Source organism: Arthrobacter sp. (genome assembly GCF_031179985.1).
Lineage (GTDB): Bacteria > Actinomycetota > Actinomycetes > Actinomycetales > Micrococcaceae > Arthrobacter.
On the sequence record NZ_JAPSHJ010000010.1, the window covers coordinates 1 to 57,038 of the forward strand.

49 protein-coding genes, 1 tRNA gene, 2 pseudogenes and 3 riboswitches are annotated in these 57,038 nt (G+C 62.2%); of the genes and pseudogenes, 34 read left to right on the forward strand and 18 right to left on the reverse strand.

Going from position 1 to position 57,038, the window contains the following annotated elements; translation table 11 throughout:
• From RIN13_RS06810 to RIN13_RS06855, 10 genes and pseudogenes are all read left to right on the forward strand, one after another.
• Nucleotides 1-137 (forward strand): annotated as a pseudogene (locus RIN13_RS06810) (DNA starvation/stationary phase protection protein); the annotation flags it as partial.
• A 170-nt stretch (nt 138-307) separates the two neighbouring features.
• On the forward strand, nt 308-682 hold the full coding sequence (locus RIN13_RS06815; RefSeq protein WP_309106581.1) for a metalloregulator ArsR/SmtB family transcription factor: 375 nt from the start codon (nt 308-310) through the stop codon (nt 680-682).
• A gap of 24 nt (nt 683-706) precedes the next feature.
• Nucleotides 707-1,165: an SRPBCC family protein gene (locus tag RIN13_RS06820; RefSeq protein ID WP_309106582.1), complete on the forward strand. Its 459-nt coding sequence runs from the start codon at nt 707-709 to the stop codon at nt 1,163-1,165.
• 92 nt (nt 1,166-1,257) lie between these two features.
• Nucleotides 1,258-1,356: riboswitch (glycine riboswitch) on the forward strand.
• Nucleotides 1,357-1,557: 201 nt separating this feature from the next.
• On the forward strand, nt 1,558-4,437 hold the full coding sequence (gene gcvP, locus RIN13_RS06825) for an aminomethyl-transferring glycine dehydrogenase (protein WP_309106583.1): 2,880 nt from the start codon (nt 1,558-1,560) through the stop codon (nt 4,435-4,437).
• Nucleotides 4,438-4,448: 11 nt separating this feature from the next.
• Nucleotides 4,449-5,582, forward strand: coding sequence for a glycine cleavage system aminomethyltransferase GcvT (gcvT, locus tag RIN13_RS06830; protein WP_309106584.1), 1,134 nt, complete (start codon nt 4,449-4,451; stop codon nt 5,580-5,582).
• Nucleotides 5,583-5,946: 364 nt separating this feature from the next.
• Nucleotides 5,947-6,330: a glycine cleavage system protein GcvH gene (gene gcvH / locus RIN13_RS06835; RefSeq protein ID WP_309106585.1), complete on the forward strand. Its 384-nt coding sequence runs from the start codon at nt 5,947-5,949 to the stop codon at nt 6,328-6,330.
• An 11-nt stretch (nt 6,331-6,341) separates the two neighbouring features.
• Entirely contained in the window at nt 6,342-7,658 is a 1,317-nt protein-coding gene (glyA, locus tag RIN13_RS06840) for a serine hydroxymethyltransferase (protein ID WP_309106671.1), read from the forward strand.
• Between the two features lie 67 nt (nt 7,659-7,725).
• Complete coding sequence (locus RIN13_RS06845) at nt 7,726-9,123, forward strand: L-serine ammonia-lyase (RefSeq protein ID WP_309106586.1); 1,398 nt, start codon at nt 7,726-7,728, stop codon at nt 9,121-9,123.
• A 169-nt stretch (nt 9,124-9,292) separates the two neighbouring features.
• Nucleotides 9,293-10,366, forward strand: coding sequence for a peptidoglycan bridge formation glycyltransferase FemA/FemB family protein (locus RIN13_RS06850; RefSeq protein ID WP_309106587.1), 1,074 nt, complete (start codon nt 9,293-9,295; stop codon nt 10,364-10,366).
• A 45-nt stretch (nt 10,367-10,411) separates the two neighbouring features.
• Entirely contained in the window at nt 10,412-11,896 is a 1,485-nt protein-coding gene (locus RIN13_RS06855; RefSeq protein ID WP_309106588.1) for a threonine/serine exporter family protein, read from the forward strand.
• Between the two features lie 69 nt (nt 11,897-11,965).
• On the opposite strand, the gene RIN13_RS06860 is transcribed toward RIN13_RS06855, so the two are convergent.
• Together RIN13_RS06860 and RIN13_RS06865 are read right to left on the reverse strand one after the other, a co-directional pair.
• Nucleotides 11,966-12,805, reverse strand: a complete 840-nt coding sequence (locus RIN13_RS06860; RefSeq protein ID WP_309106589.1) for a siderophore-interacting protein — start codon at nt 12,803-12,805, stop codon at nt 11,966-11,968.
• An 85-nt stretch (nt 12,806-12,890) separates the two neighbouring features.
• The gene (locus RIN13_RS06865) at nt 12,891-13,658 is read right to left on the reverse strand and encodes a uracil-DNA glycosylase (protein WP_309106590.1); all 768 of its coding nucleotides are present in this window, start codon (nt 13,656-13,658) and stop codon (nt 12,891-12,893) included.
• A gap of 227 nt (nt 13,659-13,885) precedes the next feature.
• Between RIN13_RS06865 and RIN13_RS06870 the strand changes: the two genes are divergently transcribed.
• From RIN13_RS06870 to groL, 5 genes are all read left to right on the forward strand, one after another.
• Nucleotides 13,886-14,203 carry a DUF3263 domain-containing protein gene (locus RIN13_RS06870; RefSeq protein ID WP_375164739.1) on the forward strand — a complete coding sequence of 106 codons (318 nt, stop codon included), beginning with the start codon at nt 13,886-13,888 and terminating at the stop codon, nt 14,201-14,203.
• Between the two features lie 52 nt (nt 14,204-14,255).
• The gene (locus tag RIN13_RS06875; RefSeq protein WP_309106591.1) at nt 14,256-14,888 is read left to right on the forward strand and encodes a LytR C-terminal domain-containing protein; all 633 of its coding nucleotides are present in this window, start codon (nt 14,256-14,258) and stop codon (nt 14,886-14,888) included.
• A gap of 175 nt (nt 14,889-15,063) precedes the next feature.
• Nucleotides 15,064-15,267 carry a cold-shock protein gene (locus RIN13_RS06880; RefSeq protein WP_247048443.1) on the forward strand — a complete coding sequence of 68 codons (204 nt, stop codon included), beginning with the start codon at nt 15,064-15,066 and terminating at the stop codon, nt 15,265-15,267.
• Nucleotides 15,267-16,538, forward strand: coding sequence for an ABC transporter substrate-binding protein (locus tag RIN13_RS06885; RefSeq protein WP_309106592.1), 1,272 nt, complete (start codon nt 15,267-15,269; stop codon nt 16,536-16,538). The genes RIN13_RS06880 and RIN13_RS06885 overlap by 1 nt, the downstream gene beginning before the upstream one ends.
• Nucleotides 16,539-16,830: 292 nt before the next feature.
• Nucleotides 16,831-18,459: a chaperonin GroEL gene (gene groL, locus RIN13_RS06890; RefSeq protein WP_247048442.1), complete on the forward strand. Its 1,629-nt coding sequence runs from the start codon at nt 16,831-16,833 to the stop codon at nt 18,457-18,459.
• Nucleotides 18,460-18,546: 87 nt separating this feature from the next.
• On the opposite strand, the gene RIN13_RS06895 is transcribed toward groL, so the two are convergent.
• Entirely contained in the window at nt 18,547-19,641 is a 1,095-nt protein-coding gene (locus RIN13_RS06895; protein ID WP_309106593.1) for a hypothetical protein, read from the reverse strand.
• Nucleotides 19,642-19,696: 55 nt separating this feature from the next.
• On the reverse strand, nt 19,697-21,352 hold the full coding sequence (locus tag RIN13_RS06900) for a carbohydrate binding domain-containing protein (RefSeq protein ID WP_309106594.1): 1,656 nt from the start codon (nt 21,350-21,352) through the stop codon (nt 19,697-19,699).
• A gap of 446 nt (nt 21,353-21,798) precedes the next feature.
• Here RIN13_RS06900 and RIN13_RS06905 point away from each other — a divergent pair, with 446 nt between their 5' ends.
• A complete protein-coding gene (locus RIN13_RS06905) occupies nt 21,799-22,809 on the forward strand; it encodes an RNase H family protein (protein ID WP_309106595.1) in 1,011 nt (336 codons plus the stop codon).
• A gap of 17 nt (nt 22,810-22,826) precedes the next feature.
• Here RIN13_RS06905 and RIN13_RS06910 read toward each other — a convergent pair whose 3' ends face one another.
• The 7 genes from RIN13_RS06910 to RIN13_RS06940 form a co-directional block, all read right to left on the reverse strand.
• Entirely contained in the window at nt 22,827-23,777 is a 951-nt protein-coding gene (locus RIN13_RS06910; RefSeq protein WP_309106596.1) for a metallophosphoesterase, read from the reverse strand.
• A gap of 216 nt (nt 23,778-23,993) precedes the next feature.
• Nucleotides 23,994-24,281 carry a WXG100 family type VII secretion target gene (locus tag RIN13_RS06915; RefSeq protein ID WP_309106597.1) on the reverse strand — a complete coding sequence of 96 codons (288 nt, stop codon included), beginning with the start codon at nt 24,279-24,281 and terminating at the stop codon, nt 23,994-23,996.
• Between the two features lie 97 nt (nt 24,282-24,378).
• The gene (locus RIN13_RS06920) at nt 24,379-25,854 is read right to left on the reverse strand and encodes a HAMP domain-containing sensor histidine kinase (protein WP_309106598.1); all 1,476 of its coding nucleotides are present in this window, start codon (nt 25,852-25,854) and stop codon (nt 24,379-24,381) included.
• 2 nt (nt 25,855-25,856) lie between these two features.
• Complete coding sequence (locus tag RIN13_RS06925) at nt 25,857-26,567, reverse strand: response regulator transcription factor (protein WP_309106599.1); 711 nt, start codon at nt 26,565-26,567, stop codon at nt 25,857-25,859.
• 80 nt (nt 26,568-26,647) lie between these two features.
• Complete coding sequence (locus RIN13_RS06930) at nt 26,648-28,303, reverse strand: DNA repair helicase XPB (RefSeq protein WP_309106600.1); 1,656 nt, start codon at nt 28,301-28,303, stop codon at nt 26,648-26,650.
• Between the two features lie 4 nt (nt 28,304-28,307).
• Nucleotides 28,308-30,815: a helicase-associated domain-containing protein gene (locus RIN13_RS06935; RefSeq protein ID WP_309106601.1), complete on the reverse strand. Its 2,508-nt coding sequence runs from the start codon at nt 30,813-30,815 to the stop codon at nt 28,308-28,310.
• Between the two features lie 10 nt (nt 30,816-30,825).
• Complete coding sequence (locus RIN13_RS06940; RefSeq protein ID WP_309106602.1) at nt 30,826-31,056, reverse strand: hypothetical protein; 231 nt, start codon at nt 31,054-31,056, stop codon at nt 30,826-30,828.
• 172 nt (nt 31,057-31,228) lie between these two features.
• Here RIN13_RS06940 and RIN13_RS06945 point away from each other — a divergent pair, with 172 nt between their 5' ends.
• Both RIN13_RS06945 and RIN13_RS06950 read left to right on the forward strand, forming a co-directional pair.
• Nucleotides 31,229-31,612 (forward strand): cold shock domain-containing protein, encoded by a 384-nt coding sequence (locus RIN13_RS06945; RefSeq protein ID WP_309106603.1) that lies wholly within the window; start codon nt 31,229-31,231, stop codon nt 31,610-31,612.
• A 9-nt stretch (nt 31,613-31,621) separates the two neighbouring features.
• Nucleotides 31,622-32,257: a DUF3027 domain-containing protein gene (locus RIN13_RS06950; RefSeq protein ID WP_309106604.1), complete on the forward strand. Its 636-nt coding sequence runs from the start codon at nt 31,622-31,624 to the stop codon at nt 32,255-32,257.
• Between the two features lie 87 nt (nt 32,258-32,344).
• Here RIN13_RS06950 and serC read toward each other — a convergent pair whose 3' ends face one another.
• The gene (gene serC, locus RIN13_RS06955) at nt 32,345-33,475 is read right to left on the reverse strand and encodes a phosphoserine transaminase (protein ID WP_309106605.1); all 1,131 of its coding nucleotides are present in this window, start codon (nt 33,473-33,475) and stop codon (nt 32,345-32,347) included.
• A gap of 313 nt (nt 33,476-33,788) precedes the next feature.
• Here serC and RIN13_RS06960 point away from each other — a divergent pair, with 313 nt between their 5' ends.
• The 10 genes from RIN13_RS06960 to RIN13_RS07005 all read left to right on the forward strand — a co-directional run bounded on the left by RIN13_RS06960 (nt 33,789) and on the right by RIN13_RS07005 (nt 45,073).
• Nucleotides 33,789-34,484 (forward strand): metal-dependent transcriptional regulator, encoded by a 696-nt coding sequence (locus tag RIN13_RS06960; RefSeq protein WP_309106606.1) that lies wholly within the window; start codon nt 33,789-33,791, stop codon nt 34,482-34,484.
• A 118-nt stretch (nt 34,485-34,602) separates the two neighbouring features.
• Nucleotides 34,603-34,845: riboswitch (cyclic di-AMP (ydaO/yuaA leader) on the forward strand.
• Between the two features lie 3 nt (nt 34,846-34,848).
• The gene (locus RIN13_RS06965) at nt 34,849-35,676 is read left to right on the forward strand and encodes a M23 family metallopeptidase (RefSeq protein WP_309106607.1); all 828 of its coding nucleotides are present in this window, start codon (nt 34,849-34,851) and stop codon (nt 35,674-35,676) included.
• A 113-nt stretch (nt 35,677-35,789) separates the two neighbouring features.
• A riboswitch (cyclic di-AMP (ydaO/yuaA leader) is annotated at nt 35,790-35,983 on the forward strand.
• Nucleotides 35,984-35,987: 4 nt separating this feature from the next.
• Nucleotides 35,988-36,701: a C40 family peptidase gene (locus tag RIN13_RS06970; RefSeq protein WP_309106608.1), complete on the forward strand. Its 714-nt coding sequence runs from the start codon at nt 35,988-35,990 to the stop codon at nt 36,699-36,701.
• A gap of 102 nt (nt 36,702-36,803) precedes the next feature.
• Nucleotides 36,804-37,568: an NlpC/P60 family protein gene (locus tag RIN13_RS06975; protein WP_309106609.1), complete on the forward strand. Its 765-nt coding sequence runs from the start codon at nt 36,804-36,806 to the stop codon at nt 37,566-37,568.
• A 312-nt stretch (nt 37,569-37,880) separates the two neighbouring features.
• Nucleotides 37,881-38,381 carry an HNH endonuclease gene (locus RIN13_RS06980; protein ID WP_247048426.1) on the forward strand — a complete coding sequence of 167 codons (501 nt, stop codon included), beginning with the start codon at nt 37,881-37,883 and terminating at the stop codon, nt 38,379-38,381.
• A 75-nt stretch (nt 38,382-38,456) separates the two neighbouring features.
• The gene (locus RIN13_RS06985) at nt 38,457-39,086 is read left to right on the forward strand and encodes an NTP transferase domain-containing protein (RefSeq protein WP_309106673.1); all 630 of its coding nucleotides are present in this window, start codon (nt 38,457-38,459) and stop codon (nt 39,084-39,086) included.
• 52 nt (nt 39,087-39,138) lie between these two features.
• A complete protein-coding gene (locus RIN13_RS06990; protein ID WP_309106610.1) occupies nt 39,139-39,441 on the forward strand; it encodes a DUF6457 domain-containing protein in 303 nt (100 codons plus the stop codon).
• Nucleotides 39,438-40,904, forward strand: coding sequence for a molybdopterin molybdotransferase MoeA (locus RIN13_RS06995; RefSeq protein WP_309106611.1), 1,467 nt, complete (start codon nt 39,438-39,440; stop codon nt 40,902-40,904). Before RIN13_RS06990 ends, RIN13_RS06995 begins: the two co-directional genes overlap by 4 nt.
• A gap of 104 nt (nt 40,905-41,008) precedes the next feature.
• Nucleotides 41,009-41,881, forward strand: a complete 873-nt coding sequence (gene fdhD, locus RIN13_RS07000; RefSeq protein WP_309106612.1) for a formate dehydrogenase accessory sulfurtransferase FdhD — start codon at nt 41,009-41,011, stop codon at nt 41,879-41,881.
• 165 nt (nt 41,882-42,046) lie between these two features.
• Nucleotides 42,047-45,073 carry a glycoside hydrolase family 38 C-terminal domain-containing protein gene (locus RIN13_RS07005; protein WP_309106613.1) on the forward strand — a complete coding sequence of 1,009 codons (3,027 nt, stop codon included), beginning with the start codon at nt 42,047-42,049 and terminating at the stop codon, nt 45,071-45,073.
• Between the two features lie 198 nt (nt 45,074-45,271).
• Here RIN13_RS07005 and RIN13_RS07010 read toward each other — a convergent pair whose 3' ends face one another.
• Together RIN13_RS07010 and RIN13_RS07015 are read right to left on the reverse strand one after the other, a co-directional pair.
• Nucleotides 45,272-46,009, reverse strand: a complete 738-nt coding sequence (locus tag RIN13_RS07010; RefSeq protein WP_309106614.1) for a hypothetical protein — start codon at nt 46,007-46,009, stop codon at nt 45,272-45,274.
• Nucleotides 46,006-46,743, reverse strand: coding sequence for a hypothetical protein (locus tag RIN13_RS07015; RefSeq protein WP_309106615.1), 738 nt, complete (start codon nt 46,741-46,743; stop codon nt 46,006-46,008). Before RIN13_RS07015 ends, RIN13_RS07010 begins: the two co-directional genes overlap by 4 nt.
• 167 nt (nt 46,744-46,910) lie before the next feature.
• Between RIN13_RS07015 and RIN13_RS07020 the strand changes: the two genes are divergently transcribed.
• Together RIN13_RS07020 and RIN13_RS07025 are read left to right on the forward strand one after the other, a co-directional pair.
• Nucleotides 46,911-48,611, forward strand: a complete 1,701-nt coding sequence (locus RIN13_RS07020; RefSeq protein WP_309106616.1) for an ABC-F family ATP-binding cassette domain-containing protein — start codon at nt 46,911-46,913, stop codon at nt 48,609-48,611.
• Complete coding sequence (locus tag RIN13_RS07025) at nt 48,608-50,521, forward strand: ABC transporter ATP-binding protein (RefSeq protein WP_309106617.1); 1,914 nt, start codon at nt 48,608-48,610, stop codon at nt 50,519-50,521. The genes RIN13_RS07020 and RIN13_RS07025 overlap by 4 nt, the downstream gene beginning before the upstream one ends.
• On the opposite strand, the gene RIN13_RS07030 is transcribed toward RIN13_RS07025, so the two are convergent.
• The 3 genes from RIN13_RS07030 to RIN13_RS07040 all read right to left on the reverse strand — a co-directional run bounded on the left by RIN13_RS07030 (nt 50,518) and on the right by RIN13_RS07040 (nt 51,484).
• Nucleotides 50,518-50,919: an NUDIX domain-containing protein gene (locus tag RIN13_RS07030; protein ID WP_309106618.1), complete on the reverse strand. Its 402-nt coding sequence runs from the start codon at nt 50,917-50,919 to the stop codon at nt 50,518-50,520. The two genes, RIN13_RS07025 and RIN13_RS07030, sit on opposite strands and share 4 nt — an antisense overlap.
• Complete coding sequence (locus RIN13_RS07035; protein ID WP_309106619.1) at nt 50,916-51,410, reverse strand: DUF6314 family protein; 495 nt, start codon at nt 51,408-51,410, stop codon at nt 50,916-50,918. The genes RIN13_RS07030 and RIN13_RS07035 overlap by 4 nt, the downstream gene beginning before the upstream one ends.
• A gap of 1 nt (nt 51,411) precedes the next feature.
• Nucleotides 51,412-51,484, reverse strand: a tRNA-Arg gene (locus RIN13_RS07040).
• Between the two features lie 86 nt (nt 51,485-51,570).
• Here RIN13_RS07040 and RIN13_RS07045 point away from each other — a divergent pair.
• Nucleotides 51,571-52,329: a DUF998 domain-containing protein gene (locus tag RIN13_RS07045; RefSeq protein ID WP_309106620.1), complete on the forward strand. Its 759-nt coding sequence runs from the start codon at nt 51,571-51,573 to the stop codon at nt 52,327-52,329.
• A 9-nt stretch (nt 52,330-52,338) separates the two neighbouring features.
• On the opposite strand, the gene RIN13_RS07050 is transcribed toward RIN13_RS07045, so the two are convergent.
• On the reverse strand, nt 52,339-52,965 hold the full coding sequence (locus RIN13_RS07050; protein ID WP_309106621.1) for a hypothetical protein: 627 nt from the start codon (nt 52,963-52,965) through the stop codon (nt 52,339-52,341).
• A gap of 96 nt (nt 52,966-53,061) precedes the next feature.
• Here RIN13_RS07050 and RIN13_RS07055 point away from each other — a divergent pair, with 96 nt between their 5' ends.
• The 3 genes and pseudogenes from RIN13_RS07055 to RIN13_RS07065 form a co-directional block, all read left to right on the forward strand.
• On the forward strand, nt 53,062-53,850 hold the full coding sequence (locus RIN13_RS07055; protein WP_309106674.1) for an inositol monophosphatase family protein: 789 nt from the start codon (nt 53,062-53,064) through the stop codon (nt 53,848-53,850).
• 111 nt (nt 53,851-53,961) lie between these two features.
• On the forward strand, nt 53,962-56,487 hold the full coding sequence (gene pcrA / locus RIN13_RS07060; RefSeq protein WP_309106622.1) for a DNA helicase PcrA: 2,526 nt from the start codon (nt 53,962-53,964) through the stop codon (nt 56,485-56,487).
• Nucleotides 56,488-56,561: 74 nt separating this feature from the next.
• Nucleotides 56,562-57,038, forward strand: a pseudogene (locus RIN13_RS07065) (hypothetical protein); the annotation flags it as partial.

The following is a 57,038-nucleotide window of genomic DNA, read 5'->3' on the forward strand; positions in this document are numbered from 1 at the left end:
ACGAGGTGGATGAAGAAGACCCGACGACGGCGGATCTGCTTCATACATTCATTGAAAAGCTGGAGCAGTTCGCCTGGTTGGTTGGTGCTGAGAACATGAAGCCGACCGCCAGCGTGACCCGACCGGACGTGCAGTAGGTCCGTCCAAACTCCACGTTCTGCTGTCACATCACAGAGCGGTCTGCGTGGCCTATGCCGTGCATATAACGTCCGACGCCGGGACTTCCCCGGCGTCGGACGTTTTTGTTTCTTGCGGAGAGCGTTCATCAACCCTTGACATCCGGAATGTTTAGCCCATACTTAAGTATGTGCTTAACAATCAGCAGGCCGACCATTCCGGGAGAGCCCCGCTTGATTCCGTATTCCAGGCGCTGACGGACCCAACCCGACGGGCCATGATCGTCCGGCTCTGCCAGGGGCCGGCTTCGGTTTCGGACTTGGCAGCACCTTTTGCGATGAGCTTGCCCGCGATTGTGCAGCACCTTCAGGTCCTGGAAAACTGCGGGCTCATCCACACCGAAAAAATCGGCAGGGTCCGCAGTTGCAGCATCGTCCCCGCGACCCTCCGGTTTGCAGAGAACTGGCTCGCTGCCTGCCGGACTCCTGCGGAGCGCCGCATGGACCGGCTCGAAGCTTTCCTTGAATCAGATGATCCATCCAATCCACAACCAGAAGACAACTAGGCACGAGACAACCAGGAGAAACAGATGATAACTCCCATCACGCACGCAAGCTTCACACTTGAGCGCAAGCTCAACGCCCCGCCGTCGCGCGTTTTCCATGCATTCTCCGACTTTTCCAGCAAGAAGAAGTGGTTCGGCGGGCCGCCGGAATGGGTCCAGGGCGAATCCAGTCTGGACTTCCGCGAGGGTGGCCGTGAGACGGACGTCGGCGGGCCGGAAGGCGGATTCGTCTCCACCATGTATGCGACCTATCACGACATCGTTCAGGACGAGAGGATCGTCTACAGCTACGAAATGCTTCTCGACGGCCAGAGAATGTCTGTGTCACTGAGCAGTGTGGAGCTTGAACCCGACGGGAACGGCACCAAGCTGACACTAACGGAACAGGGCGTTTACTTTACGAGCGAAGATGACGTCGAAGGACGCAAAGAGGGTACGGAGGGACTCCTTGACGCCCTGAAGATCTATGTGGAAAGCGACTGAGGGGGCCCGGCAAACTCACATTTGCCCCGCAGCCCGGGACATAGGACAATAGCCTCTGTGACTGCTGTCACCGCAAACTAAATATATGCCTTTGATCTGCGGCGGGAGAGTCCTGCAAGTAGGTACAAGCAGGCGCCGTAGGAGCAAACCCTCCCCAGGAATCTCTCAGGCCCACGTACCGCCGCGGCAAGGCAACTCTGGAAAGCAGCAAGTTTGTCCGCTCCAGCACCGGGATTATCTCCGGGCTTCTGCCGAACAAACTGTGCTCACCGACGGTGCAAGCGGAGCCATGCGAGAGCACGGCTGCGCGGAAACTCTCAGGTCCAATACAGAGCGGGGAGGAACCCAGTCAATGTGGCGTACCCTGCGCCGCCTTAGTTTTGGAGTTCCTTGTGACTGTTAAATCAGCCTCCACGTCCTTTGTAGACCGGCACGTCGGTGCCCGCCACGAGTCCGACGTTGACGCCATGCTCAAGGCCGTCGGCTACGACACCGTTGATGCGCTGGTAGACACCGCGGTACCGAAAGATATCCGGCAGGATTCCCCGCTGGCGCTTTCTCCGGCACTGAGTGAGGTTGAAACGTTGGCCGAGCTGCGCAAGCTGGCGGCGAAGAACAAAACAGCCGTCCAGATGATCGGTCAGGGTTACTACGACACTCTGACTCCGCCGGTCATCCGTCGCAACATCCTTGAGGCACCGGCCTGGTACACGGCCTACACCCCGTACCAGCCGGAGATTTCCCAAGGCCGCCTTGAGGCCCTGTTGAACTTCCAGACCATGGTCCAGGACCTGGTGGGCCTGCCCATTGCCAATGCTTCGCTACTGGACGAAGCCACCGCGGTGGCAGAGGCTGTGCTGATGATGCGCAGGGCCAACAAGAATAAGGCTGCAGTTGATGGCAAGACGGTCCTGGACGCTGATTGCCTGCCGCAAACTATTGCCATCGTCAAAGGCCGGGCCGAGGCCCTGGGCTTCGAAGTGGAGGTGGCGGACCTTTCCAAGGGACTGCCCGACGGCATCATCAACGGTGTGGTGCTGCAGCAGCCGGGCGTCTCCGGCCGGGTCTTTGATCACTCTGCAGCCATTGCGGACGCCAAGGACCGGGGCGCCCTGGTGACGGTCGCTGCCGATCTGCTGGCACTGACCCTCATCACACCTCCGGGCGAACAGGGCGCGGACATCGCGGTCGGTTCGGCCCAGCGCTTCGGCGTGCCGCTGTTCTACGGTGGCCCCCACGCTGCTTACATGGCCGTCCAGAAGGGCCTCGAGCGGTCCATGCCCGGCCGCCTTGTTGGAGTCTCCAAGGACTCCGCAGGCACCCCTGCGTACCGTCTGGCACTGCAGACCCGTGAACAGCACATCCGCCGTGAGAAGGCCACGTCCAACATCTGCACGGCCCAGGCGTTGCTCGCAATCGTTGCCTCCATGTACGCCGTTTACCATGGGCCGGATGGCCTGAAAGCCATCGCCGAGACCACTCACGGGCACGCAAAGTCCCTGGCCGCCTCCCTGAAGGCTGGCGGCCTGGACGTGCTCCACACCAGCTTCTTTGACACCATCACGGTCTCGGTTCCGGGCAAGGCTGCTGAAATCCTCGCCGCTGCTGAGGCCCGGGGGATCAACCTCCGCGACATCGATGCTGACACCGTGGGGATCTCCGCGGATGAAGCGACGACGACGGACATCGTCGCCACGGTCTGTGCCGCCTTCGGCGTCGCAGTAGCGGAGGCAGGCGACGGGTCAGACAGTTCCTTTGGGCTGGAGCCGGCCGTCGAACGTACCTCCGACTTTATGCAGCACCCTGTGTTCAACACCCATCGGTCCGAGACCCAACTGCTCCGGTACGTCCGCAAACTTTCAGACCGCGACCTTGCACTGGACCGCACCATGATCCCGCTGGGTTCCTGCACCATGAAGCTGAACGCGACCGCCGAGATGGAAGCCATTTCCTGGCCGGAATTCGCCTCCATCCATCCGTTCGCGCCTGATTCACAGACCGAGGGCTGGCGGGAACTCATCGCTGACCTAGAGGCCGAACTGACGGAGATTACAGGCTACGACCAGGTTTCCATCCAGCCCAACGCCGGTTCCCAAGGGGAACTTGCCGGCCTGCTGGCCATCCGCGGCTACCACCGCTCCCGTGGCGATTCCCAGCGCAACGTCTGCCTCATCCCCGCCTCCGCTCACGGTACCAACGCGGCCTCAGCTGTCCTGGCCGGAATGAAGGTGGTGGTCGTTGCCACCGCCCCCGACGGAACCATTGACCACGCTGATCTGCAGGCGAAGATCGACGCCCACAAGGACGCACTCTCCGCGATCATGATCACCTACCCGTCCACGCACGGTGTGTACGACGCCGACGTCCGCGAGGTATGCGATGCCATCCACGCCGCCGGCGGACAGGTGTACATCGACGGCGCCAACCTCAACGCACTCGTAGGGCTTGCCCAGCCTGGCAAGTTCGGCGGCGACGTCTCCCACCTCAACCTCCACAAGACGTTCTGCATCCCGCACGGCGGTGGCGGACCCGGCGTCGGGCCTGTAGCAGCGAAGGCGCACCTGGCCCCTTTCATGCCCGGGAACGCGGCCACCTGGACCGAAGGCAACGATGTTCCCATTTCGGCCTCGCGCTTTGGTTCCGCGGGCGTGCTGCCCATCTCCTGGGCCTACGTGAAGCTTATGGGCGGCCAGGGCCTGACCGACGCCACGAAGTCTGCCCTGCTCGCGGCCAACTACATTGCCGCCAGGCTGAACGACTTCTTCCCGGTTCTCTACACCGGCGAAGGAGGGCTGGTGGCCCACGAGTGCATCCTTGACCTCCGCGAGCTCACAGCCGGGACAGGCGTCACAGCTGAGGACGTTGCAAAGCGCCTGATCGATTACGGTTTCCACGCCCCGACGCTGGCCTTCCCCGTTGCAGGAACACTCATGGTGGAACCCACAGAGTCGGAGGACCTCGGTGAAATGGACCGCTTCATTGAGGCCATGATCTCCATCCGCGCCGAGATCGACCAGGTGGCAAACGGGGACTTCTCCGTGGCCGAGAGCCCGCTCCGGAACGCGCCCCACACGGCAGCGGCAGCGATCAGCACTGACTGGGACCGGGGATACCCGCGCGAACAGGCTGTTTTCCCCGTGCACTCGCTGAAGCAGGACAAGTACTTCCCGCCGGTAGGCCGAATTGACGGCGCTTTGGGGGACCGGAACCTGATCTGCTCGTGCCCTCCCCTCGAAGCCTTCGAGGACCACTCCGCCGACTCCGCCAACTGAGGACTGCAACCATGACTGAGAACTACACTGCCCTGTACGAGGAGCACAAAAAGCTCGGCGCCTCCTTCACTGATTTTGGCGGTTGGCAGATGCCGCTCAAGTACAGCTCCGAGCTGGCAGAGCACCACGCAGTCCGGAAATCGGCTGGCATCTTCGATCTCTCCCACATGGGCGAAGTCTGGGTCACCGGGCCTGACGCTGCTGCGTTCCTGGACTACGCCCTCGTGGGAAAGATCTCTGCGATGAGCGTAGGAAAGGCCAAGTACTCCCTCATCTGCAATGACGAGGGCGGCATCATCGACGACCTCATCACCTATCGCCGAGGGGACACCCAGTTCCTGGTGGTGCCGAATGCAGGAAACGCCAAGACAGTGGCTGAGTCGCTGGCGCAGCGCGCTGCCGATTTCGACGTCGTCGTGGAGGACGTGTCCGCCGCTACTTCCCTGATCGCCGTCCAAGGACCGAAAGCTGAGGAAATCCTCCTCCGCCTGGTTCCTGCGGCCCAGCACGAACTGGTCATGGGGCTGAAGTACTACGCTGCCGTCCAGGTGCCCTTCCTCGTGGGGGGAAGCAGCCAGGAGCTCTTGTTGGCCCGCACCGGCTACACCGGTGAGGACGGCTTCGAAGTTTTCATCAACAACGACGACGCCCCTGCCCTCTGGCAGTCAATCGTCGCGATTGCTGACGAGGGGGAGCTGACGCCGGCAGGCCTGGCCTCCCGGGACTCCCTGCGCCTCGAGGCAGGCATGCCGCTGTACGGCAACGAGCTCTCGATCGACGGCGATCCGTTCGCTGCCGGCCTGGGCGGAATCGTCGCGCTGTCAAAGGAAGGCGACTTTGTGGGCAAGGCTGCCCTGGCTGCCAAAAAGGAAGCCGGCGCCGGTATCAGCACCGGACGCAAGCTGGTGGGGCTCAAAGGACTGGGGCGCCGTGCCGGACGTGGGCACTACACGGTACTGAAGGACGGGGCCGTTGTTGGTGAAGTGACCTCAGGCCAGCCAAGCCCCTCGCTCGGCTACCCGGTAGCGATGGCCTATGTCGACGTTGAGCACAGTGAAATTGGCACAGCCCTGGACATCGACCTCCGTGGTAAGGCCGAGCCGTTCGAAGTTGTCGCGCTGCCGTTCTACAAGCGCGCCAAGTAGCCCGGCGGTCCCGTTGCCGTTATCGGCACCGGGACCGGCAGGCCCCGACAACGGGACCGGCAGGCCCCGGTTTTCAGGCGTGCTGCTCCTTCGTCGCTTTGACGCACGCTTTCGAAAGCCAAAGGTGCTGGAGGATGGGGCACCTGCCAGGGGGTTGAGCTAGTCGAACCCCTCGCGGCCAACTTGGAGCTAGGACCTATTGATTTGAAGGGCCACTGTTCTTTTCGGAGGAACAACTGGCACAAAGCGGCAGGGGAGCGGATTCCGGAAGCGTGCGTCTAAACGAGGAACGAGCGAGCACGCGGAGGAATTCGGTTTCCTGACGCTGTACGGAACCACAATTTTCAAACGTAAAGGAAAACACATGGCAAAGGTTGCCCCTGAATTGCAGTACTCCGACGAGCACGAGTGGGTTGCCCGCGAAGGCGGGAACCTGGTCTCCATTGGGATTTCCGCCGTGGCCACTGATGCCCTCGGCGATATCGTCTATGTTGACCTTCCCGAGCCCGGATCGATGGTGACGGCGGGGGAGACGTGCGGCGAGGTCGAATCCACCAAGTCCGTCTCAGACCTGTACGCCCCCGTAACCGGTGAAGTCACCGAAGTGAACCCCGCCGTCGTCGATGATCCGGCACTGATCAACAACGATCCGTACGGTGCGGGCTGGCTGTTCAAGGTAGCTGCGGAGTCCGAGGGCCCGCTGCTCTCCGCGGAGGACTATGCCTCCAAGAACGGCGGCGAACTGTGAGCGCCCCGGCCATGGGCCCCGCTCCGGCGGCATTCGAGCAGGTCATTTCACCCAGCCTTGACGCACAGATATCCGATCTGGATCCGGAAATCGCTGCGAAGATCGACGACGAACTGACCCGCCAGCGCACCGGCCTGGAGATGATCGCCTCGGAGAACCACACCGCCGTCGCCGTCATGCAGGCCCAAGGCTCGGTGCTGACCAACAAGTACGCCGAGGGGTATCCGGGCAAGCGCTACTATGGCGGCTGCGAGCACGTTGACGTTGTCGAGCAGCTGGCCATCGACAGGGTGAAGGCCCTCTTCGGCGCAGAGTACGCCAACGTCCAGCCGCACTCCGGCGCACAGGCCAACGCTTCGGTTATGCACGCCCTGATCAGGCCCGGCGATACCATCATGGGCCTCAACCTGGCCCATGGCGGCCACCTCACCCATGGCATGCGGATCAACTTCTCCGGACGCCTGTACAACGTCATTCCGTACCAGGTACGCGAAGAGGACCACCGGATTGACATGGCAGAGGTGGAGCGGCTCGCCAACGAGCACAAACCCCAGCTGATCGTTGCCGGCTGGTCCGCATATGCACGCCAGCTCGACTTTGCTGAGTTCCGCCGGATCGCCGACTCGGTAGGGGCCTACCTCATGGTGGACATGGCACACTTTGCGGGCCTGGTCGCCGCAGGACTGCACCCGTCACCGGTTCCCCACGCGCACGTCACCACCTCAACGACGCACAAAACCCTCGCTGGTCCCCGCGGTGGAATCATCCTCACCAACGACGCCGACATCGCCAAGAAGATCAACTCGGCCGTCTTCCCGGGTCAGCAGGGCGGCCCGCTGGAGCACGTCATCGCGGGCAAGGCCGTGGCATTCAAGATTGCCGCATCTCCCGAATTCAAGGAACGCCAGGAGCGCGTCCTGACTGGAGCACGGATCCTCGCCGAACGCCTGGTCCAGCCGGACGTCACGGCAAAGGGCATCAATGTGATCTCCGGCGGCACCGACGTGCACCTTGTGCTGGTTGACCTGCGCAAGTGTGAACTGGACGGCCAGCAGGCCGAGGACCGGCTCGCGGAAATTGACATCACCGTCAACCGCAACGCTGTGCCGTTTGATCCGCGGCCGCCGATGGTGACTTCCGGTCTGCGCATCGGCACGCCCGCCCTCGCTACACGCGGTTTCGGGGAAGCCGCGTTCAGGGAGGTAGCCGACATCATCGCCCAGGCGTTGATCGCCGACGCCGGCTCTGACCTTTCGGGGCTGCGCTCCCGCGTGGAAGCGCTCGCCGCAGCCCATCCTCTCTACCCGGCCGTCGCTGGGCTTAGCTGATGGCTTTTGAGGCCCGAAGGGGCCCATTGCTCACCTCACCGCCGCTAACCAGTTAGGAACCCCGACCATGGCTGTTGGAGTCTTTGACCTCTTTTCAATAGGCATAGGACCATCCAGTTCACACACTGTGGGTCCTATGAGGGCTGCCGCTGTCTTTGCGGAGGAACTCAGGGCCAGTGGAGTCCTTTACCGGGTGGCTGGTCTGCGGGTGGACCTCTACGGCTCCCTCGCAGCAACCGGGCACGGCCACGGGACCATGACAGCCATCCTCCTCGGGCTGGAAGGGTTCCACCCGGAGCTGATCCTTCCCGATGAGGTGGAGCAACGGCTGGCTGCCATCGCTGACACCGGTCAACTGCAGTTGGCGGGCTCGGTGTCCTTTCCCTATGCGGTGAAGGACATGATCCTCCACCCGCTGACCATCCTGCCGAGGCATACAAACGGCCTGAAGTTTGCCGTGTCCGATGCGGCTGGCGAGGTTTTGCACCAGGCTACTTTCTTCTCCGTTGGCGGCGGCTTCATTGTCCGCGAGGGAGAAGAAGACGCGGCCCAGCAGCAACTCGAAGAATCCAAGAAGGAGTTGCCGTTTCCTTTCCGGACTGCCGCTGAACTCCTGCGGCACTGCCAGGGGAACGGGCTGTCCATAGGCGAGGTCATGCTCGTCAATGAGCGGGAGTCCCGATCGGAAGAGGAGATCAGAGAGGGGCTCCTTCACATCTATTCGGTGATGGAGAGCTGCGTCGCCGTCAGTCTGAAACGCGAAGGCTTGCTGCCCGGCGGACTCAAGGTCCGCCGTCGTGCGCCGGACTGGCATGAGCGGCTCATGAAGGAGGACAAGGACCGGGACCCGAAGTATTGGCAGGAATGGGTCAATCTGATCGCGCTCGCGGTGAACGAGGAAAACGCCTCGGGCGGCCGGGTGGTCACTGCGCCGACCAACGGCGCTGCCGGGATAATCCCGGCCGTGCTCTACTACGCCCTGCATTTTGCGCCGGGAATGGAAGAGGCCACCCAGTCGGATCGCGACGACGTCGTGGTCAGGTTCCTGCTGACGGCGGCCGCCGTCGGCGTGCTTTATAAGGAACAGGCGTCGATCTCCGGGGCAGAGGTGGGTTGCCAGGGGGAGGTTGGTTCGGCTTCATCCATGGCGGCTGCAGGTCTGGCCGAGGTGATGGGCGGTTCTCCCGCCCAGGTGGAGAACGCTGCTGAAATTGCGATGGAACACAACCTGGGCCTCACCTGCGATCCGATTGGCGGGCTGGTGCAGGTCCCTTGCATCGAACGCAACGCCATTGCCGCAGCCAAGGCAATCAATGCAGCCAAGATGGCTCTCTGGGGTGACGGATCACACCGCGTGTCGCTCGATGAAGTGATCGTCACCATGCGGGAAACGGGCAAGGACATGAGCTCGAAGTACAAGGAAACCGCCATGGGTGGCCTCGCTGTCAACGTAGTGGAGTGCTGAGGCGCCAAGGAACGCGGCAAGTCCCAGAACCTGGGCGCCGATAGGCCGTGCCGGATCCGGGCTGCGGTTGGTGTCAACGCTCCCTTCGGGGCAGGGCCGGCCGATACACTTGAGGCTGCACGCCTGGGACTAGCCGCCTTACTGAACGCAACGATTGGACACCGCAGACTTGCGAGAATTTACCGCCCGCTTTGCCTCCGCCGAGGAGATTGCCAACTGGGACAACCATGTGACTGCAAATCCCAATGGTGGAAATCTGCTGCAGTCTGAGGCGTTCGCTGAAGTCAAACAGCACTTCGGCTGGAAGCCACTGCACCTCGTATATGAGACCGCTGACTACACCAGCTATAATCTGGCGCTGGAAAAGCCCATTCCGCTGCTGGGCAAGATCTGGTACCTGATCAAGGGGCCGGATGTTGCTGACGTCGAGGACATCCCCGGGATCGCCGCAGCAAACGCTGATCTGATCAAGAGGGCGAAGCTGGGCGTTTTTGCCGTGAAGATCGAGCCCGATATTGTCCTGTCGGATCATGCGCGCCAAGTCATCGAAGGTGCAGGCCTGAGCAAGACGCACAACCTGCAGCCCAACGATTCCACCGCTTTGCTGGACATCTCCCCTGAGCCGAACCAGTTGTTGCGGAACCTGCATTCCCGGGGCCGGAATGCGGTGCGCCGTGCTATCCGTGAGGGTGTTGAAGTGCAGAATGTGGAACCCAGCGAAGAAAACTTCAAGGCCATGTATTCGCTCATGACCACAACTGTCGAGGCAAAATCGCAGGTGCGGGTCCGTGAGTACGAGTACTACCGGCAATTCTGGACAAATTTCATCAACAGGGGTCAGGGCAGGCTGCTCTTCGTTTACGAGAACGGAGTTCCGTCCGTGGGCGCATTTGTGGTCAACTACGGGAACAAAGGAACGTACAAGGACGGTGGATCGCTGCAGAAGCGCAACCAGTATGGCGACTCCCACCTGGTGCAGTGGACTGCCATCAACCAGCTTAAGAACCTCGGCTGCACTGAATACGATTTCTGTGGGACCCCGCCCAGCGACCAGCTCAAAGACACGTCCAACCCGTTCCACGGCCTGGGACTGTTCAAGACCAGCTTCAGCAAGACAGTGACGGACTTCGTGGGTTGCTACGACCAGATCCTGAACCCCTTGAAATACAAGGCGTGGATGGTTGCCGGAGAACGAGTGGCCCGCCAGCTCTACACCCGTCGGACAGGGCAGCAGTTCTATTAAGTCATCGTCAACTAAGTCAGCGTCAACGCCAGGGAGGGAGGCCGCATGACCAAGGAAACCGACGGCCGGCGGAAGCCGCACACTGACGGGCTACCCAAGACTGAACCGCTCTCGCCGTCGCAACTGCAGCAGAACGTCGCTGCTAAACGCATGCTGCGCCGGCTCGTGCAGGGGGAGAATCCGCCTACGGCACCCCTGAGCATCGTTGACCGGCTGGCGGGAAGCCCTTATGCCAACCCGATGATCCAGGTTGGCGGAGTGGATACCTCCGCCCGCAAGACAATCGACTTCGCCCTTCACCTGGCTGAATCGATGTTCCGGTACGGTGCAGGTGCCCTCGAGGTGGAAACCAGCATCATTGCCGTAACGGCTGCCTTGGGACTGAAGAACATCGAGGTGGACATCACCAACCAGTCCGTGGCGATCAACTACGCGCCGAAGGACCAGACTCCCATTTCCCTGCTGCGCGTTGTCAGGTCGTGGACCAACAACTACGCAGGGCTGGCCCAGGTGCACCAGCTGGTGACGGACGTCGTGGCGGGCGGTGTGGGGCGGGATGAGGCTGTCCGTCGTCTCGAAGAGATCATCCACAGCTCCAAGCCGTATCCGCGCTGGATGGTGACAGTCGCCTTCGGGGTGTTCTCGGCTGTTTTCGTGGGAATCCTTGGCGGCGGAGTGGGTGCCTCCGGAGTTGCTTTTCTTTCCAACCTGCTCATCAGCCTGCTGGCCCGCCAGCTCAGCAAGCGGCGGGTACCGGACTTCTTTACGACGGCGTCCTGCGCCTTTGTGGTGACGTTCATTGCGCTGCTGCTGTGGCAGATCGGCGTCCCGATCGAGCCAGCTATCGTCGTGGTCGGAGGTATTTTGCTGCTGCTTCCCACGGGTCGCCTCGTCTCATCGGTCCAGGACGCCATCAACGGATTCCCGGTGACTGCCGCGGGCCGATTCCTCTCCACTGTCCTGACGTTCGGGGCTCTGGTCGCTGGGATTGCCGTTGCTTTGGTGGTGGGTGCCGTGGCCGGCATGGAAAAAATCGACGTGACAAAAACATTCCCGCCGGCGTATGACTGGTGGGCCCTGATCATTCTTATAGCGGTTGCAGTACTTGCTATCGGCATCACGGAACAAACGGCCTGGAAGCTCCTGCTGCCTACTGCCGGGGTCGGCGTCGTCGGTTACCTTGTGCTGTGGGGGGCCACTGCATTCGGCGTTGGCGATAGGTTTTCCCCTGCTCTGGCAGCGGTGGTCATAGGCCTTCTCGGGCGAGTAGTCGCGCTGAAAATGGGGGCTCCCCAGCTCGTAGTCGCCGTCCCGGCTGCCCTGATCCTGCTTCCTGGCCTGACTATATTCCGCTCCATGTACGTGCTGACCATCGAAGAATCGGAGATCCTCATCGGGGCCGGCGGAATGCTGAACGCCGGCGCTATTGTCCTTGGGGTGGCCGCGGGAATCGTCTTGGGCGACACCTTGGCCAGGCCGCTCACACGGAATCTGGCGAGCAATGAGCGCAGGAGGGCGAGACGCCGTTAGGCGTCGCGAGGCTCAGGAGGCTCTCAGGGCGGCGTGGCTCAGGAGACGTCAGCTCCAGATCCCACCCGTTCAGATCTTTCCGATGGGGAGCTGTTTCTCGGCCTGGAAGTCATCTTCCACTCTTCCCTTGGCCCAATAGCCGGACAGGGAAACCTGGGAACGCTCAAGTCCGCGCTGGACGAAGAACACATCACGTAGGGCCTTCATGTAGCCCCGTTCCCCATGGGCGAAAACCTGCACCCGCCCGTCCAGCCACTCGCCGTTCCGTACAGCATCGACCAGAAGCTCACTGGAACCCGCCGGGGTTCCCCGACGCAGGAGCCAGTTGAGCTCTATCCCCACGGGCGCCGCCACTGCCTGGATGTCTGCGTCGCTGTCTACTTCGAGATAGGCCTTGCCGAGCGCCTCTGGCGGCAACGATTCGACGGCAGCGGCAATGGCAGGCAAGGCTGCCTCGTCGCCGGCGAAAAGGTACCAATCGACTGCCCGATCCGGGTTGTAGCCGCCGCCGGGGCCGGTGAAAATGATCGTGTCACCGGGCGCCGCTGCTGCTGCCCAGGGTCCTGCCAGGCCTTCGTCCCCGTGGATCACGAAATCAATGGCCAGTTCCCGGGCCGTTTCATCCACCCAGCGGACGGTATAGGTCCTGGTGTGCGGCCACTGCTCGCGTGGCATGGTTTCCCGGACGGTCCACAGATCCAGCGGCTCCGGATAGGCGACCCCTGGCTGCGGGAAGGCGATCTTCACATAACGGTCGACGAACGCATTGTTGGTGTAGCTGGAGAATCCTTCACCACCGGCGATGATCCGCACCATGTGCGGTGACAGCTCTTCCCGCCGGAGAACTGTCAGTGAGGTCTGAGGGCGCGAGTTGCGCGTGGCGGAGGTGGCAGCGGGAAGTGACGTCATGGAGGTAAGCCTAGGCTAAGTTAACGGCGTGCCGCACATGGTGACGCAGCAACGGACGCCTCTGCGGCTCCAACCCGGAGCCGCCTCAAAGGACCGGAAGTTCCCAGTCGACCGGGGCGGCGCCCTGCTCATGCAGCAGGGCGTTGGTCCGGCTGAACGGTTGGGAACCAAAGAACCCTCGCGACGCTGACAACGGGCTCGGATGGGCGCTGGCCACAACCGGCGTATTCCCCACGAGGGAACGGACGCCGACAGCGTCCTTGCCCCAAAGGATGGCCACGAGGGGAGGGGGGCTGCCGTCCGCATGCCTGCGTGCGGCCAGAGCGGCGATGGCCGCCGTCGTGATCTTTTCCCAGCCTTTGCCCCGGTGGGAGCCTGCAGCACCGGCCCTGACGCTCATGACCCTGTTGAGCAACAAGACTCCCTGATCCGCCCAACTGCTGAGGTCTCCGTGAACCCGCGGGGGGAGGCCAAGATCATCTTGGAGTTCAGTGAAGATGTTGGCCAGGCTCCGGGGAATGGGCCTGGTCGCCCTATCCACCGAAAAGGATAAGCCGACGGCGTGACCTGGCGTCGGATACGGGTCCTGCCCTACCACCAGGACCCTTACCGCCATCAAGGGTTGCCGGAATGCGCGCAAAACGTTCGACGGTGACGGCAGAACTGTGTGCCCGGCTTCCACTTCAGCAGCGAGGAAGCTCAAGACGCCGCGTAATTCGCTCTCGACGGGGGCGAGTGCCTCTGCCCAGTCTTCAGCTACCAGGCCTGAGAGCGGGAGGCGCACAAGATCGGCAAATCCAATAGAGTCCGAAGCGGCCGGCTCGAGGTCGAACAAAGCATCTGAGTCAAACACAGTTCCTATTGTCCCTGTACCGAGGGTGGATAGGGGATACCGGGCGGGTGCCCGGCACGTGCGGGCCGCTCCCGAGCTGAAGAAACGCAAGTCATGCAGCGTAAATGACAACCGTGTTATTCCTCCGTACCATGGGAGCGGGACTCTACGCCGGAACCAGCCAGGCGCAGTCCGCTACCCACTCGCAGAACCAGTTGCATTCATCAGGACCAGCAAAGGACCGTGCCGTGGCCGAACCCGTACAGGATCATCTGCTTCAGCAGGTACAGCCAGCAGGAGAGCCTCGCGGCGACTCTTCCCTGAGCGAGCGGGAGCAGCAAATGCTCGCACTGGAGCGGCAATGGTGGAAGTATGCAGGTGCCAAGGAACAGGCCATCAGGGAGTTGTTTGACCTCTCGGCTACGCACTATTACCAGATCCTGAACGCACTGATCGATACTGAAGCCGCTTTGGCACATGACCCTATGCTCGTGAAGAGACTGCGTAGACTACGTACGTCACGCCAGCGGGCACGTACTGCACGTCGCCTTGGTTCGGACGCCTAAAGTGAGCCAGCGCTGAGCAATCAGCGACTACCAGCAAGGACACCGTTCAATCATGACCAAGTACGCAAGGGATGAATTCGACAGGATTCCGGAGGCATCGTCACGCCAAGGTGTCCACCGGGTGGCTGCGGGCCCTTCCAAGCGTAAATTGGGTCCCGTGATGGCAGTAGGCGTAGCCGCTCTCGCGGTTGGAGTGGCGGCCTTCTTCTTTTTCCCTAAACTTGGTTTCTCCACTGCTGATCCGTTGGCCATGTTCGGACGATCCAGCTCCGCCTCCGGATCGGCCCCCTCGGCCGAGCCTGGCACCACTCCCTCAGCAACGACTGAACCGTCCCAGAGCCCGGCTCCTCTGGCCACCACCTCGGAATCCACCCCTCCGCCGCCAACTCCGGAGCCGATCGCCCCGCTGGTGGACAAGAGCCAGCCTGTCGCCGTCTACAACGGGACTACGACGGCGGGATTGGCCGGACGGGTAGCAGAGCAGATCCAAGAAGACGGCTGGACGACGGACCCGATCGGGAACTGGGGCGGATTGCCGCAGCAGACTTCCGTCATTTACTACAAAGGCGAAGCCCAAAAGGGAGCAGCGGCGGCTCTGGGGACGTTGCTCAGCATCCCCACTCTGGTTGATTCGGCAGAGTTCCAGCAGCCCCTCGTGGTGGTTCTCGGGCCAGGCTACCAGTAGGCTCAGTTAAGCCTGAATAACTATTGGGCACCATTCGGCCTGCCGCCGGACAGCGGACCATGGGGTTCGTTACAGTGATTAACGACGCCTTGAAGTAGGGGCAGCACAGCGACGGCAACAACGCGACCGCAGCACAGTGACGTGGGCCGGAAGCAGCAATGAAAGTGTGGACAACATGGCTCTGGGAACCGTCAAATGGTTCAACGCCGAAAAGGGCTACGGCTTTATCACCGTGGACGGATCCGGGGATGACGTCTTTGTCCACTGGTCCGCGATAGAGGGCGACGGTTACCGCGCGCTCGAAGAGGGCCAGCGTGTTGAGCTGGAAGTGGGCGAAGGAGAGAAGGGCCCGCAGGCAGAAAACGTCCGGCCCGCCTAGTGGGAGCCGAACGAGCCGCCGTCAGGGCGGTCATGACGGCGGGTGCCTGCCTCGTCCTTGCCCTTACTGCATGCGCCGGTCAGGCCGGAAACGCGCGTCTGTCGGAGGCCGAGGCAAGCGGTGACGGAACCCTGCGGATTGGCCTGATCCTGGACAACGTGGGGGACCGGTCGTTCCTCAATGATTCCCAGCGGACAGCCGCCCGGCTTGCGGTTCAGGAGATCAACGCTGCCGGCGGCCACAAGGGGAAGCCTGTTGAGCTGTTGCCGGAGAAGGTCAATGAGGATGCCTCCGGGCAGGCCAGGGAGCTGGTGGCTGCCAAAGCAGACGTCGTGATCGGGCCAACGGATTCCAGTAATGCAGGTGAAGCCATCGATGTGCTCGCCCGTGCCAAGGTCACCCTGATCTCGCCGGCCAATACGGCGATGGCACTGAGCAAATATAAGAGCGGTGGCTACTACTTCCGCACCGCGGCTGCGGACGTCGCCCAGGCTTCGGTGCTGGCCAAGCTCGCCAAGGACGGTGGTGCCCGCAGCGTGGCGGTGATCCATGAAGCAGGCAGCTATGGCGCCGACGTCTTAGGTGCAGTGAAGTCGGCGGCCAGCCAGGCCGATCTGGACATTGCCGTGGACGCTGAATTCACGCCAGGGGATGCGCGGGGGGCCGCGGCGAAGGCCAAGGATTCGGCACCCGATGCCGTCATACTGGTTGCGCGCCAGGATGCCGTCGGAGCAATTGCCGAACTGAACAATGCAGGCCTGGGCGGGAAGAAGCTGATTCTGAGCGACGGGGCCGTGGACCAGTATGGCTCAAGGCTTGGCTCCAAGGCCCTCGATGGCTCCCGGGGAGTGCTCCCGGGTACTTTCCCGTCCGCCCACTTCCAAGGCGAGCTGGTGGCGGTCAACGCGCAGCTCAAGGACATGACCTTCGCTGCGGAAACCTATGATGCCGCAAATCTGGCTGCCATCGCGGCGGCGGCAGCGCAGGACGACGCCGGTGCGTCCATCGCCTCACACCTGCTTGCCGTCTCGGGAGGGCGGACTGCGAGCGAAGCCGACCGGGCAGCTGACGCGCAGGTGTGCAAGACATATCAGGAGTGTGCAGAGGCAATCCGGTTGGGAAAGACAGTGGATTACGACGGCGAATCGGGCGCCATAGCTTTTGACTCCAGCGGGGACATCACGAGTGCCAACTACATGGTGTTCACCTATGGAGCGGATAATACGGCCAAAATGTCAGGCACCGAGTCCGCGGCCAAGGACGCAGGCTGATCGCTGGGAGCGAACCGGCCCCGCTATTGAACCGTTCTGCGGGCTTCTGCTTGCACTCTCCCCAGTGGAGTGCTAATTATTGAGTTAGCACTCCTATGTATCGACTGCTAATGCGGTGTCCGGTTCAGGCCGGCCGCCGGGTACGGAAGCCGGACACAGGAGCGAAAGAAATACCTGACTGGGGTGAGATTCCAACCATTGGTGTACAGAGGCCAAGGGGGAAGGATCGTCCGTCGCGGGCACCGCAGCTGGGTTCATTCTTAACGACTGTCCCGAAAGGACTACTGCCGTTATGGCCAAGATCATTGCATTTGATGAAGAGGCACGCCGCGGCCTCGAGCGGGGCCTGAACATCCTCGCCGACGCCGTCAAGGTTACCCTCGGCCCGCGTGGACGCAACGTCGTCCTCGAAAAGAAGTGGGGCGCCCCCACGATCACCAACGATGGTGTTTCCATCGCCAAGGAGATCGAGCTGGACGATCCCTACGAGAAGATCGGCGCCGAGCTGGTCAAGGAAGTCGCCAAGAAGACGGATGACGTCGCTGGCGACGGCACCACCACGGCAACTGTGCTGGCACAGGCCCTGGTTAAGGAAGGCCTGCGCAACGTAGCAGCCGGAGCGGACCCGCTGTCCCTCAAGCGCGGCATCGAGAAGGCAGTTGAAGCGGTAACCCGCGAGCTGCTGGACCAGGCAAAGGAAATCGAAACCAAGGAAGAGATCGCAGCCACGGCTTCCATCTCAGCCGGTGACGACGAAATCGGTGCGCTGATTGCCGAAGCCCTCGACAAGGTGGGCAAGGAAGGCGTCATCACCGTCGAGGAATCCAACACCTTCGGCCTCGAGCTTGAGCTCACCGAGGGTATGCGGTTCGACAAGGGCTACATCTCCGCGTACTTCGTCACCGACGCAGAACGCCAGGAGACCGTCCTGGAGGACCCGTACATCCTGGTGGTCAACTCCAAGATCTCCAATGTCAAGGAACTGGTTGCTGTCCTGGAAAAGGTCATGCAGTCCAACAAGCCGTTGCTGATCATTGCCGAGGACGTCGAGGGTGAAGCACTGGCGACACTCATCGTCAACAAGATCCGCGGCACCTTCAAGTCAGTAGCCGTTAAGGCCCCTGGCTTCGGCGACCGCCGTAAGGCGCAGCTGGCTGACATTGCCATCCTCACCGGCGGTCAGGTCATCTCCGAGGAAGTCGGCCTCAAGCTTGAGAACGCCGGCCTGGAACTCCTTGGCCGCGCCCGCAAGGTTGTTGTCACCAAGGATGAGACCACCATCGTTGAAGGTGCGGGCGACGCAGACCAGATTGCTGGCCGCGTTTCCCAGATCCGCGCCGAGATCGAGAACTCCGATTCGGACTACGACCGCGAGAAGCTGCAGGAGCGCCTGGCCAAGCTGGCTGGCGGCGTTGCAGTCATCAAGGCCGGTGCCGCAACCGAGGTTGAACTCAAGGAACGCAAGCACCGCATTGAGGACGCCGTCCGCAACGCGAAGGCTGCGGTTGAAGAAGGCATCGTCGCCGGTGGTGGCGTTGCTCTGATTCAGGCCGGCCTCAAGGCATTCGCCAACCTGCAGCTCGAGGGCGACGAGGCCACAGGCGCCAACATCGTCCGCGTTGCCATTGATGCTCCGCTGAAGCAGATCGCCTTCAACGCCGGCCTCGAACCGGGTGTTGTTGTGGACAAGGTCCGCGGCCTGCCTGCCGGCCACGGTCTGAACGCTGCAACGGGCGAGTACGTCGACCTGCTGGCTGCAGGCATCAACGACCCCGTCAAGGTAACCCGCTCTGCCCTGCAGAACGCGGCTTCCATCGCCGGTCTGTTCCTTACCACCGAGGCCGTTGTGGCCGACAAGCCGGAGAAGAACGCTCCGGCCATGGGTGGCGGCGACGAGATGGGCGGCATGGGCGGTTTCTAACCCCCTGGTTTAGCCTGAAGATCAAACGTACGGCCTCCTCTCTTGAGGGGGCCGTACTTTTGTATCCAGGGCTTGGTGACCTGGCTGCTACTCCTCTTTCGCCCGTTTGAGGATGTTGGAGAAGGCCTTGATCTTGGTTGGGCTGTCGATGAGCCAGGACCCATAGGCGTTCAGCTCGGTGTTGAAGTAGGTCAGGGCTATGGCCCCGTGCGCCGAGAGCTCAGAGTAAATGCGGTCCAGCCAGCGCGGATCCGCCATGGCGGCGTCGTCCGTGTAGCCGGTTTCGGCAAGACCCCAGGCCGCCTTTTTCGATTTGGCGAAGGCAGCGAGGGTCGGAAGGCCGAAGTCGAACGGGTAGGTGATTGCCATGCCGTCCTTGACCACCCCGTATTCGTTGTAGGGGTCAAAGCCCATGATGTCTATGAGCCCGTCCCCGGGATAGAGGGCGTCCAGGGAGTACTGCGCTTCACCATAGAGCTGGTTCCAGCCTGTGAGGATAGTACTGAAGGCGACGTTGTCGGAGTGGGCGTGGACAATGGGCGCCAACCGGCGTTGCATTGCAACCCAGTCTCTGACGTCCCCATCACCTTCAGGCTCATGGTGGAAGGCAATCCAAACGGGCGCCTTGAGGGCGGCAAGCTTCAGGATAAGGTCTATCGTCCAGTCGTCGCCCTGGCCTGCGGCCATCTCTGCCCAGCTGTACGGCAGTTCGAAGCTGATCCAGGGGATACGGCCGACGGCGATGTCCTCACTCGCGGTCCGGACGGCGGAGTCCACCTTGTCCCCATCCCAGTAGGTCCGGCGGATCTGCAGCGTTCCACCGATCTTCTGCTCGAATTCGCCGGGATCGCTGTTGGCTCCGTAGGACGCGCCCACGAGCACCTTGTTCGGAATTCCCATTTCGGGTGGGTGCGAGTAGGCCGGTGTCGGTTCTACAACGGGGGCGGGGGAGACCGTGGGAACGGGTGTTGCTGCGCGGGGATCCCGGCCGAAAGGGAAGTCACACGCTCCCAGCTGGATGAGAAGCAACAGCGCGAGGACCACTCGAACCAGCTTCCCGGCAGCCATTCTGCCCGTTGGCCCAACCGCTTTTTCATTGACCCAACGCTGAGGCGAGAGGAGGGTGCGGCGTGCGCGATCGCCGTCGAGCCGGACGGCCCTGACTGCGGCGATCACTTTCACCAGCACCCTCCCCACGCTTGCTCAAGCTCGTGAGTCTGATTCTAGCGCTGAGGTGTTACTCCTCTGCGCGCCTCAGGATGTCAGCAAACTGCTGAGTCTTGGCCGGGTCGTTGATGAGCCAGGAACCATAGGCGTTGACTTCAGTGTTGAAGTACGTCATGGCAATTGCTCCGTTGGCGGAAAGCTCGGAGTAGGTCCGGTCCATCCAGGTCGGGTCTACCCTGGAAGCCTCATCAGTCAATGCCGTTTCAGCCAGGCCCCAGGCCGCCTTTTTTGATTTGGCGAAGGCCGAGAGAGCCGGAAGATTGAACTTGAACGGATTCGTAATGGTCTTTCCGTCCTTGACTACCCCGTATTCGTTGTAGGGGTCAAAGCCCATGATGTCTACCAGCCCGTCGCCGGGGTAGAGGGCGTCCAGGGAGTACTGCGAATCACCATACAACTGGTGCCAGCCGGTAAGTATGGTGCTGAAGGCAATGTTGTTGGAGTTGGCGTGAACGATAGGTGCCAGCCTTCGCTGCATGGCAACCCATTGGGTGACGTCACCGTCGCCTTCAGGTTCGTGGTGGAAGGCGACCCAGACAGGCGCGTTGAGGGCAGCCAGTTTCTGAGTGAGGTCCTTGGCCCAGGCGTCGCCTTTACCGGCAGCCATCTCCGACCAGGTGTAGGGCAGCTTGAAGCTGAGCCACGGGAGACGACCCTTCGCGACGTCACCGGTGGCCATGCGGACCGCTGAGTCAACGTTGTCTCCACGCCAGAAAGTCCGTCGGATCTGGAGGGTTCCGCCGATCCTTTGCTCAAAATCGGCAGGATCTGTATTTCCGCCGTAGGCCGCTCCAACCAGTACCTTGCTGGGAATTCCCATCTCTGGTGTTTGGGTGCCCGTGAGGGTTGCTGTGCCGGTAGCGGCCGCAGTTGGCGCGGGCGCCGGAGCGGCCGTCGTCGGTGCCGGCGCCGGAGTGCTGGTGGTGGGTGCGGGTGCTGGTGCGCTGGTGGTCGGCGCCGGTGACGTCGTGGTGGGTGCGGGCGACGAGGTAGCCGGCGCGGGGGACGTCGTCGTCGGTGCGGGTGCAGCAGAGGTGGTAGCCAAGCCGGTCGAGCTGTCCTTCAGTGAGACGTCGTCGACGAGGAGTTTACTTGTTGTGGCGAAGTAGGTTCCCACAACATTCAGGTCCAGATGGCCGCCACTGGAGCTGGTGGTCACTGAAAGCTTCACTTCGTGCCATTGGGTGTCACTCAGCTTGAAAGGTGTGGAATGAGACTTGACTCCGGATGCAGATACTTCGCGGATACGGAGCTGGCCTGAGACACCGGGCGTCTGAGTCTTAACCCATGCGCTTACGGAGTAACTCTTTCCGCTGGTGGTCGTGGCGACAGTAGCGACTTTGTCGTTCAGGACGACGTCACCTCTCGTGGACGTTGCCAGCGATGCTGCCTGACCGGTACGGCCGCCGGAAACAGCAGTGATGCTCTGGGCTGCCGTATTGGTCTTCCAGGCCGTGGTGCCGTTTTCGAAGCCTCCATTGACTACGTATTCCGATGTGGCTGCCGTTGCTGCGATGCCAACAGGGATGGCGGTGGCGAGGACAGACACCGCACCTCCGATGGCAAGGGTCTTGGTTGCCAGGGGGGACAACCTGCGGCGTTCAGCTGCCGGGGGCGTGTTTGACTGGACGAGGACATGCCGTCCTCGTTGGGGGGTCGTATTCAAGTTTGAACTACTTCCTTGGCTGGGGGACCGGCTGTCGACACGGGCACGAAATGCATGCCTTAGCGTTGCGGCCGTCGATGTCGGTAGCCGAGACTACCAGCGGGTATCCCCAATGTCACACTTTGATAACGGAAGCCGGGTCCCCCGCCTGTCTTTTAAGTGAAATTGAAACGATGTGCATATGCGCGCGCTAACAACGCCATTTTGAGGCTTGCGTCACTCCAAACCGGGCCTTTTGCCCCTAGAACCCGGGGGACCTCCTATTTCATCATTGGCTGTTACAAACCCTGCCGGGCAGCAACGAGGAGCCCCTGGAAAAATTTCAGGTCATAATCGCCGTCGTCTTCGTAGTGTTCCGGCCAGAGGCGCTGTGGCGGCAGTGGCCGAGCTGCCACCACACACAGGGCAAGCTGCTCACTGTCGGACTGTTCTGGCAGGATGTTCAGGTGACGATAATTGCAGCGGCCGACGGTTCGGCTTTAGGAAATCCTGGTCCGGCCGGATGGGCCTGGTTCGTAGATGAGAACTGCTGGCGAGCCGGAGGATGGCCGCATGGCACCAACAATCAAGGCGAGCTCATGGCCGTGCTGGATTTGTTCCGTGCAACCGCCCACTTGCCGGAGGAGGACTTGCGGATCCTGTGCGACAGCCAGTACGTCATCAACTCGGTGACAAAGTGGATGCCGGGGTGGAAGCGCAAGGGCTGGCGCAAGGCGGACGGCAAGCCTGTGCTCAACGTCGAACTCCTGAAGGAGATTGATCAGGCCCTGACAGGACGTAAATATACCTTTGAGTGGGTCCGGGGTCATGCCGGTCACGAGCTGAACGAGGCTGCCGATGAGCGCGCCCGGGCAGCCGCTACCGCATATCAGCAGGGTATTGCCGTCCGCACCGGACCCGGCTTCCCCGGAGTCCACGGAGCGGGGGCGGGCACCAGCGAAGCCACCGACCGCACGGAGCCCCGGGAGCCTCTACCTGCAGCTCCCGTGCCTACAAAGGCGGGAGCCTCACGCCCTGAACCCTCCCATGGCTACGGGGAGGCGGCACTTTATGAGGAACCTGATCTTTTCAGCGAACTCGACGCCGATCCTTTTGCCCTGCCGCCTGCTGCCGAGCCTGCCCCGGAAGTTATCGTGGAGGAGCTTGAACGCGAGTTACTCAGCCCCGAAGTGCGTGCAGATATTGGGCGCACCGGAGTCTTGCTGCATCGGGATTTTACGGAGATCGGAAGCTCAGGGCGGCTCTGGACCCGCGACGCGATGATGACGGAGCTGGAGGAGAATCCGGGGTCGAGGACTGAGCTGGAGCTTCTGGCGGCCGACCGTATCTGCCCCACCGCGGTTCTTTTGACCTACCGCAGCCATACACGGACCGGGACGACGCTCCGCAGCTCCCTCTGGGTTCTTGACGGGGCTCAATGGCGGATCCGTTTTCACCAGGGGACAGACGAAGCATAAGCGCGCCCCTCCTTCAGCTACTTCTCAAGTAGGAAATTGTCCGTAAAGGAAAATCCTTCCGCAGGGACGAAGCGGACATCGAGCTTGGATGCCGTAGCTCTGACGTCGAGTGTTCCCTGTGCAGGATCCCGGTTCTTTCCTGACCACACAGCAAAATAGCCAGCCTCGGAATCATTGTCTGACACTTCGTTGGGTGAAACTCCACCAACGCCGTTGGTAATAAAGACTGTTCCTTGACCTTCCTTCATTTCGTCGTCGTCGTCCGCCACACAACTGCCCGCTACCTTCCCCGGAACCAGTCGGGGACAGCTGTCATTAACGTTCAGCTGGTGGGTCCGTTGATAAACGTGCTCATGGCCGGAGAGAACCAAATCAACTTTCTTGCTGACAAGCATGTTAATCAAGGGTGCTCCGGGCTCGCATTCGTAGTGGCCCATACTGAAGCAAGAAGCATGCATACCCACCACAGTCCAAGGAATGTTTGCGTCCCGGGCACCGTCAATGGCGGCTTCAGTCCACCTCCAACGCTCGCTTCCCTCGGAATAATCGAGCCGCTCGCCCCCGTGGAAATCGATTCCAGGTGACACCATGACAAACCGGACAAGGGGATTTTCCCGCGGAACGTCTGCATACCATTGAGTCCCGTATTCTCCTTGCAGCCCGGGAAGTCTATTTGGCAGGCATTTGACAAAATTTTCGATATCGCCGTCATGCCCGTCACTTTCGTGGTTCCCGGTGATCAGCTGGTACGGGAATTCCTTGCCAAGCTTTTCCTTAACCATGTCGCAGAATTTTTCCTCGATGCCGGCCTCGTAGGAAAGATCGCCAAGTGCAATATTCAGGTCTGGCTTCAAATCGGCGATCACGTCGAGGACCCTGGTTGCACCTTTGCCGACGCCGATATCTCCCGCCGCAGTGAAGTGGACCGATCTTCCATCGGATTCCGGGGCCGGCTGGCAACCTGTCATCCCCAGGCAGAACAAGACTGCCGCTAGCCCTACGCGGATGGAAGATTTCCTGAATCCCATGGCAAACACGCGTCCCCTCGTTCACCGAAGCTGCAGGGTGGCGATTCAGTTCCGAGCATAGCTTTCGCAGCGGTGACCTGACGAGGGGCAGAGCGGAGGTGCCAGCAGGCAACGCCGGCCGAGCCTTGCCTAAACGGCACCTAACAGAAACGGCACCTAGCTGAACCGCTGGGCGTTGCCCTGTTCAGCCTGCGCGTAACTGGCAGCCGCCGAACTGAGGGCAAGATTTATGGATGCCAGGGACGCCTCCACTTTGCCCTGCGTCAGGGTCCACTCGTTGACAAGGGACTGGAAGTTGGTGGCAGCCGAACCACGCCATGTGCCCTGCAGCTCGTCGAGGCCGCGTTTCATTGCCTGGACATCCGCGCTGATGCGGTCCACCGTCGCCTTAACATTTGCTGACTTCACCTGGAGAAGTTCGGTATCGACGGAAATGATGCTCATGGAAATGCCTCTCGACGCTTTGTGAGTGAATAACATAAGACCGGTTGTCCCGGCCCTGCATCGAGCCTATGAAGAAGGCGGAGGCCACTGCCACGGCCTATCCCTGTATGTGGATAACTTCGACGTCATCTTTCGTCTCAGCCAAACCCTCATGGTGCGGGAGGGTGACGATCAGCGTCGCGCCTCCTCCTTCGGTGTGTTCAACTCTGACAGTTCCGGCATGTGAGCCCACAATGGCAGCCACGATGGCCAGTCCCAGTCCACTGCCTCCCGTTTCGCGGGTCCTTGAGGTGTCCGCGCGGTAGAAGCGCTCGAAGATCCTGGGTGCCTCCTCGTCGGGGATGCCCGGTCCGTGATCCCGAACTTCAATAACAGAGCGCCGGCCACCATTGTCGTCAGCCCTGACGCCCACAGCCAGTTCAATGGGGGTGCCTTCGGGTGTGTACCGGAGGGCGTTGCCCACAAGATTGCCCACAACCTGGCGGAGCTTAGCCTCATCCCCCAGGACGGGCGCCGGTGCGGCGGGGCCGCCGTCGAGCCCAATCAAACTGATGCCGCGCTTACGCTGGCTGGCCTGGGTATCCACCACACTGTCGTGGGCAATGAGCATCAGGTCCACCGGCTTTTGTTGCAGGGGGCGCTGCTCATCCAGGCGGGTGAGGAGCAGGAGGTCCTCCACCATGCTGCCCATTCTCTTGGCTTCGCTTTCGATCCGGCCCATAGCGGTGCCCACATCCTCCTTTGAAGCCAGGGCGCCGTGGCGGTACAGCTCGGAGAACCCGCGGATGGTGACCAGGGGTGTACGGAGCTCGTGGGAGGCATCGGCTGCAAAGCGCCGCATGCGCTCTTCTGATGCGAGGCGTGCAGCGAAAGCCGATTCGATGTGCGCCAGCATGGCATTGAGCGAGCTTGCCAGCCTGCCAACCTCGGTACCGGGGTTTTCAACGTCCACTCGCCGTGAAAGATCTCCGGCAGCGATCGCGGCAGCTGTTTTTTCAACCCTTCCCAAGGGCCGGAACGAGCGCGACACAGTCCAGGTGGCTATGAAGAACGCCAACACCAGTGTCAGGAGCCCCACGCCGACGACCACGAGGACGGCATGCTCCATGACCTCATCCACCGGAGCCAGCGGAAGTCCCACAATCACCACTGCATTGCGCTGGTTTCCATCCAGCACATTGACCGCCACGACCCTCCAGTTGCCGCCGTCTGTCCCGCGTACCTGGAACGGGACATTCTTGCGTGCGTCAGCCTGGGCGGGGGAAATATCGTCGATAGCAGGACGGGAAACCTTGCTGCCGCCGAACGGGAAGGGCTGCTGGCCCGGGCTGAACAGGATGAGCGAGTAGTCCGTGGGGACAGCAGGGTTCTGTTCTTGCAACTGGTTGAAAGACTGCTGCCGACGCGCCGAGTCGAGGGCAGCCTCGAGTTTGTCATCCACCTGGCCCTGCAGATAGCTGTGCAGCAGTGTCAGGGTTCCAGCCCCTGTGACAGTCAGGGCGACCAGCATCAGCGCCATCATGATGGCCACGAGTTGCGACCTAAGGGAGGCCGACTTCCAATGGTGCAGCAACGTCAGCGCTTCTCAGCCGTTCGCAGAACGTATCCAACGCCGCGCTTGGTTTGGATAAGCGCCGGGGCATCGGGGTCGATGTCCACTTTCCGCCGCAGGTAGGAAATGTAGGATTCCACGATCGAGGCGTCTCCGTTGAAGTCGTACTCCCATACATGGTCCAGGATCTGGGACTTGGAGAGCACCCTGTTCGGATTGAGCATGAGGTACCGCAGAAGCTTGAATTCCGTGGGGGAGAGTTCAATAACGGTTCCGCCCCGGCGGACTTCGTGTGCGTCGTCGTCGAGCTCCAGATCGTCCACGCGGATGACCGCGTCGTCGTCGATCAGCGGCTGGGTGCGCCGCAACACGGCCCTGATCCGGGCCACTACCTCGTCCAGGCTGAACGGTTTGGTCACGTAGTCATCGCCGCCAACGGTCAGCCCTGTCACTTTGTCTTCCGTATCGTCCTTGGCAGTCAGGAATAGGACGGGGAAGTGCTTGCCCGCGGCCCGAAGGCGTCGCGTGACAGTAAAGCCGTCCATATCGGGCAGCATGACATCGAGGACGGCGAGATCCGGCGCATGGAGGTCGGCTGCAGCCAGGGCGTCCCGTCCGTTACCGGCCGAGACCACTTCGAAGCCTGCGAATCGAAGCGAGGTGGACAGCAGCTCACGAATGTTCGGTTCGTCGTCGACAACAAGGAGCTTGGCTTCGGGCCCATTCTTTTTCATACTTCCCATGATGCTCCCAGTGTCTGGGAGTTTTCTGGATGAAAGCAGTATGTTTCACGGGCAACAGGAGGCTTAAACCGTCAGGCTTCCTGGGGGTTCCTGCCGACATCTTTCGCATCCATGATCCTGTAGGCGTAACCCTGCTCCGCGAGGAAGCGTTGCCTGCGGGCGGCAAAATCCTGGTCCAGGGTGTCCCGCGCCACCAAAGAATAGAAACGGGCCGACCGGCCATCCTGTTTCGGCCGGAGGAGCCTGCCCAGACGCTGGGCTTCCTCCTGCCGGGAGCCGAAGGAACCTGAAACCTGGATTGCCACCGAGGCTTCGGGCAGGTCTATGGAGAAGTTCGCCACTTTGGAGACCACGAGAGTTGTGATTTCCCCTGATCTGAAGGCATCAAAAAGCTTCTGCCGCTCCCGCACCGGCGTCTCACCTTTGATCACAGGTGCGTGGAGCCTCTCCGCAATGTCGTCAAGCTGATCGATGTACTGTCCGATCACCAGCAGCTGCTCGCCCTGGTGCAGGGCCACGAGATCCTCCACAAGCCGGGTTTTCGTTTCTGATGTAGCGCACAGGCGGTACTTGTCGGCGTCGTCGGCCATGGCGTAGGCAACCCGCTCATCGCGGGGAAGATCAATCCGGACTTCGACGCAATCCGCGGGAGCAATATAGCCTTGGGCCTCGATGTCTTTCCATGGCGCATCGTAGCGTTTGGGACCAATAAGGCTGAAGACCTCGCCTTCCCGGCCGTCTTCCCGGACCAGGGTGGCTGTGAGACCCAGGCGGCGGCGGGCCTGGAGATCGGCTGTCATCCGAAAGATCGGGGCGGGCAGCAAGTGGACTTCGTCATAGATGATGAGGCCCCAGTCATTTCCGTCCACGAGTTCCAGGTGCGGATACAGGCCACCTCGCTTCGTGGTCAGGACCTGGTAGGTGGCGATGGTGACAGGCCGTACTTCCTTCACGGACCCGGAGTACTCGCCGATCTCTTCCTCAGTGAGTGACGTCCGCTTCAGCAGTTCGTCCTTCCACTGCCGGGCCGCTACCGTGTTGGTCACCAAAATGAGCGTGGTGGTGGAACTGGTGGCCATGGCCGCCGCGCCAACGATTGTCTTTCCCGCACCACAGGGAAGCACGACGACGCCGCTGCCGCCGGCCCAGAAGTTTTCGGTCGCCAATTGCTGGTAGGGCCTGAGCTTCCATCCTGTCTCGTTGAGCAGGATCGGATGCGGCGTTCCGTCAACGTAGCCTGCGAGGTCTTCAGCGGGCCAGCCGATTTTGAGCAGCAGTTGCTTAAGCTGCCCCCGGGCGGACGAATGGACCACCACCGTCTCGCCGTCAATCCGGGGGCCGAGCAGCGGCAGGATCTTCTTTGCCCGCGAGACCTCTTCAAGCACGGGGTAGTCGTCGGTGCGCATGACCAACCCATGCTGCGGGTCCTTCTCCAGGCGCAGGCGCCCGTATCTCGACATTGTTTCCTCGACGTCCACCAGCAGCGAATGCGGCACGGGAAACCGCGAATACTTCAGCAGCGTATGAAGGACCTGTTCCGCGTCGAGTCCCGCGGCGCGGGCATTCCAGAGACCCAGGGGAGTGAGGCGGTAGCTGTGGACATGCTCCGGAGCCCGCTCCAGCTCGGCAAACGCCGCGATTGCATGGCGGGCCTCGGTGGCAAGTTCGTGGTCCACTTCCAGGAGGATGGTCTTATCGCTCTGGACGATTAACGGGCCGTCAGACACTGGTCTATTCCTCTGCTGGTTCAACGTCGATAATGCGGTGGATGGAGAGAACCCGCTCAATTTCTTTGTGGGGGTCGAACACACGGACCCTGCCGCCGGATACAGCTACGGGAACAACCGTTTCCCTGTTCGCATTCCCGAGGTTGTCCACAATGTTCATCGTGACGCGTTGCTTAAGCCGGATCGCCTTTTGGAGCGTTTCCAGCCCGAGTTGAGTGACCTCTTCACTGTTATTGCGCCCTTCTGCCAGGCCTTTTGTCCGGGAGTCCCCCGGAGCGGTTGATTGCCGGCCGCCGTTTTCACTGCGGTCCTGCCGGAGAACCGCGAGCTGGGCGTTCACATCCGATTCCGGTGGTGCTGTTCTGGGCGCCGTATATACAGGTACCCCACTGCCGGCCACCGCGGTGGTGCGCCGCAACCGGACGACGGCAGCCTCGTGGTCTTCCAGAGCTGGAGAGAGACCCAAGTCCCGCAGAACCTGGGCGGTCTCCCGGGGAGTGGAGGACGAAACGAGGACTGTCGGGGCGAGCCGGACCAGACCCAGGCCGGAAGCGTTGGAGTTGTCGAGCAGCTCGAGGAGAGCGTCTTCATCATCGGCCTGGATGAAACTGGCCGCCGCGCCAACACGCAGCTTCCCGTGCCTGGCAGCGGTATCTTCCACCAGGTACTGCAGCGGCTGGGGGACCGCCGTCGCGGAATGACTGCGCAGGAACTCCATGAGCGTGGAGGCGTCCATGCCGGCGTCGAGGGCGCGGCGGATGGATGGTACGGAGAAGCGGTAGATGGTTGCCGGTCCTTGGCCTTCGGCATCAGCCATCACAAGGAGCTTTTCGCTGAGTTCCGGCGCAAGATAGCCAGGCGCAACAGCCGTAAGGTCCGCTTGCAGGAGCACGTGGTTCAGGGCTGCCGGCAGGTGCTCTCCCAGAGTATCGAGAGCATCGTCAGGCCGGCCTGAGGCCATGGCAGCGCCAAGTTGACTGAGTGCCCCGGATCCGATCAGGCCCAACATCTCGGCCTCGACCAGGACGCCCCGGATCAGGGAGCCGAAGCGACGGGCCATACGGGGCTGGGCCCATTCCGCGCGCTCCAGGACTGCGGCAGCATCCAGCACCGGGGCCTTCCCGTCAGGCGCCGCAGCCTCAACAGTCAACTCATGGAGTATTTCCAGGATCCGTTTGCGCACGACCGGGGCATCGGGCCGTTGGGCCTCCGCAGACAGTGCATTGATGACGCTGCCCGCCGCTGCACGGTTTGTTGCCGCTCCTTGGGCTGACAAGGGCTGACCGACGAGGGACGGAGCACGTTCGCTGGCAAGCCAGGCATTGACGAGCCACAGCCACTGCTCCTGGCGGGGAAGCGTTAGCCACTCCAGCTGCGGCGGCTGAACCCACGAAGAACTGTCGACGTCGAGCCGTAAGAGCCCGGCGAGGGCGCACAGCTCAACGAGCAGGTTGGCTTGTTGCAGATCAATCCGCAGCGCGTCCGCAAGGCGCCTCATTTCGCGTACTCCCACGCCGCCGCTGCGCAGGGTTACCAGAGGTTGGCCACGGACAACGAAGAGCAGCTCCCCGGTCAGGCGGAGGGTTTCGGCGATCGCTCCAAGGGCGGCGTTGCGGCGCAGCGCCGAGGTGGTGAACCCGAGTTTCGGTACCGGTGGCGTCAGGGTGAAGTGCTCGATGATTGCCCCTCCGCGGAGGGACATGCCCACGCTGTGGGGGAGTTCCACGTGGGCAGCGTCCAGGGGGACGAGCAGGCCCCTGGCCAAGAGCCAGTCCACAGGCCCGACGTCGTGACCTTCGTTTGCCAGCGACGTCCGGCGCTGTGCCTGGGGAACAGCTCCCATCGCCCAGTTTCCAAACCGGGCGAGCAGGGCAGTGGTCCGCCCCGGTGCAGAGGCAAGGATTTCCTGAAGCGACTCAGGTGACGAGGTCCAATGCTGAAGGGAGAGGGCCGCGTCCATAGGGGTCGTGGCGGGGTGGATCTCTGCACCTGCTGCCCGCAGCTCTGCCACTATCTGCACGACGCGTTGGGAAAAGGCCGGTTGCAGGCGGACCAGTTCTGTATAGCTCCGGCCGAGGCCCGCCGGATAGATTCCAACGACGTCCCTGAGGCTCCCAACGGGGAGATAGAAGCGGTGCCTGGTGGCCGCGGGAGGGGCGCCGTGGGGAGGTTCGGCACGTTGCACCAGTGCCAGTTCTTGAAGCGAGTGCAGCAGCTGCTCAATCACCGAGAGGGTGGAACCGGCGATCACTTTTTTCAGGACCGGGGCGGAGGCGCTGTGGCCGGTGTCAGTGTTGGTGCACAGGTGCAGTGCCTCCAGCACCTGCATCTGGGGCCGGTTCAGCCGCTCCAAGGCACGCTGGACGCTGACCCTGCCGCTGGCACGGGCCGCCAAGGCTGAGAAATCCGGTACGCCAGGAGAGATGAGGTCCGGTCGCGCGGAGAAAAGAGCCCGCAACGATTCATCGCTGCGTGCCTCCAATTCCTTGCTGAGCGCGCGAATAAGGGACATCAGTCCAACGTTACCGCCCGGACGACTTTCCTGCCCTCCGGCGGACCACTCCGTCTGCAATCAGGGCCAGCATCAGCAGGAACGCGAGCGGTAAGCCATACAGCGCCGTCGAAGTAATCCAGACGGGTGCAACAATGCCTGCAAAAGCCAGGGCCATAACGGAGCCCACTGCAATCAGGGACAGAAAGGCCATGGCAGCGGCCAATATCTGGAAGGGCCGCTGGAAGCGGGAGGGAATCATGATGCAACGCTAACAGCCCGGCTCCGGAGGGCTGAAAGCAGGAAACAGGGGCCTGGCAGGATAATGTTGACCTAACAGACCAATATGGATCAGGCGTCATGCCCAAACCCGCCAAATTAGCGGCGGCGGACAGCTGTTTCCCAGTCGCAGAAGAATGAAGAAGGTTGATTGCATGCCCACCGGCAAGGTCAAGTGGTACGACAAGGACAAAGGTTTCGGTTTCCTTGCAGGGGAAGATGGCCAAGAGGTGTTCCTGCCCAAGTCTTCGCTGCCCGAGGGCATCACGGAACTCAAGGCTGGGACACGTGTTGAGTTCGGCGTCGCCGATGGACGGAAGGGCGCCCAAGCCTTGGGCTTGCGTGTCCTGGATAAGACGCCGTCCATCGCGAAGGCCAAGCGCACCAATGCAAAGGACCTGGCGCCTGTGGTCCAGGACCTGGTGACCGTACTGGACAACCTCTCGGGAACGCTTTCTGCCGGGAAGTACCCGGAGGGTAACAAGGGCAAGGCCATTGCCGCTGCCCTGCGTAAGGTCGCCGACGAGCTGGACGCTTAAGGCCCCCACATGACTTCGGAATCCGATCAGACTGAATCAAAGCCTGCGAAACGACGTACAGGCGTGCCGGTCTGGCGTACCGGAAAACCGGATGCGCTTCTGGCTGCGGCCGTGGATGTTGCCAGGACAGCAGTAGAGGGCATCGCACCGGCCTCGCAGATCGGTAGGCATCTGGCAGCCCGGACGGAAGGGGACCGTGTTGTCACGCACCTTTTCGAATCGAAGCTTGCCGGCTACCAGGGCTGGCAGTGGTACGCCGTTCTGACAAGGAACTCCCGGTCCAAGACCGTAACCGTCAATGAGCTGGGCCTGCTTCCATCCGAAGACTCGATTCTGGCCCCTGAATGGGTTCCCTGGGCGGAGCGGGTGCGCCCCGAGGACGCCCGCCAAGACGATGAGATCGTCAGCGAAGAACATTACGAAGAAGCGGACACCGGGATTGACGCTGCGGCAAAGGGGCTGATCGCCGCGGCAGTGGCTGACGCTGTGCCGGAAGTTGCCGATCCAGAGACGGTGCCCTCCCCGGAGTCCCCGCAGTCTTTCGATGAGGATGAGTCCTTTAATGAGGCTGTGCCCGTTGATCAGGCTGAGCCCGTCGATGAGCCTTTCGATGAGGCCGGCCCGTCCGCTGAGGGAACCGTTTAGCCAAAGACGGCGACGGCGCCGCCGGACGTGAACCGGGCGGCGCCGTCGGACGCTGTCTTTATGTCTTTTTTCTGCAGGACTTGCGTGCTACTTCTTCAGTTCAGCTACCACGTAGTCGATGCCGGCCAACAATGCGGTGATGTCATCGGGTTCAATGGCAACGAACGTGGCGATCCTCAGCTGGTTGCGTCCCAGCTTGCGGTAAGGCTCGGTATCGACGATTCCGTTGGCGCGGAGCACCTTTGCGATAGCGGAAGCGTCGATGGAGTCATCGAAGTCTATGGTGGCAATGACGTTGGAGCGGTCCTCAGGATTGACGACGTACGGCGTTGCATACTCGGAAGCATCCGCCCAGTCGTAGATGCGGCCGGCAGAGTCTGCTGTCCGCTTCGCTGCGAAGTCCAGGCCTCCGTTGGCATTGAGCCACTGCACCTGGGCGTCCAATGTCACCAGGGTGGCCAACGCGGGCGTGTTGTAGGTCTGGTTCAGCAGGGAGTTGTCGATTGCCGTCTGAAGATCGAGGAAATCGGGGATCCACCGGTCGCTCGCCTTGATCCGGGCTGCCCGCTCCAAAGCTGCCGGGGAAAACAGCCCGAGCCATAGGCCTCCATCGGAGGCGAAGTTCTTCTGTGGCGCGAAGTAGTAGACATCAGTCTCTGCCACATCCACGGCCAGCCCGCCCGCAGCGGAAGTTGCGTCCACCAGGACGAGTGAACCCTCGTCAGCTCCGAGGACACGCTTGACGGGGGCGGCAACGCCGGTGGAGGTTTCGTTCTGCGGCCAGGCGTAGACGTCAACGCCGGCTTCTGCAGCAGGGGCGGGCCGTGTGCCGGGCTCAGCCTTGATGATTGAGGAGGGCTCAAGGAAGGGCGCCTTGTTGGTGGCAGCGGCGAACTTCGAACCGAACTCACCAAAGGACAGGTGTTGGGCTTTCCGTTCCACCAGGCCGAACGCCGCGACATCCCAGAATGCAGTGGACCCGCCGACGCCGAGGATGACTTCGTAGCCTTCCGGGGCCTGGAAGAACTCGCCTAAGCCGTGACGCACGGATCCAACGAGGTTCTTTACCGGTGCCTGGCGGTGGGAGGTTCCCAGCAGCGTTGCCGAGGCGGCGGCCAGTGCATCCATCTGCTCCGGACGGACCTTGGAAGGGCCGGCACCGAACCGTCCGTCCTTGGGTAGGAGGTTGGCGGGAATAGTGATGCTGGTGTCGCTCACAATGGCTCCAATTTTCGGCTTTGGACGTAGGAGATGGCCCGGCAGGTAACGGTTGCTGCAACAAAGACTCCCGTTTATTCTGCCTGACGGAGCCCACTGACGGAATTTGTCCGTCACACTGCGGTCATGACCAACACTGCTGCCCATATGGTCGGGTGGGGATTATCCGGAGTAGTTCAAAATACGTTAAGCTGGCCTGACGTACAGCACAGGGGCCGGGGTGCGCTGCGGAGGCCCCACGGGACCGCCGGCACTGTCCGGCATGAGGTACGGCTGACGGACGCAAGATACTGAGCTCGAGGAGCTGAGCTGGATGACGGATCTGATCGATACAACGGAGATGTATCTTCGGACGATTTTGGAGCTTGAAGAAGAAAACATTGTGGCGCTTCGTGCCCGCATTGCAGAGCGCCTGCGTCATTCGGGGCCCACGGTCTCGCAGACGATTGGGCGGATGGAGCGGGACGGGCTTGTGGTTGTTTCGGGTGACCGCCATCTGGAGCTGACTGAAACAGGCCGGAAACGCGCCACTGAAGTTATGCGCAAGCATCGCCTGGCCGAGCGCCTCCTCGCCGATGTGATCGGTCTGGACTGGGCATACGTTCACGATGAAGCATGCCGCTGGGAGCATGTAATGAGTGAGCGGGTGGAACGTCGGATCTACGAAATGCTCAACCATCCAACGGAATCCCCCTACGGGAACCCCATCCCCGGGCTCGCTGCACTGGGCGGGGACGCCTCGCAGCCTCTCAGCGACGGGGCAGTTAATCTCCTGGTGGCCATGTCGGGCTACCGGGTCAACTCCAATGTCCGGATCAGCAGGCTTGCCGAACCGATCCAGGTGGAGCCCGAACTTCTCGTTCAGTTGGACGAAGGCGGCATCCGGCCCGGGGCAACCATTTCGCTGGAGCGAGTGGGCGAATACATCTCAGTGCGCGTGCCGGACATCGAGGGTGCGCTGGAACTGCCGCCAGAAGTTGCGGCTCACGTGTTTGTTACGGTCAGCTGACCACCGTCATCAGCGACCGCCGGGACAGTGTGCGTGGAAGCAGACCAAATATAACGAAATTATTACTGCGCCATTTAATCGCCTATAGTTGAGCACTAGCGCCGATACTAAAGCGTTACCTGATTTGAAGCCGAGCTCTGCCAGCAGATCAGGTGCACGAGTCCCCTACTGGCAGAGGTGGAGGAACCACAACCGGCTGTTGAGAAACAGCCTTGGGGTGAAGTCCGCCAGCAGCAAGCACACCAACGAAGGCTCCCTCTTGGGGTTCCTTTGTGCCTGAACGCTTGCGTGGCGGACCGGATCTTTGCACTCTCTGATCCGAATCCGACAGCTAACTTCGCAGGCTACCCAGAGAGGAAGACCTTTGACCACCCAGAATGCCAGGGGCCGTCGCCGTGCGACAGGTCCTGCTTTGGAGCTGCAAGTATCCGAAGCTGTCGCCGCCGCTGGCCGTCCCCGCGACCCGCACCGGGACGCACGCCGCAAACGCAGCCCTTTTCGTCAGGTCACAGAATTCGCCGGCGCCAGTGGCGTAGGTCAAAAGGCAGGCATCGCCCTGGCGGCCACGGGCTTGATCCTCACAGTCACCGTTCCGGTTACAAGTCCCATGACGGCCACGGGGGGCGTCGGTTCCACGGAGGCTGCACTTTCCGCCTCTGTCCAGCCTGAAGTCTCCGCAGCTGCGGGCGCAAAGGTTGATTTCAGCCGCAGTACCGTTTCCACCACCGGTGATCCCGACGGCAAGCTCAAGCAGCTCCTCAGCGCACAGTCCGCTGGCAGCGTCAGTCGGGCAGCGTCAGCCGGAAGCCTTGGAGCTCCGCTGGACACCCTCATCACAGCCTCCCCCTTCGGTTACCGCGTCAGTCCCATCACCGGCGGTTATGGAGAATTCCACCGAGGGCAGGACTACGCGGCCCAGTGTGGGACCGCCGTCCATGCAGCAGCAAGCGGGACGGTCACCTTTACTGGCTGGCATCCTTACGGCGGCGGAAACCGCGTGGTTATCGACCACGGCAACGGACTTGAGACCACCTACAACCACTTGTCCTCAATCGACGTCCAGACGGGCCAGAAGGTCACCCGCGGGGACACCGTGGCGTTGAGCGGGACCACCGGGGCGTCCACTGGCTGCCACCTCCACTTCGAAGTGATGGTCAACGGCGACGTCGTAGATCCAACGGGCTGGCTCTGATTCAGATGATGGATTACTCTCATATTTCTGTGACATGCCGTGACCTGAATGTGACATTCAATCCAAAGTCCTGTACCGTCTAAACCACGCCAACTTTTCCGAAGTTGGCGCTCTTGAGTGGATTGCCTAACTCTGCCACCGCTCAAGGTCCGTTCGCATTACATCGTCTGGCAGAGGCGGGGGAACCAATTTTGGTCTTCGAAAGAAGACCTTGGGGTTAAGTCGCGAAGCTTCTCAGGAAGCCAAGTGGCCGGGTGACTCCCATCCGAATCCGACAGCTCACCTCGTAGGCATTGGGAGAGGCTACTTTCGTGTCTTCACGCCACAATGCTGCGCGCCACCGTGCTCAATCGGTGCGCATGAACCCCTTGGGTTCCGTGTCTAAAGCCGTTGCTAACAACGCGGGAACCGTTGGTCGCCAAGCTGCTGTCATTGCAGCTGCTTCAGGGCTCATTCTTGCTGCCGGCCTGCCAGCCAATGCGGCGGAGGGCAATCCTGGAGTTGCCGCCACCGCGGAATCGGGCTCACAGGCCACTCAGATCGCGGTAACCGCCGAGCCAACCGCCAAGGTTGTGTTTGAGCGTCCCTCCGTGACCACCGAGGCAGCGCCGAAGATCGAGCCTGTCCAGGCGCAGTCCGAGGAGCCGGCAATCGAGCTGGCTGCCACCACCGACAAGCCAGCCGCCTCGTCAGCTGCCGCATCGGGCTTGGCAGCAATCGCCTACACCGGCATCGGCAGCCCCTACCTTTGGGGCGGCACCACTCCCAGCGGCTGGGACTGCTCAGGCTTTACCCAGTGGGTCTACGCCCAGGCCGGCATCAGCATCCCCCGTACGAATGCCTGGACGTCCATGGCGCCCACTTCCACTCCCGCCCCCGGTGACCTCGTCATGCAAAACGGCGGTGCCCACGTTGGTATCTACGTTGGCAACGGCATGATGATCAGCGCGCTTAACCCCTCGCAGGGCACCATCCTGCACGCGGTGTCTGCAACAGGCACCTCCTCGTTTTACACCCTTCGCTAAGTAACCCGTTCGGGGCGTTCCGGCCTACCCCCAAGAAGCCGGAACGTCCATAGCCCACGGCCTGCCCAGCGCGGTCCGAGGAATACGAAAGAGAGAAAATTAATGACTACACGTGCAACCATTGCACGGCACCGCGCCGAGGTCACCAAGACCAACTCGCTGGCTGTCATTGCCAAGTCCGTCGGCGACAACGCCGGTGGTGTGGGCCGCCAGGCTGCGGTTATCGCTGCTGCCTCCGGTCTGGTCCTGACCAGTGGAATTGCCGCCAACGCGGCAGACACCAGCGTTCAGCGCGAATCCACCTCTGCGTCCACCCTCGAAGTGAAGTCTGCCACCCCGGCGACAATTTCAGCTGCTTCCACGATTGCCATCTCGTACGAGAAGCCCGCCGTCTCCACGACGCCTGCTCCGGTCGTCGAAGCACCCAAGCCTGTAGTCGAGGTGCAGGAAGCCGCCCCGGCAGCTCCCGCCGCTGCCGCTACGGCAACTGTCGCTGCTACCGCAACGGCTCCCGCCCCCGCACCGGCAGCTGCAAGTGGCATGGGCGCTTCAATCGCCGCCGCAGCTTACGCACAGCTCGGCGTTGCCCAGGACTGCACCATGCTGGCAACCAACTCCCTGGCTGCCGTCGGCATCAACTACCACGGCTGGCCGGCAGGTTACCTGTCCCTCGGCCGTACCGTCAGCGCTGCCGAAGCTCAGCCCGGTGACCTTGCTTACTACGAGAACGGCGGAATGGGCATGGCCCACATCGCGGTCTATGTTGGCAACGGCCAGGCAGTCCACGGTGGCTGGAATGGTGGAACCACTGCCCTGTTCAGCGTCAACGTCGGCTCCGGCCCGGTCTTCATCCGCGTAGGCGGCTAGCACCGGCTCCAAGCAAACAGCAGCCCGCTCCGGCCCCTGGACCCAAACGGTCTGGAACTCCCGCCAGGAGAACCTGCTCGGAAGGACCTTTGTCTTAGGACAGGGGTCCTTCTGCCTTTTTCACCACGTTGTTGCCCTTCCCTCAACGATTCGGGGATGCAGGCTAATCGGAATTGCGGCTCGCCACAAAGAGTGGATTCGGCAATTCGGGCATTCAGTGTTTACTCTGGTGATGTCGATCCTTAGCCCGGACATGCCGAGGGCAGCCGGCCCTCGTGCCCCTGACGGGTGCGGCCGTGAAGAGGTATGCGCATGCGCACACTCGTTCTGAATGCTGGATATGAACCGCTGGCGGTTGTCACCTTCCGCCGGGCGCTGGTGCTTGTGCTCGCTGGAAAAGCCAGCGTGGTGGCCGAGGGCGACGATCCCGTCGTCGGGCCGCAGGAGATCCTGGGCCGACCGTCCGTGATCCTGCTCAACCGCTATATCCGGCCAAGGTACAACACTGCGACGGCTGTGAGCCGGCGGGGCGTGCTGCGCCGCGACGGACACCGCTGCGCATATTGCGGCAAGGCAGCCCACACCATAGACCACGTCCACCCCAAATCCAGGGGTGGCGCTCATTCGTGGGACAACCTTGTGGCGGCCTGCCTGCGTTGTAACAATGCCAAGGGGGACCACACCCCATCCGAGATGGGCTGGAAGCTGCGGTTTTCCCCCGCGCCTCCGGTAGGCACCATCTGGCAGATCAAAGAGCTTGAGAAGCCCACGCCCGAATGGGATCCCTTCCTTCTCCCTGAATCTGCCGCGTAGGGATTTCACGAGCCCGCTTGGCGGAGTTGTGGGTCCTGGCCTGCACCTGCCGCTTAGGCTTGTCTTGTGGAACCAATGTCTGCGGCCTTTGATGCCCTGATCCTGGCCGGAGGCCGTTCGTCTCGCCTGGGCGGAGTACCCAAATCCGGGTTGATGTACGACGGCGACACCCTCCTTGAGCGTGCGCTTGCAGCCGCGCAAGGAGCGGCCAGGATCGTGGTGGTAGGCCCCGATCCCGGAGGGCTGCCGGCAGGTGTCCTCGCCACAAGGGAGGACCCGCCATATTCAGGTCCGGCGTCGGCGATTGCAGCAGGGATGGCAGCGCTGGACGAGGGTGCGGGCAGGCCGGCACTGCTGACACTGATTCTGGCGTGCGACATGCCCCGCTCAGCTGTCGCGGTAGGGGCGCTCCGGCAACACCTGGGGTTTTCGGCTGCTGGCGCCAACCCGGATTCGGGGCGTGACGGAGTGATGGCGGTGACTCCGGAAGGCAGGAAACAGCCTCTGGCCGGCTTCTACCGGACGATTTCACTGCAACGCGCCGTCGAGGAAGCTCGTCTGCAGGACCGGCTCAGTGACGCCTCCGTTTTCTCGCTCCTTGCTAGGCTTGACGTGAGGTTGGTTACCGTTCCTACCGGCTCCACGGACGACGTGGATACGTGGGACGATGCCGCCGCATTAGGGGTGTCCAACCGGGAGCAGTAAAGGCTCCATCGGTTGTGGCGTCCGCAACGGCAGGTGAATTTGGAGGCACTTCGTGAAAAGCCAGGACGAGACGCTGGAAGAGTGGTGCCGGGCGTTGCTTCAGGCCTTCGAACTGGAGAACGTCGAAGTGGACATCAACGAAGTGCTCGCCGTGGCCGGAGTGGCGGCCCACTCCATCGTGCGGCCCGCTGCCCCGCTGACGACGTTCATTGCCGGTTTTGCCGCCGGCCTGGCATCGGGTTCCGGGCAGGCCAACGATGCCCATTCAATGCAGGCCGCCCTGGGCGTGGCCCGCAGCGTGGCTAAGGACTACGCGGGTGAGCCGCCGGCAAACACTGGAGTTCCCGGCGCATGACGACGGGTCTTCCGGAGGCCGAAGGAGAAAGTCCCTCTGACCCCTCCCAGCCCGGCACGGAAAAACAAGCGCCCGACGACGGCGTCGACAGGCCTCCGCATCACCTTGCCCATACCTGGCAAGAGGCCAGGCAGGCTTCCTTCAACTGCGCCACTCCCATTCCGGCCGGGCCAGTCAGGCTCGCCGATGCGATAGGCAGGACCTTGGCGACAGACGTTGTGGCGCTGCAGGACATCCCGCACTACGCGTCCTCGGCCATGGACGGCTGGGCGGTAAATGGCACTGGACCCTGGATCCTCTCGCAGCCGGGACAGCGATTGGCTCCCCACGAGGCCAGCCCCATTGCGACCGGGGGCCTAATCCCGCCCGGAGCGAAAGCGGTGCTGCGGAGCGAGAGCGGGGTTCTGACAACTGACGATGACGGGCTTCCGGTCCTTGCTGTAGGCGGGGGCGCACGTCCAGGTGAGCCCCGGAATGGTCAGCACATCCGCAAGGCAGGGGAGGAGGCCCTGAACGGGGAGACCCTTGTCCGGAGCGGCGCGGTATTGAACCCCGCCCACATTGCCCTTGCCGCCCTTGCCGGCCATGACACCGTCGACGTTCTCGGCAAACCGGTGGTAAAGCTGCTCCTCACAGGGGCGGAGGTGGTCAGTGAAGGCTTGCCTGCGCCGGGGCAGGTCCGGGATACGTTCGGACCGCAACTGGCCTCCGTCGTGACCATGCTGGGGGGAATCTGCGCGTCCCAGGCCAGGATCGGGGACGGCTATGCCGATTGGCACGCCGGTCTGGAAGACAGCGTTCCTGAACCGGACGGCGGCCTGCCTGCATCGGAGAGTTTGCCAGCCCCGGAAAGCCTCCAGGCCGACGTCGTCATCACCACTGGAGGCACAGGACGCAGCGGCACCGACCATCTCCGGCGGGCAGTTGCTGACCTGGGGGGACGGCTCCTGATCGATGGAATCGCCATGCGGCCGGGGCACCCGGTGGTGCTTGCCGAGCTTCCTGATGGCAGGTTCGTCCTGGGGCTGCCCGGAAATCCGTTGGCGGCGATGCTGGCCCTGTCAACAGTGGGGGCACCCCTTCTGGCAGCCCTTGGACACCAGCCGATGCCGCCCGTCAGTGAAGTACCAAGCGGGACGACCATCGAGCCTGACCCCGGGCGGACTCGGCTGATGCCTTACCGGTTGCTCTATGGCATGGCGTCGCCGGCGAAGCATGCGGGACCGGGCATGATGCGCGGGCTCGCCTCGGCCGACGGCGTGCTGGTGGTGCCGCCCCATGGGGTGCAACTCGGAGAGCTGGTCCCCGCGTTCGCCCTGCCCTGGGGATCAAGCGTCGACGTCCCGGGATCCGGTGCCGATGCAGGAGCCGGGAAGACAGCGGGGAAAAAGCCCGTCAAAAGGACTGCAAGGAAGGGCGCAGCGGCGGATGGTCCCGTGGACTGGAGTGCACTTCTGGATTGACCGTTTCATTGTGAACAGCACTCGTCCCCTGTGAGGAGCACTCGCTGGCATAGCCCGCCCGCGCTTGCAATGATGGAGACATGAACGAAAGCCAGGGTTGACCCATGGGACGCATGAGCGTACGCCGCAAGATCCGCAAGTTCGTGATGGACGGCTCTCCCGGCGCAACCGACTTTCCGGTCCGGCATAAAGAGGACGTCCTGGCCGTCGAGGAGCCTCTGGAAATCAGGCTCGGAAATCTCTCCTTCTCCGTAACTATGAGGACACCGGGGAATGATTTTGACCTTGTGGCAGGTTTCCTCGTCTCCGAGGGCGTCATCTGGGATCCGGATCAGCTCGTCTCCTTGAGGTTTTGCGCCGGCGAGGACGAGGACGGCGTGCAGACCTTCAACGTGGTGGAGGCACAGCTGCGGCCTGATGTAGCAGTTCCCGAAACCGGGAGGAACGTCTACACATCAAGCTCCTGCGGTATTTGCGGCACAGACTCAATCGAAGCCGTGCGGAAATCGTCCCGGTTCAGCCCGGCCACAGACACCAAGCCAATACCGCTCGCCACCCTTACTTCCCTTCCCGAGCGGCTTCGCGCGGCCCAGTCGTTGTTTGACGCCACGGGTGGAGTCCATGCTGCAGGTCTCTTCCGGATACAGGAGAACGGCGAGGCTGAGCTGCTCTGCCTCAGGGAAGACGTAGGACGTCACAACGCTGTCGACAAAGTGGTGGGCTGGGCATTGCGGGAGCGGCTCCTGCCCCTCGCCGGCACCGTACTACAGGTCTCAGGCCGGGCCTCCTTTGAGCTTGTCCAGAAGGCCTGGCTTGCAGGAATTCCGGCCTTGGCCGCGGTCAGCGCGCCGTCCAGCCTTGCTGTCGAACTGGCTGAAGCAAGCGGAATGACGCTGGTCGGTTTCAGCCGGGCAACCAGCCTTAACGTATACGCGGGGGAGCATAGGATCACGGTTCCAACTCCGCTGGCAGGATAGGATCCGGGCTTGGTATTACCCGTTCGGACAAGTAGATTTTATCCATCGAATGGAAACTGTCTTGCTGCCACGGGAGGATGACTGGACCGCTCGAAGGCTGATGGTGACGGTCCAGCCAGAGACTTTGTCAGCAGCTACCCGGATACGAGCCTAAAGAGGAATCACGTGCACGACGACCGCCGGATCACGGAAGTGCGTCTCGACCGCTTTATGCGCGAACGTATCAGTGCTGCCGTATATACCCGCACCACGGAGCTGTCCCTGAGCAGCTGGGACGCTCCTGACGAGCCCGTTCCGGTCATGGAAGCCCTCCGCCAAGAGTTCCTGCCCCAAGAGCACGGAGCACCCTGGGGAAAGCCGTGGAGTACAAAATGGCTTCGGCTGCAGGGTGAGGTGCCGGATTCCTGGGGGACGCTGCCGGACACAACGGTGGAAATCGTCGTCGACCTTGGATTCACCACGGAACTTCCGGGCTTCCAGTGTGAAGGGATCGCCTGGCGTCCCGATGGCACCATCATTAAGGCCATCTCACCGCGGAACCAATACGTTCCGCTGAAACTCCTGGGCAGTGGCATGGCGATTGACTTCTACGTGGAAGCCGCCGCCAACCCCGACGTTGCCCAGGGCTGGACTTTTGCGCCTTCTCCCTATGGCGACAAGGTAACCGCAGGAACTGAGCCCCAGTACAGGCTCGGCACGATCGCCATAGCGGAATTGAACCGGACCGTCTGGGAGCTTCAGCAGGATGTCTGGACACTCCATGGGCTGATGCACGAACTCCCGATGGAGCTTCCGCGCCGGCACGAGATTCTTCGGGCCCTTGAGCGGATGATGGACGCCATGGACCCGGAGGACATCGCCGGTACTGCTGCTGCTGGCCGTGAAGCGCTGGCCACGGTTCTGGCCCGACCGGCCTACGCGTCCTCCCACCGGCTCGTTGCTACAGGCCACGCCCACATCGATTCGGCCTGGCTGTGGCCCGTGCGGGAAACTATCCGCAAATGCGCCAGGACGTTCTCCAATGTTGTGGCGCTGATGGACGAATACCCTGACTTTGTGTTTTCCTGCTCGTCGGCCCAGCAAATGGCTTGGATCAAGGAGTTTTACCCCGAGCTGTTCGGCCGTATCCGGGAGAAGGTCGCTTCCGGACAGTTCGTCCCCGTGGGGGGAATGTGGGTCGAATCGGACACAAACATGCCCGGAGGGGAGGCCATGGCCCGCCAGTTCATTGAGGGCAAGAGCTTCTTTTTGAAGGAGTTCGGCGTGGATTGCCAGGAGGCATGGCTTCCTGATTCGTTCGGCTATTCGGCTGCCCTTCCGCAGATTGTGAAAGCGGCCGGAAGCCGGTGGTTCCTGACGCAGAAGATTTCCTGGAACCAAGTGAACAGGATGCCGCACCACACCTTCCAGTGGGAAGGAATCGACGGTACCCGCCTCTTCACGCACTTCCCGCCGGTTGACACCTACAACTCGGAACTGAGCGGGCGGGACCTTGCCCATGCGGAGCGGAACTACCGCGACCACGGGCGCGGCACTGTTTCCCTCGTTCCCTTCGGTTATGGCGACGGCGGCGGCGGACCGACGCGTGAAATGGTCGCAGCAGCGCACCGAACGGCTGATCTGGAGGGCTCGCCCCGGGTCCGCATCGGAACCCCCCAGAGCTTTTTTGCCGAAGCGGAAGCAGAGTACAGCCCCTTGCCCGTATGGGTGGGCGAAATGTACCTGGAGCTGCATCGGGGCACCTACACCAGCCAAGCCAAGACCAAACTGGGCAACCGCCGCAGCGAGCATTTGCTGAGGGAAGCGGAGCTTTGGTGTGCAACCGCCGCTGTGCGCACCGGCGGCGCCTTTGACTATCCCCAGGCCGAACTAAAACGGCTCTGGCAGTTGGTCCTCTTGCACCAGTTTCACGACATCCTGCCCGGCAGTTCGATCGCCTGGGTCCATCAGGATGCCGAGCGGAACTACGCGTCCATCATGGAAAGCCTCGACGCCATCATCGGAGATGCAGTTGCTGCCCTGCTGGGCGAAGGCGAGCGAAAGTTTCTCCTGAATGCAGCGCCTCATGAGCGTAATGGCGTCCCGGCGCTCGCCGCAGCGGAACCAGTGCGTTCAGAGACTCCCGTAACAGTGACGGAAAAAGCCGGAGGGTACGTCCTGGATAACGGCGTCATCCGGGCGGTAGTGGATGGCAGCGGGCTCCTGACCTCACTCATGGATTACTCGAGCGGACGCGAAGCGATAGCACCCGGCCAACTCGGCAACCATCTGGAACTCCATCGCGATACTCCCAACGAATGGGATGCCTGGGACATCGATGAGTTCTACCGTCGCAACGTCACCTCACTGCGGGAGGCACGGTCGGTGACGCTGGAACGCGGCGGCTGGGACGCCGTCGTCGTGGTGGAGCGGCTGGCCGGCTCATCAGCGGTGACCCAGCGGATCTCCCTTGAGGCAGGGGCTGACTCCCTGACCATTTCAACTGCAGTTGACTGGCAGGAGAGCCAAAAGCTGCTTAAGCTCGGTTTCCCGCTGGATGTGCGGGCCGACCGCTCTGCATCCGAGACCCAGTTCGGCCATGTGTTCCGTCCGACCCACCTCAACACATCCTGGGAGACCGCCAAGTTCGAAATCTGCGCCCACCGGTGGATCCACGTGGCGGAACCCGGTTACGGCGTGGCGATCTCGAATTCCTCCACGTACGGCCATGACGTGACCCGGAATGTAAGGAACGACGGCGGCACCACCACAACTGTTCGCCTCTCGCTGCTCCGGGCGGCGAAGTTTCCTGATCCGGCGGCTGACCGGGGGGTGCATGAGCTGACAGTCAGCATCCGTCCGGGAGCGACGATAGCGGACGCAGTGGAAGAGGGCTACCGCACCAACCTCGCCCCCCGGATTGTTACGGGCGGGCAGCCTGTGGAGGCGTTGTTTTCGGTCTTCAACCAGGCGCTGGTGATTGAGGCTGTCAAACTCGCAGAAGACGGCTCCGGGGATGTGATTGTGAGGCTTTATGAATCACTGGGGGAGCGGTCCGCTGGCCTGATGACAGCCAACTTCCCGGTGGCGTCCGTGCATGCCGTTGACCTGCTGGAACGTCGGGTTGATTCCCCTGGTATCAGCGCCGGCAATGATTCTGTTGAGTTGATGCTGCGGCCATTCCAGTTGGTGACTCTAAGGTTTGTGCGGTAGGGGCCGCTCTCTAGCCGACGCGGCCGTTAAATAGGCTGAGTGGGGGCGGTCCCCAACAGCCCGCCACCACTCATCCCCCCAACATTGCTTACACCGAGCGTGCATCGGAGCAGATTATCCCTACCCCGACGCCGCTACAAAATGTTCACACATTCATGATTGTTTCACGTTCTAATGATTTTGTGAAAGTCCCTGCGATTACTTTTCGGTAAATGCCCTCAGCGATGGCTTCGCCCGCCTCAGCAGGACCCTGCCGATCCAAATGCATGCCAGTCCAGCCATGAGGGCCAGGACGGCTGTGTAGTTGATGACCGGCTGAAGAAATCCAAGGGAATCCGGGATGACGGGGAACAGCATGCCCAGGATCAGTGCAAAGAATCCAAGAGACAGCAGGGCGGCCCCGACGCGAACGGCGCCCGGCAGTGACTGGGTCACAGCCGTCAGCGTCGCTGGTAACAGGCACACCGCTACATACGCCGGATAGAGCCGCCCGGCAGCAGCGTAAAAACCGATGAGCAGGCCGTTTTCCGGGCTCCTGCCGGGAAGGGCCGCCAGCCCGGTCGAGGAACCGGCGGTGTCCGCGAGGAGAAAAAGAACAACGGTGGCTAGCATGATGAGGGCAAGAACCCCCACACCAACAGGTCCGGTGAGGCGGCGCAGGGCCCGGGAGTCATCGAATGCCTTGGCTACGCCACGTCCAGCAAGGAAGACGGTCACATAGATAATGAACCGGAGAATCAGGTTGGCGTAGTTTTCGGAACCCAGCCAGGAATCCACGGCCATATACGGCTCGTCGATGCTCAGGAGGATCGCCAGCGTAGCGAGGACAAAGATTGCGAACAGCGAGCGGTTACGGCCCCGGACGGCGCTGGGGATCCGGGCCACAGCCAGAGCACTACATACCGACAGCGTGGACCACTGCAGGATTTCGATCATCCGAGGTTCTCCCAAATTTTTTCTGTTCGCTCATGGTCCTGTTCCTGGCGGCGCAGTGTCCTGCCGATGGCTTGCAGCCGGTCTCCCGCCAAGGAAGCGAGTTCCCCGTCAGATAAGCGGGCCAAAGCCCGTTGCCGCGCATCGGGGGCCCACCCCGCCTCCTCTTCCGTGATGAGGCCGGTTGCGACCAAACCACTCGTCGGAGCCACACCCGCTGCCACCGCAGTTGCAATCGCCAGCTCCGGGGTCAGCCGGTTGGCCGTCAGCTGGGCAGAATAATTTTGGGGGGCGATACCGGTAGCGGCTGAGACCCGGTGCCTCAACTCGCCGTCGTCGATGGCGTCCACCCAGTTCCTTACGGAGGTTGTGTGAGGCGCGGGGATGAGCGGCGGCTGCGGCGCCGGAGGCGCTCCCGGATCGTCCGGGATTGAACGCGCAATCACCGCATGCAGCAGATCAGTCGTGGCAATCTGGCTGACCAGCTCCTCCGGCCGCGGAAGTGGTGGTTCCCTGCGCAGGTCTGCGAACGTGTCAAAGACGGCAAGTGCAGTCACGGGGTTGATGCCGACGGCGCGGCTGACGCTGACGAGCGTTGATTCGGCCACTTTGCCACGAACCAGTTGCTGCGCCAGGGTGGTGCGCTTGATGCCCGATATGCGGCTGATATCGGCCATGCTCGCCGATGGTGCAACTCCTTGGAGCCATCGTTGGAAAGCCTTGGCGGGGACTGGCATGGACGGCTTCCTGCATCGGGAGGAGTGCCCGGCTTTGCGCCGGCGGGATGTATCAACTATGCTAGATGGTCGAACCCGTTGGTCCGTACACCCCCCAAGTCCGGATCAACGGGTTCTTCTACGTCCGGATGTTTTCCGCCGTTTGGTGGCGGTGAGAGGATGGACCAATGACTGCAACCCTTGTTGCCAAAGACCTTTCCGGCGGTCACGATCACCGCACCCTTTTCTCAAATCTTTCCCTCACTGTGGCACCGGGCGATGTTGTAGGAGTAGTAGGAGCCAACGGAGCCGGCAAATCGACGTTGCTCCGCCTTCTCGCCGGTGTGGATCAGCCGCAGGACGGCACCGTCAGCCTGGCGCCGTCGGATGCCTTTGTCGGGTGGCTGCCGCAGGAGCATGAACGGATAGACGGTGAGACCGTCGGCGGTTACATTGCACGCCGGACCGGCTGCGCTCAGGCGACTGCGGCCATGGAGTCGACGGCTGAAGCCTTGGGATCCGGAGCGCCAGGATCCGAGGACGCCTACTCGCTGGCCTTTGACCGCTGGATGGCGTCGGGGGCAGCGGACCTCGAGGAGCGCATTCCTCCGGTCCTGGCCGAGCTCGGCTTGGACACCGGGACAAATGCCCACATGGCAGGCCTATCGGGCGGCCAGGCGGCACGCGTCGCCCTCGCTGCTCTGCTGCTCAGCCGTTTCGACGTCGTCCTCCTCGACGAACCCACCAACGACCTGGACCTTCACGGACTCGCAAAACTTGAGGCGTTTGTGCAGGGCCTCCGTGGGGGTGTGGTTCTGGTCTCCCACGACCGTGAGTTCCTGGCCCGCTGCGTTACCACCATCGTGGAGCTGGACCTGGCCCAGAACTCAGTCTCCGTCTACGAGGGCGGCTATGAGGCATATCTTGAGGAGCGCGCCGTCGCAAGGCGGCACGCCCGGGAGCGCTACGAGGAGTTTGAGTCCACTAAAGCCGATCTGGTGTCGCGCGCCCGGACGCAAAGGGAATGGAGCTCGCAGGGTGTCCGGAACGCCATGAAGAAAAGCCCGGACAATGACAAGATCAGGCGGGCAGCCAGCACCGAATCTTCGGAAAAGCAGGCGCAGAAAGTGCGCCAAATGGAATCGCGGATCGCCAGGCTCGATGAAGTGGAGGAGCCCCGCAAGGAATGGCAGCTCCAGTTCAGCATCGGGCAGGCTCCGCGCTCCAGCTCCGTTGTGGCCACGCTGCGGGACGCAGTAGTGCAGCAGGGGGAGTTCACCCTGGGCCCGGTTAACCTGCAGCTTAATGCGGGGGAGCGGATCGGGATAACCGGCCCGAACGGCGCCGGGAAGTCCACCCTTTTGAGGCTCCTCCTGGGGTCACAGCAACCTTCTGCAGGAACAGCGTCCATGGGCGCCTCGGTGGCCATCGGTGAGATTGACCAGGCCCGTGGCCTCCTCGCCGGACATCTGACGCTCTCCTCCGCAGTGGAGGCTGTCCTTACTGACATGACCCAGGCTGAGGTCCGAACACTGTTGGCCAAGTTCGGGCTCAAAGCGGATCATACGTCCAGACCGGTCGACTCACTGTCCCCAGGTGAACGGACCAGGGCTGCGCTCGCCCTGCTGCAGGCGCGGGGAGTTAACCTGCTGGTCCTTGACGAACCCACCAACCACTTGGATCTTCCTGCCATCGAGCAGTTGGAGGAGGCTCTGGAAAGCTACGACGGCGCTCTTCTGCTGGTCACCCACGACCGGCGCCTGCTGGAGAATGTCCGTCTCGATGTGAGATGGCACGTACTGGACGGCAGGGTCACGGAATCTTCCGGGACCGCCTCTATCGAAAGCCCAGGAGACCGCCCCGCCGCAAGAACTGGCCGTAACCGATGAGCATGGACGGGGTGGCCTGGAGCTCCCTCTACAAGATCACCCGGGCCTCAGGCGGCTCCAGGTCGTTCTCCAAGGAGACACTGAAGCGGGTCTTCGGCTTTGCCCTGCCGCATCGTCGGAAGCTCATTGTCTTCGTGCTGCTTTCGATCGTCATGGCGGTCCTGGCTGTGGCGACTCCGCTCCTTGCAGGCCAGGTGGTGGATGCGATCATCGCCGGAGTTGAGGCTTCGGTAGTGATCTGGCTCGCCGTGCTGATTGCCGCCGTCGCTGTGGCGGAAGCGGGCATCGGCCTGCTGACCCGCTGGCTTTCCTCCACTATCGGCGAGGGCGTGATCGTTGACCTTCGCACCAGGGTTTTCGACCACGTCCAGAAAATGCCGATCGCGTTTTTCACCAGGACGAGGACCGGGGCGTTGGTGAGCCGGCTCAACAACGACGTGATTGGCGCCCAAGCCGCCTTCGCCGGAACCCTGTCCGGCGTGGTGAGCAACGTGGTGGCGCTTCTGCTGACCCTCGTCGTGATGCTGGAGAAGTCCTGGCTGGTTACAGTGCTGGCCATGGTCCTGCTGCCGATCTTCCTCATCCCGGCCCGCCGGATGGGGTCGAAGCTGGCGGACCTTCGGCGCGAAGCCGCCGAGCACAATGCGGCCATGGGCACACAGATGACCGAACGGTTCTCGGCTCCCGGCGCCACCCTGGTGAAGCTCTTCGGGCGCCCGGACGAAGAGTCCCGCGAATTCGCCGTCCGCGCAGGTCGTGTCCGCGATATCGGCGTCCGTACCGCCATGCTTCAGTTCACGTTCGTGACCGCCCTGACGCTCGTCTCAGCCCTGGCACTCGCATTGGTATACGGGCTGGGGGGCTGGCTCGCGCTCGGCGGCCAGCTGGCCGCGGGCGACGTCGTCGTGCTGGCACTGCTGCTGACCCGGCTTTACGCGCCGCTGACGGCCCTTTCAAACGCCCGCGTCGAGATCATGAGCGCGCTGGTCAGCTTCGAACGCGTCTTTGAAATACTGGACCTCAAGCCCCTTATCCAGCAGAAACCCGACGCCGTTGAGGTACCGCCGGGACCGGTGGCCGTGGAGTTCGACGACGTCCGGTTCGCCTACCCATCCGCGGACAAGGTGTCGCTGGCTTCCCTCGAGGACGTGTCCACCCTCGACAGCCGGGGCGGGGAGGAAGTGCTGCACGGCATTAATTTCCGGGTGGAGCCCGGCCAGACCGTAGCACTCGTAGGATCTTCGGGAGCAGGTAAATCCACCATCGCCCAGCTGCTCGCCAGGCTGTACGACGTCGATTCCGGCGCCGTGCGCCTCGGTGGCACCCTGCCCGGCACCGGAGTTGACGTCCGCGACGTCACTTTCGATTCGATGCGGGCGACATTGGGAATGGTGACCCAGGACGGGCACCTTTTCCACGAAAGCATCGCCTCCAACCTTCGCCTTGCCCGGCCGGAGGCCACAGAAGACGACATGTGGGACGTGCTGCGCCGGGCGCGGCTGGAATACATGATCAGATCCCTGCCGGACGGACTGGACACGGTTGTGGGGGAGCGCGGATACCGGCTCTCCGGCGGCGAGCGGCAGCGTCTGACCATTGCCCGCCTGCTCATTGCACAGCCGCGGGTGGTGATTTTGGACGAGGCCACAGCTGCCCTGGACTCCACCAATGAGGCAGCAGTCCAGGCTGCGTTGGGGGCCGCACTGGAGGGACGCACCGCCGTCGTGATTGCCCACCGACTGTCCACGATCCGTGCAGCGGACATGATTCTGGTGGTTGAGGAAGGCCGAATCGTGGAACGCGGGACGCATACCGAGTTGCTTTCAGTCGATGGCCGCTATGCCGAGCTCTATCACACGCAGTTCGCAGAGGCCCACGCCGTTGCCGAAGAGGCCGTTCCCGAGCTCTAGGTGGTCCCGTACAGGGCCGGCAGGATGTGGTCTGTGAGCAGCGGAGCCAGATCCTGCGGAAGCTCGGCGGTGAGATCGAGCCAGCGTATCTCCGCAATTTCTGCTGAGGGGTGGGCCGACCAGACGCCCGGAGCGGTATAGACAGTAGCCTCGATGTCCGTGGCGGCCTCATTCGCAGCTGCTGCGATCCAGACCCCCATGAGCCGAAGGTGCTCGGGCGGCACGGCGATCCCAACCTCCTCAAGGAGTTCACGGGAAGCAGCCTGCGCCGCGGTTTCCCCCTGTTCAGGCTTGCCACCGGGATGCATGAACTTGTCCGTGCCACGCTTGCGGACAGTGAGCAGGCGCCCGGCGTCGTCGAAGACACAGACGGCGGAAACCACAATGCGCGGTGTCATCGCCCGCCTCCGGCGCCTGGCACGACGGCGCGGCGCAGCACCGACTGGAGCAAGAGGTTCTTCGTGGGACCGCTGACGTCCCAGCTGTAGCGGTATTCGTCCCGGCTGACCAGCGAATAATTCACTCGATAGGTATCGGGATCGCACCAATGGAGTTCAGAGTCATCAGCGGTGAGGAAACTCATCCGGTGGAACGGGCGTCCGTCCGGAAAGAAAACCTCAAGGGTGTCCGGCCTGTCAGAGGCGTGCAGAACATACTCACGTTGCGCAGGGCCTGTGAAGGGTTTGCCGCCAGGAGCCTCCCACTGAACGGTTCCTTCTTCGCGGTAGCGGAGGGCGTCGTCGTCGGCTTCTATAAAAATTGCTACGCCGGTGAAGGTGCCGCGGCTGTCCGCGGACCGGTCCCACAAGGTGCGGTCCACCGACCAGGAGCCCAAAAGATACGCGCGCAAATTTACAGCGGAAGCGGCGTCCGGCGTGTGCGAGTTCAAGTGCCCTCGATTGGAATCGAACCAACGACACCGGCTTTAGGAGAGCCGTGCTCTATCCACTGAGCTACGAGGGCGGGCGTCCGAACCGGCCGGCACGAGGCCATCCTGTTCGGGCACGGTTACAAGCATACAAGGTGCTGGCGCGTACTACGCTCTTGGCATGAGTTCTGCCCCTTTGCCGGCCGCCGCCCTTGTGTATATTCCTGATACAGCCTCGACACGGCAATACATCGGAGCCTGGTCCATTCTCAGTGTCCTGCAGTATTTCGCGGCGGAATCTGCCGTCATCGGTGCCTGGGCAGGCCCACAGCCGTATGATCGCCGAACGGCTTTTATCAGTGATCTGGGCGCGGTGACCTGCGGAGTCTTCGATGGCCGGGCTGTTTGCTCTCCGCTGCACCTCCTCATGAATGTTTCATTCTTTGTCCAAGGGCTTGGCATTCTGCTGGGCGCGCTGCTGCTCAGTTCAGGATTGCTGTGCGTTGCGGCCAGGCCGGGGGCACCTGCGCGGCCGGACGAGAAACCTTGGCACGCGGCCATAGTGGTCCGGCTTTTCATGGCGACAGCGGGGGCCGGAACAATGTTGGTGGGGCTGGTTCCGGAGGACGTTGGATCTCCACTGCATTTTGCCGGGGCTCTGATGTTTTTCATCGCCGGTGCCTTGGGACTGACCACTCTTGGTGCCATCTGGCGCAGCAAGACCCCGCTGGCATGGTTCATCCTCGGCTGCGGAGTGGTGTCCCTCTCTGCCCTCGTGGTGGGTGGCCTGACACGGATGGATGTCCCTGAACCCGGGACCTTGGAACGACTGATGGGGTATCCGGTGACCGTTGGCCTGGCCTCAGCGGGCCTGGTGATCGCCCAGCGTGTTCACGAGGAGCGCAAGGTGCGCAAAGCCATGCGGATGCAGGCTGAGTAAGCGGGCCTGCTATTGCTGTTTGCGGGGCTTCTGTCCAAGGAAAGACGCAACGGCGCCGGCCAGCAAGCTCACCAAAAACAGCACCCAGCCGGCCATGGTGAGCGTGGAGGCAAGTGCAACAGCACCGCCGTCGAGCGTTGACATCGTCATCATGGAATCGATGGCCGCATTGCCCCACAAGCGGACAGCCACGAAGAGAAGGGGGATTGCCCAGAGGGCCCAGCGAAGCGGCTTGCGGGCCACGTTGGTGCCGATCAGCAGGAGCCAGGTAAAGCCGAAAATGAGGGGAAACAGGGTTCCAGCCGTCTTGTGGAGGTAGTTGAGTTGCCCCACGGCATCCCTATCCATGGACTGGCGCAACTGCTCCACGTACGAAGTGTCAAAGCCGCCGAAGAGGGAATCAGGCATAGCCAGCCCGCCCGAAAGCTGGGTCAGCTGATTGAGGGTAAGCAGGTGCAGGTACCAAAAGAGGAAGAGGCTGGCCACCAGCCCGGCAATGAGGATCAGGTTGCTGTTGTTCTGCGCTCTCTGGGGGGTACGCGCAGTGCTGGGGTTGATGACAGCTGGAAGATGGTGCTGGGGGATTTCAGCCTTGGTTCCGTGCTTCTTGATCCGCTGTGCGGGTGTTTTGGCCATGGCTCCATTATTGCCCGTGCCGATAGGCTGGGACGCGTGACCGAACTTGGAAGACACAAACTTGGCAAGCACAGCGCCGCGGAACTTTCCACGTCCATGGACGACTACGAGCTCGCAGAAGCCCTGGTCCGGGAAGCCGGAACTCTCGCCCTGATGATGCGCCAGGGCGGGCTGGAAGGCCAGCGTAAAACGTCGGTTTCCGACGTCGTCACGGCAGCAGATCACGCAGCTGAAGCCTACGTGCTGGAGCAGCTGCAGCGCTGCCGGCCCGAGGACGGAATCCTGGGGGAGGAGGGGACTTCAATAGCCGGAAGCAGCGGACGGACCTGGGTGATCGACCCCGTGGACGGCACCTACAACTTCCTCCACGGCTCGACGTATTGGTGCTCCGCTATCGCGCTCAAAGACGCATCAGGAGTGGTGCTGGGCGCGATTTTCCAGCCGGAGGAGGACAAACTGTGGCTTGGCGGGCTTGCCCGGACTGCAACGCTGAACGGTGAACGCCTTTCCACCTTTCATTCCAACGGCGCGGGGCGCTCCGGCACTCCCTTGGCTGAACTTGGCGCTGCCACATACATCCACCCCGGATGGCTGGCGGACCCGATGTGCGCCATGCCGTGGCACGCTGCCGCCACCTCCGCGGCCGCCCTTCGGATGCTCGGCTCCGGCTCCTGCGACCTGGGCCGCGTGGCTGACGGGCAACTGGGCTGCTGGTTCCAGCACAGCTGCCCCGAGTGGGACTGGCTTCCGGGGAAAGCGATCGTCCGGGCCGCCGGCGGCTCCGCTGATACGGTTCGGGTCAACGGGCTGGACTGGTTTATGGCCGGAGGATCGACGGCGGTCCGCGAGCTCCGTGAGGCGTTGTTGTCCGGCTCGGTCGGATAGAACCGCGGGCCGAAATTGCTGCCGGGAAGCGGAGCCTGAACGGGAGTGATTCGGGCCAGGATTGCCTGTGCGAACTTGCTGTCGGCCCCACCGCCTAGACTTGTACCCATCATGGATATGTTGTTTGACCCGTACGCGGACGGTCCTTTCAAAGCTGCCTCACATCCGGCTGCACTCACTAAAGTGCGCGCCGGCAGCGGTGGTTCGGCGCCTGAAAATGGCGGCGGCAATGAACCTGAAAGGGACGGCGGAAGCCACATTTCAGGGGAGAAAACCTCGCGGGAGGGCAGGCCCAGGAATCCTGACGCCGCCGAACTGCTGCAGGGGCTCAACCCGCAGCAGGAAGAGGCCGTTAAGCACTCGGGCGGTGCCCTTCTGATCGTTGCCGGTGCAGGCTCCGGCAAGACACGCGTCCTCAGCAACCGGATCGCCTACCTCATTGCCACCCGCCGTGCCCATCACGGGGAGATCCTGGCCATCACCTTTACCAACAAGGCGGCTGCGGAGATGCGTGAACGCATTGAGGCGTTGGTAGGCGGCAGGGCCAAGACCATGTGGATTTCCACCTTCCACTCCTCCTGCGTGCGGATTTTGCGCCGTGAGGCACCCAACGTCGGCCTGAAATCCAACTTCTCGATCTATGACTCCGCGGACTCGCTCAGGCTTATCACCCTTGTATCCAAAGGGCTGGACCTCGATCCCAAACGCTTCGCTCCCAAGGCCATTCAGCACAAGATCTCAGCACTTAAGAATGAGCTCATCGACGCCGACTCCTACGCATCCAGCGCCAACTACAACGACCCCTTCGAACAGGCCGTTGCGGAGGTTTTCAAGGGGTACACGCAGCGTCTGCGCCAGTCGAACGCCATGGACTTCGATGACCTCATTGCCGAGACCGTCTACATGTTCCGCGCCTTCCCGGCGTTGGCCGAGTCTTACCGGCGGCGGTTCCGGCATGTTCTGGTGGACGAATACCAGGACACGAACCATGCCCAATATGCCTTGGTGCGCGAAATCGTGGGGGAGGGAGAAGGGGCAGCCGAGCTCACCGTGGTGGGTGATTCCGACCAGTCCATTTATGCGTTCCGCGGCGCAGATATCCGCAACATCGTGGAGTTTGAGAACGATTATCCGGATGCCCGCACCATCAAGCTGGAACAGAACTACCGCTCCACTCAGAACATCCTCAATGCCGCCAACTCGGTGATTTCCCGCAACCCCAACAGGCCTGAGAAGAGGCTTTGGACGGCAGAGGGCGACGGTGAGAAGATCATCGGCTATGTGGGTGAGAACGAACACGACGAAGCCCAGTTCATTGCCAAGGAAATCGACCGCCTCCAGGACGAGGACAACCTCCGTCCCGGCGACGTCGCCATTTTCTACCGCACCAACGCGCAGTCCCGCTCCATCGAAGATGTCCTGGTCCGCGTCGGGTTGCCCTACAAAGTGGTCGGCGGCACCCGGTTCTACGAACGCAAGGAGATCAAGGACGCGCTCGCTTACCTGCGGGTCCTGGTCAACCCGGACGACGACGTCAACCTTCGCCGCGTGCTCAACGAACCCAAGCGTGGCATCGGCGATCGCGCTGAGGGCGCAGTGGCAGCGTTGGCCACGCGCGAACGGATGTCCTTCATGGCTGCGGCCAGGCGCGCCGAAGAAGCACCGGGCATGGCCACACGGTCCGTCAACGCAGTGCTCGGGTTCGTGAAACTCCTTGATGACCTTTCAGTAGTTGCAGCAGGTTCCGGCGCGGCCGCAGCCCTGGAAGCCGTCCTCGAGCAGACCGGTTACCTGGCCGGGCTGCGGTCCAGCACTGACCCGCAGGACGAGTCCCGCGTGGAGAACCTTGCGGAACTGGTCGCCGTCGTACGGGAATATGAACGTGACAACCCCGAAGGTTCCCTGGAGGCCTTCCTGGAGCAGGTTTCGCTGGTGGCAGACGCCGACCAGATCCCCGACGCGCCGGGAGCCGATATTGACGCCGCCGTGGCGGAAGCAAAGCGGCTCGGAGTGGTTACCTTGATGACCCTTCACACGGCCAAGGGGTTGGAGTTCCCGGTGGTTTTCCTCACCGGCATGGAACACGGGCTGTTCCCGCACCAGCGCTCCGCCACTGATCCCAAGGAACTGGCTGAGGAGCGCAGGCTGGCGTACGTAGGCCTGACCCGGGCCCGGAAGCGCTTGTATGTGACCCGTTCGGAGGTCCGCAGCATGTGGGGCCAGAGCCAGTACAACCCGGCCAGCCAGTTCATCGAGGAAATCCCCGCCGAACTCGTGGAATGGCGACGGGAAGGTTCCATCCGGCAGTCCGGAGGCTGGGGGAGCAGTTCACCCATCGGTTCGAGCCGCTACGGCGGATCATTCTGGGGCGCGGGGACGTCCCGGGGCGCGGAAGCCGGCCCAACTGCCGGCTTCAACGCCGACGTTCCGGCCGCCGTCGCCAAGAACAGGGTGCAGCCGCAAAAGGAAGTTGTTGCCGTCAGTGTCGGGGACAAAGTCAATCACACGAGTTTCGGCAATGGAACGGTGCTCGCCGTGGAAGGCGCCGGGGACAAGACAGTGGCAAAAGTGAAGTTCGACGTCGGCGAGAAGCGCCTCCTGCTGCGGTACGCTCCCTTGACCAAGCTGGACGCCTGACCGTCTTTCCAAGGGCATTGTGGGGGAGTGCCAACAGGCATACAGTCAGCTGAGGAACGCTAGGGGGCAATGGTGTGAAGATTCTGCTGGCCAGCCAGGCAATCGCGGGGCACTTCAATCCCATGACGGGAATCGCCAAACGCCTGAAAGACGGCGGGCACGACGTCGGCTTTTACACTGGCAAAGTGTTCGCGGGGAAGCTGGCTGAGCTCGGCGTCCGGCACTTCCCTTTTGACCGGGCCATTGAGCACACGGCTGACAACCTCAATGAGCTTTATCCGCAGCGGGCCAAGCTCAAAGGACCGGCAGCCATCCGCTTCGATGCAGAGCGGATCTTTGCCAGCAACGCTTCGAGATTCTTTGAGGATATCCGGGACGTCCAGAAGGAATTTCCATTCGATACCGTTGTCATGGACGGTTCCATGTTCATCCAGCGGCTCGTCGGCACCTTGCTGGGCAAGCCTGTCGTCAGCTTCGTCGCGGTGGGAAACATGGAAAGCGACCCACTCGTCCCCCCTCTGTTTTTCGGCTTCTCACCCGCAAAAACACTT

Excerpts from the sequence above, each read along its gene's own strand:
- RIN13_RS06845 (WP_309106586.1), top strand. The coding sequence starts at position 7,726 with ATGGCTGTTGGAGTCTTTGACCTCTTTTCAATAGGCATAGGACCATCC.
- RIN13_RS06950 (WP_309106604.1), top strand. The coding sequence starts at position 31,622 with ATGACTTCGGAATCCGATCAGACTGAATCAAAGCCTGCGAAACGACGT.
- groL (WP_247048442.1), top strand. The coding sequence starts at position 16,831 with ATGGCCAAGATCATTGCATTTGATGAAGAGGCACGCCGCGGCCTCGAG.
- RIN13_RS07020 (WP_309106616.1), top strand. The coding sequence starts at position 46,911 with ATGACTGCAACCCTTGTTGCCAAAGACCTTTCCGGCGGTCACGATCAC.
- fdhD (WP_309106612.1), top strand. The coding sequence starts at position 41,009 with ATGGGACGCATGAGCGTACGCCGCAAGATCCGCAAGTTCGTGATGGAC.
- RIN13_RS06925 (WP_309106599.1), bottom strand. The coding sequence starts at position 26,567 with ATGAAAAAGAATGGGCCCGAAGCCAAGCTCCTTGTTGTCGACGACGAA.
- RIN13_RS07050 (WP_309106621.1), bottom strand. The coding sequence starts at position 52,965 with ATGGCCAAAACACCCGCACAGCGGATCAAGAAGCACGGAACCAAGGCT.
- gcvH (WP_309106585.1), top strand. The coding sequence starts at position 5,947 with ATGGCAAAGGTTGCCCCTGAATTGCAGTACTCCGACGAGCACGAGTGG.
- glyA (WP_309106671.1), top strand. The coding sequence starts at position 6,342 with ATGGGCCCCGCTCCGGCGGCATTCGAGCAGGTCATTTCACCCAGCCTT.
- RIN13_RS07010 (WP_309106614.1), bottom strand. The coding sequence starts at position 46,009 with ATGATCGAAATCCTGCAGTGGTCCACGCTGTCGGTATGTAGTGCTCTG.
- RIN13_RS06880 (WP_247048443.1), top strand. The coding sequence starts at position 15,064 with ATGGCTCTGGGAACCGTCAAATGGTTCAACGCCGAAAAGGGCTACGGC.
- pcrA (WP_309106622.1), top strand. The coding sequence starts at position 53,962 with ATGGATATGTTGTTTGACCCGTACGCGGACGGTCCTTTCAAAGCTGCC.
- RIN13_RS06915 (WP_309106597.1), bottom strand. The coding sequence starts at position 24,281 with ATGAGCATCATTTCCGTCGATACCGAACTTCTCCAGGTGAAGTCAGCA.
- RIN13_RS06945 (WP_309106603.1), top strand. The coding sequence starts at position 31,229 with ATGCCCACCGGCAAGGTCAAGTGGTACGACAAGGACAAAGGTTTCGGT.
- RIN13_RS06995 (WP_309106611.1), top strand. The coding sequence starts at position 39,438 with ATGACGACGGGTCTTCCGGAGGCCGAAGGAGAAAGTCCCTCTGACCCC.
- gcvT (WP_309106584.1), top strand. The coding sequence starts at position 4,449 with ATGACTGAGAACTACACTGCCCTGTACGAGGAGCACAAAAAGCTCGGC.
- RIN13_RS07015 (WP_309106615.1), bottom strand. The coding sequence starts at position 46,743 with ATGCCAGTCCCCGCCAAGGCTTTCCAACGATGGCTCCAAGGAGTTGCA.
- RIN13_RS06940 (WP_309106602.1), bottom strand. The coding sequence starts at position 31,056 with ATGATTCCCTCCCGCTTCCAGCGGCCCTTCCAGATATTGGCCGCTGCC.
- RIN13_RS06980 (WP_247048426.1), top strand. The coding sequence starts at position 37,881 with ATGCGCACACTCGTTCTGAATGCTGGATATGAACCGCTGGCGGTTGTC.
- RIN13_RS06935 (WP_309106601.1), bottom strand. The coding sequence starts at position 30,815 with ATGTCCCTTATTCGCGCGCTCAGCAAGGAATTGGAGGCACGCAGCGAT.
- RIN13_RS06820 (WP_309106582.1), top strand. The coding sequence starts at position 707 with ATGATAACTCCCATCACGCACGCAAGCTTCACACTTGAGCGCAAGCTC.
- RIN13_RS06875 (WP_309106591.1), top strand. The coding sequence starts at position 14,256 with ATGACCAAGTACGCAAGGGATGAATTCGACAGGATTCCGGAGGCATCG.
- RIN13_RS07025 (WP_309106617.1), top strand. The coding sequence starts at position 48,608 with ATGAGCATGGACGGGGTGGCCTGGAGCTCCCTCTACAAGATCACCCGG.
- RIN13_RS06985 (WP_309106673.1), top strand. The coding sequence starts at position 38,457 with ATGTCTGCGGCCTTTGATGCCCTGATCCTGGCCGGAGGCCGTTCGTCT.
- RIN13_RS06975 (WP_309106609.1), top strand. The coding sequence starts at position 36,804 with ATGACTACACGTGCAACCATTGCACGGCACCGCGCCGAGGTCACCAAG.
- RIN13_RS07055 (WP_309106674.1), top strand. The coding sequence starts at position 53,062 with ATGGACGACTACGAGCTCGCAGAAGCCCTGGTCCGGGAAGCCGGAACT.
- RIN13_RS06910 (WP_309106596.1), bottom strand. The coding sequence starts at position 23,777 with ATGACAGGTTGCCAGCCGGCCCCGGAATCCGATGGAAGATCGGTCCAC.
- RIN13_RS07030 (WP_309106618.1), bottom strand. The coding sequence starts at position 50,919 with ATGACACCGCGCATTGTGGTTTCCGCCGTCTGTGTCTTCGACGACGCC.
- RIN13_RS06960 (WP_309106606.1), top strand. The coding sequence starts at position 33,789 with ATGACGGATCTGATCGATACAACGGAGATGTATCTTCGGACGATTTTG.
- RIN13_RS07045 (WP_309106620.1), top strand. The coding sequence starts at position 51,571 with ATGAGTTCTGCCCCTTTGCCGGCCGCCGCCCTTGTGTATATTCCTGAT.
- RIN13_RS06860 (WP_309106589.1), bottom strand. The coding sequence starts at position 12,805 with ATGACGTCACTTCCCGCTGCCACCTCCGCCACGCGCAACTCGCGCCCT.
- RIN13_RS06855 (WP_309106588.1), top strand. The coding sequence starts at position 10,412 with ATGACCAAGGAAACCGACGGCCGGCGGAAGCCGCACACTGACGGGCTA.